This window comes from Acetobacter farinalis, from assembly GCF_011516935.1.
Taxonomy (GTDB): domain Bacteria; phylum Pseudomonadota; class Alphaproteobacteria; order Acetobacterales; family Acetobacteraceae; genus Acetobacter; species Acetobacter farinalis.
Map to the genome: position 1 here is coordinate 1 of NZ_WOTF01000005.1, position 55,226 is coordinate 55,226.

The following is a 55,226-nucleotide window of genomic DNA, read 5'->3' on the forward strand; positions in this document are numbered from 1 at the left end:
GCCGATTCATTTTTTTTCCAGAGCTTCCTTCAGAATATCCGTCTGCATACTCAGATCCGCATACATCCGCTTCAGCCGACGGTTCTCTTCTTCCAGAACCTTCATTTGACTGATCATTGCGGCATCCATGCCGCCATATTTCGCACACCATCGGTAAAACGTGGCATTGCTGATCCCATGTTCCCGACACAGATCAGGAACCGAGACGCCACCCTCGGCCTGGCGGATCACGCCCATGATCTGGGCGTCAGTAAAGCGATCACTCTTCATCAAAATCTTCTCATTATTACGCTGAGAAAATTCTCATTCAAAAGCCACTCTTTTTACGGGGGGATTACCAGTGTGTTTTTGGTGACATAACTCTGGCACAAGTCTGACATCGAAGCTGGGATAAAATTTGATAATGTTTCTGCGGCAGGAGGTCACGTTTCCCACCGCGCGTTGAAAGAAACAGAAATGCATCCAAAAAATGAGCCTGTGGGGTGCGTATCCATTTTGTCACTTAACATAGAGAGAATTTTGCTTACATGGCTGATAGCGTAAACAATTTGCCCGGTTGATCAGTTGATCAGGATTCCCTGACCATCTGAAGAAGCTCGGCATGCAGGTTAAGGCCCCCTTCGCGTGCTCAAAAGTTATCGTCTCGATAGAGACCAGGACGACGTTACTACGCCTACCCCCGAGATTGAGCATGCACCTCTTCGCATTGCGATCGTCGCAAGTTCCTACAACTACATCAAGGACGGCGTGGCGCTTACACTCAACCGGTTGGTCGACTATCTCGAGCGGCAGGGCATTGAGGTACTGGTGTTTGCACCGGTTGGGAAGCATCCGGCTTTTTCGCATCACGGTACACTTGTGCCCATTCCCTCAATACCGCTGCCCCGTCGTCCGGAATATCGCCTGGCTTCCGGCCTGACGCCCAAAGCGCTCGAGACACTGCGCGCCTTCAAGCCTGACCTGATCCATGTTGCGGTCGCCCCGGATCTTATCGGGTTCAGCGCCTGGCGCGCGGCCAAGCGATGGAACATCCCTCTGGTTGCCTCCTACCACACACGCTACGAAGCCCAGCTTGGGCATTATTGGTATGTCGCCGCCCTGAAAGGCCTGATGGCATCCTATCTGCGCCGTTTTTACGGGGTCTGCCGTGAAGTCTATGTGCCATGTCAATCGATGATGGATACGCTGCTTGAGGACGGGCTCAGAGACAATTTCCGCCTTTGGCTGCGTGGTGTCGATGTGGTTCAGTTCAATCCTGCAAAGCGCTCGGCAGCGTGGCGTGCAAAACTCGGGATTGGCAAAGACTATTCTCCGCACACCTTGAGCCATGTCTGCTTCGAGGACGCGTAGGAATCCGCTCCGCCGACCGCAAAGAAGGCGTAGGCGGACATGGCCTGAATAATTAAGCGATCCGTTTGGCGTGGGGAGGGAGCTTATTGATTTCAGTGAGAAGGTTAAGTGCAGGCAGGACTTTGCTACGCCAATACCGGCCTGGAATTCCGTGATTGAGTCCTGTATTTTAGCTGATTGTCATGCAAGCCGAAACCCACGCGCTACCGAACGACGAACTGGTCCTTCTATAATGCAGCGCTGAAGAAACGTGGATATCTGACAGTGTGGTTTGATCCGTCCATGAATTGGGAGGGCCTTCCGACGGGGCGTGCAGCCAAACGGTTGCGCGCTTTTTTATTGAGTGTGTCACGACGATCTCCGCTGTGGTCCGTCACATAAGCTCGTGCCTCACTTGGCTGAACACAGGGCCGGATAAGCTGTAAGCTCCGGCCCGGGTCCAGGGCGATGTTATTTGAACGCGCTCCTCAATGCGCTCATTTGTACTGCGGCAAATTCTTTTGAGATGTCCGCATCAGGCGCCAACTGGTCGAAGCCGTGATAGGCGCCGGGCGAAACGAGCAGCTTGGTAGGCACGCCAGCCTCGATCAGCCGCCGTGCATACTCTGTATCTTCGAAGACGAAGAGATCAAGCGCGCCGACCCCGATGAATGTTGGTGGAAGGCCTGATAAATCCGTTTGTCGTGAAGGAACCGCCTCGGGGGGCGTATCATCGCTTCCTGCCGGCATTCCAAGAAAAGATGACCAGCCGTATTGGTTCGCCTGGGGCGTCCAAAGGATGGCGCCGATAAAGTCAGGAACCTTAACCGTGCTTCCTGTACGATCATCGAGCATAGGATAAATCAGGATCTGGGCGGCAAGGGGGACCTCCTTGCGATCGCGCGCTGTCAGCGCAAGTCGTGCTGCATTGCCGCCACCTGCGCTTTCACCCATCACCGCGATTTTGTCCGGGTTGAGCCCTAGCTCCGAAGCGTTTGCGTGCATCCAGCGTAGTGCGGCGTAATGATCCTCGATTACACCCTTGTAGGGTGTCTCCGGCGACAGTCGATACTCAACAGTCACAATGACCCAGCCCTCATCTCGAGCGAGTTTTTGCAACCGCGGGACCGAGAGATACGCACTGCCTGCTATGGTGCCGCCGCCATGGGAATGGAGGATCCCAGGGCGTTTTTGGCCATCGGCAGCGTTGATGATAAAAATTTTGACGTCAGGGTTATCGCCTCCAACCGGAACCATGCGTTCTTCCACCATCACGTCGGGCAACGGCTCAGCGGGGTTCATTGCTGCAAGCATTGCGCGTATGGCAGGTAGGGTCTGATCAGACCAGACTATTCCTGCGACGGCCGACTCAATCTTCTCAGCTGCCGCTCGCAATTGCGGGTCAATGCGTTCAATCACGTTTTCCATAGTTCAAGCCCTTCTCTGTCCGGTTATACGATTCTGGTTTTCGCCAAAGTCTGCCTGCTTCAGCCGCTACCTCCTTGTGTGTCAGTAAGGTCTAAACGCGAGCAACCGCGGATGGTTCTTCGAGCGAAAGAGGTGGACCCGTTCGTCCAGCCAGTGCCGAGTGCGGACGCTGCCCGTTGTAGTGGGCAATCCATGCCTTGAGCCCCGCCCGTAGCTCCGATCCGGTCTTGAACGCGCGCAGATAGACGCATTCGTATTTCAGCGACCGCAACAGACGTTCGATGAACACGTGGTAGGGCCAGCGACCGCGCCCGTCCATGCTGATGCGGATATGACGCGCTTCCAGCACCTCCGTGAACCGGGGCATCGTGAATTGTGAACCCTGGTCCGTGTTGAAAACCTCCGGGTTGCCCAGTTCATGATCGCCACGAGGTAGAGAAATCCCCGTTCCATGAGGATATACGTGTTATCGGAACACCAGACCTGATTGGGTCGGTCGATGACCATATCCCGCAGCAGATAGGGGTATTTCCGATGCTCCGGATGGGGCACACTCGTGCGTGGCTTCTGGTAGATCGCCGCCCCATACCTCTGGCGCGTAACCTTACCCATAAAACCCGTCCTCGTTCAGGCCGGACGAGAGCTTATCGCCCTGTCCGAAAAATGGGGACCAGCTCTGTGATGGTGTTTCAGACAGTGCTGCCATATTTGCCCAACGTCTCCAGAGTATGCGCTTTTTGTGCACGTGGGGTGACGCCTTCTTGTGGCCGGGCATGACATATTTTTCCGGGCTCAGCCTGTGTCCATGAAAAGAGTTATGGCAAAAAATGCGTATTTCCCTTAAATTCGGGCTATGCATCATATTGGATTCTTTGTCTGTCTTGACCACCGTGTCCTCGATCTTGCGGGGCCGCTGGGTGCATTTGAAGAGGCGAATGGCTTTGTTGAAGGGGGTGCCTATCGCCTGACGGTGATTTCCGAGAGTGGAGGTGTTGTTGTCGGGAGTTCCGGAGTTTCCATTCATACTCAGTCCTTCCGCACCCAGCAGTTTGATACGGTGATTTTTATTGGCGGCGAAATCGACGCTTTTCAAAATCCTGCGGCCATTGCGGCGGCAAAGGATCTGGCTGCACGTACTGCCCGCATCGCGAGTGTTTGCACGGGCGCGTTTCTTCTGGCAGCGGCAGGACTTCTGGATGGTCATCGCGCAACAACTCACTGGCGGCTCGCACCGGAACTTCAGCAACGATACCCTCTGATCAGGGTCGAGGCGGATCGTATCTTCGTTGTGGACGACAATATCTGGACCTCCGCCGGCATCACGGCGGGGATTGATCTGGCGCTCGCACTCATCGAAACCGACTTCGGGATTAATATTGCGCGTGAGGTTGCGCGTGAGCTTGTTGTTCCTTATCGCCGCTCTGGCGGGCAGTCGCAGTTCTCAGCCATGTCGCAGATGGAACCGGACTCAGACCGGATCCGTATGGCGCTGGCCTTCGCCCGTGATCATCTGGTGGAACCGCTACCGATCGAGCGGCTTGCGGAAGCAGCCAGATTAAGTGTTCGTCAATTTGGACGGGCTTTCAGGCGTCAGACCGGTGAAACGCCAGCCAAGGCGGTTGAGCGCCTGCGTGTTGAGGCCGCCTGTTCGCGTTTGCAAGGCGGGTCGGAGCCGATTGAACAGATCGCAAAAGCCGTTGGTTTTTCGGACCCTGAGCGTATGCGCCGTGCCTTTGTCAAATTGCACGGCCATCCCCCGCAAGCAGTAAGGCGCGCCGGTCGTCAGGAGAATGCTGTGTACGCCATACAGCAGGGACACGGCGGTGCGACGAAGGAATAATACCAGAAAGAGCTAGTCAGGGCGGGCGGCTGGCAGCGTTCTGGAATGCGTGCCCATTCTCGGGGAGGGCATGCCTTAGTGCGGCCTCCTTAAAAGGAGAGAGCGTTCATCAGCGTGTCGAGTGAGTCGGCGATAAACCCATCAGCTTTCAGCATGACCAGGCCATGGAGCTGGCCCCACACGGCATGGGCGCGTGTGAGCGATGTTTCCGGGCTGGACGCTGTTACGCGGTCAAGAAGCGGCTGAAAGCTTGCGCGCGCCGCGTGTGCAAGTGCGCTGTCTGGTGTGGCCTCCGGCACCAGACCGGATGCAAACATAAGGCGGTAAAGCTCCACATTTTCTACCCCAAAAGCAAGGTAGGCGGATGCCATCCGCTTAATCGCATTTGCTTCGTCCCCGCTTGATGCGGCTTCGAGAAGAACCTTGGTAAACTGCTCGAACCCATTGGTTGCAACGGCTGAGAGGAGATCCTCGCGGTCCGTGAAGTGACGATATGGTGCTGACTGCGCCACACCCGCCCGGCGTGCCAGTGATGCCATTGAAAGGTTTTGAGCCCCGTGAGCGGATATTTCCGCCCGGGCCGCATCAAGCAGTTCCTTCCGTAAGTCGCCATGATGATAGTTTTTGCGGCGTTCAGGCTGGTTTGGTTCTGCATCGCGTTTCATGTGATGCTCTATAACATTTAAATTGACAGCAGATCAATAAAAGCCAAAGTGATATGGCATCACATTGGAGACGCTTATGACTCTGCTTCCGAAAACGCCCGGACCCATGCGTGCAGGAGCACCCTATCTGGCTGATAATTTTGGTCCCGTGGCGGTTGAAACCACTGCGTTCAATCTGGAGGTGATCGGGCGCATTCCCGATGCGTTAAGCGGCCGTCTGCTTCGGATTGGTCCCAATCCTGCCACGCCTCCAGACCCTGCACGCTATCACTGGTTCTCAGGTTCAGGGATGGCGCATGGTCTGCGTCTGCGTGACGGCAAGGCAGAGTGGTATCGCAGCCGTTACGTCAAAGATGCGGCGGTGGTTGCCGCTCTGAAATGTCAACCTCTCAGCGGGCCGGGTGAGGGGAGGCGTGACGGAAGTGTGAATACGAATTTTACCAGTGTTGGCAGAAAGCTTTATGCTGTTGTGGAGGCAGGGAGCCTGCCGGTTGAGCTGACCTATGAGTTGGAAAGTGTCGCGCGTACGGATTTCAACGGAACACTTGAGGCTGGTTTTACCGGACATCCGAAGATTGATCCGATTACGGGTGAGCAGCATGCTCTAGCGTATCAGCCTGGGCAGCCTGTCCGCTATATTTCGCTCGACCATAATGGTCGTGCCACGACCAAAGCGCGGATCGACCTGCCGCATAATCCGCTGATTCACGATATGGCGTTTACGGCCTCATTCATAATTATACCCGATCTGCCGGTCACATTTCAGCCTGAACGGTCTCAGGCCGGATTTCCATGGCTTTGGGATGAGCGCCGGGATGCACGGATCGGGCTTTTGCCACGCAACGGAGATGGGGCGAACATTCAATGGTTTGAAGCGCCGCGCTGTTTTGTTTTTCACTTTGTTAACGCTTATGACGATGGTGATGCGACCATCATTGACGTCGCACGTCATCCGCGCATGTTCGATCACGATCATAATGGACCAAACGAGGGCATTCCCACTCTGGTTCGATGGACGCTTAACCGACGTTCCGGTCGGTTAAGCGAGACCGCTCTTGACGACCATGGGACTGAATTTCCGCGGATCAATGGACTGTATGGCGGCCAGCCTTACCGTTTCAGCTACACAGCCCATTGGGGGCGTAATGTGCGTTTTGGACCGGCAATGAAGCACGACATGCTGCGTGGTACAACGGAGATACATGACTATGGTACGGACCGTATGACTCTGGAGCCAATCTTCGTGCAAAAGCCTGACGCTGTTGCTGAGGATGAGGGCTGGATCATGTCTTACGTTTACGATGCCAGCAGAAATCTGAGCGATGTTGTCATTCTGGATGCTCAGGATTTCGCAGGTGAACCGCTAGCCACCATACGGCTGCCGGTCCGGGTGCCGTTTGGCTTTCATGGTGGCTGGGCGGCTGATCGAGATACACTCTCTCCTGCTGCGTGAACTCATGTTTCCGTGAATAGTCAGATATTTTCAGGGGTGGTTCGCAGGGTTGTCGCAAGCAACCCTGCTAAAGCCCACGGCGTGCAGATTTGATGTGCGTAAACGACAAACGCATTTTTCTGCATGTGGTGCCTGAAATTAACGGTGCCGGATTAGCGGTCATCCGATTTCAATGGGCCATCGTCGTTCCAGATATCGCGATGCAGCTTCCACGTGTTGCCCTGCTTAATGAAAAGGAGCATTTGTTTGCCGCGTGACTTTAGTTGTCCGTCATGGCTTCTGACAAGTGAGTCCGATACCTCGGTGACGACTTCATTATTGCCGTAAAATTCAAAGTTACTGAAGGACACTGTATCAGGTTCCTTTCCTGCATAACCGGCAGTGAAATACTGCGTGATTGCTGCCGCACCTTTAACGCGCTTGCCACCAGGTTGCAGTAATGTGCCATCTTCAGTGTAGAGATGACCGATGGCCTCATAGTCGCCTCGTTTGAAGGCCTCTGCCCAACGGTCGTTTTCTGCTTTGATAGCGACTTCCGTAGAGCGAGAAGGACCTGCTGCATAGGCCGCAATCGGTGCCCCAGCAATCGCTGAAGAGACAGGGAGGATGGCGAAAGCTGCGAAAATTGATTTCATGTTCATTGTTCGATCTCAGTCTGCTTGAATATTTCAAAAAAGGGGGAATAACTTTCCGGGAGGGTTAAAGGATGTATAGCCCTCAAAGGAATTCGCAGGCGGCATGGCGTGGAATGGCTCCCTGGTATCGTTTGCCCCATGCGTGTCATAAGTTTTTTGACAAACATGAGGCGAACGATGAGCATTCTAGCCGTTCATCACGGCGAGAGGCGTGATGAGGTAATCGTGATCTGGTTATGAAAAGTGCTTTTACATACTAAAGAGATCATATTTTTCTTCAGATATGCAGCATTTATTCAAAACTCAGACCTTCGAGAACGTGGCTGGCGCACTAAATGATCGGACGCATCAGCCCATCTTTGGAACCAGGCAGCATTTTATAAACTGCTTCCCGAACGTTTTCGGGTGCATCTGCCGGATTGCCCGAACGGAACGGCGGTTGCGGGTCATACTGAACAAGAAGCTGCACCTGCTGTGCAGCCTGTGCACCGCGAAGTTCTGCGGCTATCGCTACGCCGAAATCAATGCCTGCGGTAACACCACCGCCACTCATGAAGCGACCATCCTTCACGATACGGGCAGAATCCGGAATGGCCCCGTATTCTTTAAGCACGTTCAGGAACGCCCAGTGACAAGCGCTTCGCTTCCCTTTCAGAACTCCAGCAGCGCCAAGAATGAGTGAGCCCGTACAGACTGAGGTGACATATTGGGCGCTTTCGGACAGCTTCCTGATATGTGCAAGGATTTCCGGTTTCATCATTGCGGAAAGGTTTAAGGCACCGGGAATGCAGATGACATCGACCTTGTCTATGTCAGAAAGTTTCTCCGTCGGACCGAACACGATGCCTTTCTCCAGAGTGACAGGACCGCCAGCAGGGCTGGCGAACCGAACCCGCGTGTTGGGAATACGTGAGAGGATTTCATTGGGGCCGGCGAAATCGAGAAGTGTTCCATTCGGGTAGATCACGAACAGAAAGTCGATTGGTTTCTCGGCTCCAGCGCGTGTTGTTGCGTGCGCAACTCCCGGGAGAAAGCTGACTGCGGCAGTCGTGGCAAGTGCTGCGCCGCCAATCAGCATGGCCTGCCGCCGTGCACGACCTTTCTCACTCAGGTTTTCCCGGATCGTTTCATCGAAAATTCCAGACATAGCGCTCTCCTAAGCTATCCCGCCGCGCGGGGTTGGTTGCCGGACAGTCCTGATACCTAGTTCCACGTGCGGTGTTCCTAAAGGACGTAATTCCCTCGCTTTGCGCCACGAGTTCGGTTTGAGTGGTGGTGTCTTTATTTAAGGGAAATACGTCCTTTAAGACATTTTCTGTTTTGCTAGGATCGACACGAACGGCAGGGGCGCCTGTTGCGTCTCTTTAATATTGAGGATTCCGCTATGAGACTTTCGGGAAAAACAGCACTCATCACGGGCGGTACGAGCGGCATCGGGCTGGCCACGGCAAAGCGCTTCATCAAGGAAGGGGCTCGTGTTGCTGTCACGGGCCGCGATGAATCCCGGTTTGCCGATGTGCGTGCGGAACTTGGCGGCGACGCTCTGGTTCTTGCTGCTGACGTGCGCTCTTTGGAAGCGATGCAATCCGTTGCGACCACAGTTCAGCAGGCTTTTGGCGGGCTCGACATTCTGTTTGTGAACGCGGGATACGTCATGCCAACGCCGCTGCCGTCGATTAACGAACACCAGTACGACGAGATCATGGATATCAGCGTCAAGGGGGCCGTGTTTACGATGCAGGCTGCTTTGCCCGTGCTGCGTGAGGGGGCATCTGTCATCCTGACGACTTCGTTCATCGATCAGACTGGCAAACATAGTTTGTCGCTGGTTGCCGCTGCCAAAGCGGCAGTGCGTTCCTTCGCGCGGAGCTGGTCTTACGAACTGCTTGATCGCAAAATCCGTGTGAATGCAGTGGCCCCCGGCGGCATCGAAACACCGCTCCTGAGCAAACTCGGCATGTCCGAAGCTGAGGTGGAAGATTTCAAAGCACAGTTCGCCCGGAGTGTGCCTGTGGGGCGTATGGGCCGCGCCGAGGAGATTGCTGCCGCAGTCCTCTACCTGGCGAGTGATGAGGCTCAATACGTGGTCGGGACTGAACTGGTTGTTGATGGTGGCTGTTCGCAGCTTTGAAGTACGGACCCGATTTTGCCCGCAGAGGCTCAACGCAGAAAGATTTATCATGACAAGAACAAAAGCGCTCTCCTGTTTTCTGGGGGCTTCAGCGGCTCTCGCCCTGCATTGTGCGCCAGCCTTTGCCGCTGTGTCGCATTCACCCGATGAGACCGCAGTTAAAGCTGTGACCGAGCGGTTTGCGGCTGATCTCGCCAAGGGAGATCTCAAGGCGATTTCGCGGCTCTACACAGATGACGCGAAACTGCTTCCCCCTAATGAAAATCCGGTTTCCGGGCGGGCGGCCATTCTGGCCTATTTCGAAAAGAGCCTGCAGCCAAACGTGGTCGGGGGAGCCAGATTTGATCATTACGAGATCTATTATGGGGGAGGTAACACCGCGACCAGCATCTCTCACCTGGAGATGCTCGACGGTAAAGGCCACGTTATCGAGCAGGGCAAACAAACGATTGTCATGCTCAAACAGGGGGGAGAATGGAAAATCCACCGCGATATGTGGTCGGATAATGCTCCGGCCAGCACCGCGGCCAGTACCCCTGCGAGTGCCCCGGCCAGTGCTGGCAACTGACGAAGACGGCGCAGCGCCACGGTATGGCGGCGCCTTGAACGCGTTGCTCAGCCCATAAAGCCTTATAGTGGCTGGCAAGACCTGAACCGCCCGGGAGCACGTTTGCTTCCGGGCGGTTCGCCCCCCACGCGGCATATGCTCCGGGGAGATGATGACTTCAGTGCCATGACGGACCGTCCGCTATCTGGACCACGGGCATTATACGTTTCTGTCCGGGCTGCAAGCGGAAGCAAGCCCGCCGAAAAGGACACCCAACGGGTGCGGCTTCAGATGAGAAAGGCTGCTCCGAAAGAGTAAGCCAAGTTTACTTGAAGATTGCTTTGGGTTTACCGTCGGGGCGGAGATGTCGCACCACAGTCCTGCCATTGTTACGGATCATTCTGTCTCAAAGTCTGGCATCAGTGCAGGCTGTAGCGATATATCATGTTCCAATCTGGGAGTTTAGTCGAATGGCTGCACATTTCGAGATCTACAAGGATAAGGCTGGTGAGTTCCGCTTTCATCTGAAGGCGGCCAATGGGGAGATTATTCTTGTCAGCGAAGGCTACAAGCAGCATGCCAGCGCTGTTCACGGTATTGAATCAGTGAAGACGAATGCGCCGGACGATGCCCGCTATGAACGGAAAGTCTCGACGTCTGGCAAGCCGCATTTCAACCTGAAAGCACGTAATGGCGAGATTATCGGCTCAAGCCAGCTTTATGCGAGCGAGCAGGCGCGCGATCATGGGATTGAGGCGGTGAAGAAGACTGCGCCTGAGGCGACGATCAAGGATCAGACTGCCGCCTGATTTTCGTGAGAGAGCAAGGTGACGTTCTGACTCTTGCTCTTTGCACTGGTGTCCTGTCCCGCCCGAACAGGCGCGGGCAGGGCTCCCTCCAGTGGTTGCCGCGCGGCGGTTGCAGGAGGATAAGCCACCCTCATCTCGTCCTCCTCTTCATAGCGGGGGCGTACGTCTCCATCAGGGGATTTATGATGAAAGCGCGACGGCTGACATTGATGCATGACGGCTATGTGCATGTCTGCTATGTCTTGGAATGAAGCATGATCAGGAGCACGAAATGCATCTTCTTTATACGATTTTCATCGGATTGATTATCGGAGCAGTTGCGAAGCTGCTGATGCCGGGGCGTGATCCCGGGGGCTTTATTGTTACGATCCTGCTGGGCATCGCGGGCTCTGTTGTTGCCGGCTATATAGGGCGGGCACTGCATCTTTATCGGGAAGGGCAGGCGGCTGGATTTCTGGCGTCGATCGTCGGGGCAATTCTTCTGCTGGTGGCCTATCGGGCCGTTATCGGGAATTCAGAGAGTGCTGGCTGACCGGGCTCTCATGAGATCTGCCTGAGAAAATTGAGTAATAGCGCGGTAACCTCTGAAGGTTTTTCCTGCTGGAGCCAGTGGCCGGCACCGGCCACTCTGTGCGAGCCGCGCAGGTCTGGAACAAGGCTTGGCATGTCTGCGATGATGTGATCCATGCCGGGAATACTCAGGCCTGTGTCGCGCTCGCCGGTCATGAACAGTGCGGGAACAGTCACTTTCTGGCCTGCCGTGGCATGCTGGAGTTCCCAGTTCCGGTCGAGATTACGGTAATAATTCAGCCCTCCAGTAAAGCCGGAGGCTTGGAAGTCCCTCGTGAGGGTCTCGAAGTCCGCCTCGGAAAGCCATGAGGGTAAATGTGCAGGTTCAGGCAGGCTTGCCAGTAAGCCTGTGCTGCGTTCAACCATTCCGAATGGATTGGGTGTGCCATCACCAGTTTTTCTCGGGCCGGCATTTCCGCTGGCTGCATAGAGAATTTTCTTCAGCGTGGCCGCAGGGTTTCGGTTGAATTCCGCGTCGGCCAGCCCCGGTTCCTGAAAATACAGCGTGTAAAAGAGAGCGTCTTTCGTCTGCGGAAAGATTTTTGAAGGCGGTACCGGTGGTAAGCCCATCATGGGAACGCTCAGAGCCGCCATTGCCCGGAAACGGTCCGGGCGCATCACTGCGGCTTGCCATGCGATGGTGGCGCCCCAGTCATTGCCCACGAGTACCGCCTTTTCCTCCCCAAGCGCGTCGAGCAGGGCGATCAGATCTCCTACACAATGAAAGACGGTATACTGGTCCGTGCGCTCGGGGGCATCCGTCTGGCCATAACCGCGCATATCAGGCGCGACCGCGCGATACCCGGCTGCGGCAAGGCCCTGAACCTGATGCCGCCAGGAGTGTTTGGTTTCAGGAAAGCCGTGACAAAGGAGGATCAGCGGCCCGGTACCTTCATCAAGGTAGCTGGTCGTGATCGTTCCTGTTTGAATGACTCTTGCAACCATGAATGCCTCCTTACCCAGTCGGACAGCCGGTTTTGAAGCGACGTGACGGCCAGAAGGGATGAAAAATCGCGGCGCAGCGTGACAGTTTCTTTCTGCGTGAAACTTTATATGTTACAGAAAGAAAGATCGTCAAGATAGCGCAACAGTAAAAGTTTTGGAAAAGGACGCAATGAGAAGCGATGGCCGTCTGGCGCGGATGCTCCATGTTCTGGTGCATATGGCCCTGCTCGGAGGAAAGGAGACCTCTGAAAGGATCGGGCAGATGCTCAACACCAACCCTGTGGTTGTGCGGCGTACACTGGGGCTGTTGCGTGAGCATGGCATTGTTGACTCAGAGGGCGGCCGTGGCGGCGGCTGGAAACTCCTGAAAAAGCTGGATGAACTCTCCGTGCTGGATGTTCAAAGAGCCCTGAGTGACGGAGACATATTGGCGGCTCCTGTTTCTCATGATCATCCCACATGCCCTGTTGAACGCGCGTCGAACGCGGTGCTGGAAGCGGCTCATGCCGCAGCGGAAGAAACGTTACGCGCGCACTATGCCTCCACAACTCTTGCGCAGATTGCTGAACGCGCGATGGCCGCTCCGGGTAATTCCGTTTAGGTGAAACAGGAGGTACTGACCTTAATCGGACGCTGTTTGTGCCTCGTGCGGGTGGCACGTTTTTGAAAGACCGGGAAGGATTGCCTCCATAATACGCGTCCCGGTTTTTCGAGCCCCGTCAGCCAGATTGAACAAGCCGACGGTGGTCCGAGACAGGGAAAGCGGCGCGGCTCTGAGCGGAAGAGCAAGGGATGCTCACGCGCATGCCAGCAGGAGAATGAGGGAGGCGTTGAGCAAGGTCACAGACCGTTGCTCCACGCCACAATAGAGATAGGGAAGTAGAAATGGATGCCGTCTTCAGCGTTCCATGCGCCCACTCCCAGACGATCCTGTCCGCTTGCAATATCTTCTGCGAACAGGGCGTTCAGGGCAACCCGGTCTTCCGGGGCGACCTGATCTATCAGGCGGGATTCCAGACGGTACTGCTGTGTCAGCAAAGGGCGCAGCCCCGCCTCATCCCCCAGTGAGAGAAGCTGCGGCAGTGTCAGCGCGCTGGTATGCGAAGGGTCACGCAGGGTTTCCGCATGATCATAGGCTTTCTGGCATTCCGGGGCCGGGGTGGCATCAATCACGATAACCCGCCCACCCGGACGGCAGACACGCACCATTTCCGCCAGTGCCTTTCCGGGGGCCTGCATGTGGTGAAAGCTGTAGCGTGTCACAACCCTGTCAAAGCACGCGTTCTCAAACGGCAGATGCAGCGCATCGCCAGTATGAAATTCCACGCTCACATTCAGTCTGTCAGCACGCAGGCGCGCCTGTTCGATCATGGCGGGCGTCAGGTCGATCCCTGTGACATGCGCACCGGTCCGGGCCAGTTCACAGGCCACAATGCCCGGACCGCAGGCCACATCCAGCACCGTCATGCCAGCGGTTAGGGCACAGGCATCGCGTGTCTGCGCCATGCTGTCCGCTTCGGCATGAATGGGCAGTTCTGCAAAAGGCCTGGCCCAGCGCGTGAACTGCGCAACGATCCGGGCATTGTGGGGCATGGGCATATCGGACATCGTCTTTCCTTTCCGTGTGGGGTCAGGATAAAGACCGGAGAGTTGGCCGGCTAACGCCATACGGCCAAAAACAAGCGGATATCGGCCAATGAAAAACCTTACAGCCAGCGAGACGCAGAGTGTCCTTGCCGGGAACGGGCTTGATGAGCGGGGGAATCCCGGTTTTGCCTTCCGTAATCCGTCCACGCCGCTTTTCTATGACTGGCACGAGCATCCGTGCCATCAGATCACCTACGCAAGGCGTGGCACGACACAGGTTGAAGGGCCGGAGGGCTGGTATCTACTGCCAACCGCGCATGCTCTCTGGATCCCGGCTGGAACACGCCACCGGACCATGATCCGTAATCTGGATGGTGTGTCCGTCTATTTTGATCCGGTGCATTTTGCCGCTGGCGCTGCGGCGCATATCCAGACATTCCCGGTATCTGCCATGGTAGGGGCGATGCTCTTTCACACCCTCCGTTGGCCGGCAGGTCCGGCGGAGCAGGCCCCCGTTGCCCGGAGTTTCTTTCATACTCTTGGGCTTTTGTGTCTGGAGCAGATGGAGGCAAAATCCGGCCGGCTTTTCACGTTGCCAAGGGCTACACATCCTTCGGTGGCACGGGCCATGGAGGCTGCCCTTGCCAATCCGGCACATGCCAGCCTGATGCAGGCGTTGAAGCAGGCCGGGATGTCGGAACGCAGCTTTCGCCGCCATTTTCAGGATGAAACCGGCATGACATGGCAGGACTGGATAACGCAGGCCCGGCTCTTCCACGCTGCGACCCTTCTGGCGGAAGGGCAGCGTGTGACGGACGTGGCGGCCGGGGTTGGCTATGCATCGCTCAGTGCGTTTGCGAAGGCCTTCACGCACCTGTTGGGGATGTCACCTGTCCGCTATCGGAAAGTACAAATGGCCCCTTCATAGCTCAGGTGCGGTATCGGGTGTTCTCTGAAGCAGGTGGCCTTGAAGGGTGTGTCACGCCCTCCTGCGGCAAGGCATGAACGGCTCATACCACCGGCATTGAGCCGCACTATGCCCGGATAGCGTTCCGCCGAAGACAGCAGCCTTGTTTATGGGCTGCTCATCAGGAGGCAAATCTTTATGGCTTCGGGCTGGGGGCCGCTCCTTCAGGAGGCGTCTTGCTGTTCCACCATCCCCCTCCGAGTGCCTGAAACAAGCCGACCGTATCGGACAGGCGGCCAGCCTGGGACTGCACAAGGGTCAGGCGTGTCTGCATTTCGGCCTGCTGGGCCGTGAGCAGCAGGACCCGACTTTCGTCTCCATATCGATTACCGATACGTGCGAAATCAAGATTCTTTCTTGCTTCTTCTTCAGCTTTCGCGGCGGCAACCAGTGTGTCCGCATCATTGCTGATGGCGTGAAGCGCATCCGAGACATTCTGTATGGCGAGCACGATCGCATTCCGATAGTCCTCGATTGCCATCTTGTAGGTATTCCGGGCGGCCCGCTCCCGGTGCAGCAATGTGAACCCATCGAAAAGCGGCTGCGTGATCATCGCCGCCAGTGTCCATGTTCCGTATCCGGGTGTCGCAAACTGGCTGAAGTGGTTGGCTGCCAACCCCGGTGTTGCGACAAGATCAAGCGAGGGGAGGCGGTTGGCGATTGAAACCCCGATCTGGGCACTTGCGGCATGCAGGCTTTCTTCTGCCGCACGGATGTCCGGGCGCTGGTCTATCAGCTTGAGTGGCAGGGAGACTGGCAGCTCCGTTGGCAGATGGAAATCAGCAAGATGGAAATCCGGTGTTGGCACATCCGAGCCGTCTCCCGTCAGGGCGTCAATCAGGTCATGCTGGGCGGCCAACTGCTGGCGCAGGGGCGGCAGGCTCTGTTCGGCCTGTGCCAGCAGCACCCGCTGGGGAGTTACGTCCCGCTCGCCCATGTCTCCAAAGTGTTTCTGCTGTTCATTGATGTCGAGAATGGCGCGCGCTGAAGCAATCACGCCTTCGGTCGCTTCGATCTGCCCCTGAATGGCGGCATACTGGATGGCGGCATTCACCAGATTGCTGGTCAGGGACAGATAAGCGGCATCAAGCTGGTAGCGCGCCAGTGCGCGCTGTGCATCGCTGGCCTCGATCTGCCGGCGGATGGAGCCCCAGACATCCGGCAGATAGGAAATATTCAGTTGCAGGGTGTGCAGATTATAGAGGTAGCTGTTGAACCCCTGCACCCCCATGCCCTGAGAGATCTTGTTGCGTGTCGGGTTGAAGGAGGCGCTGATATTCGGCCAGAGCGCTCCTTTCTGTGCCGCCACGCCCTCCTGTGCCGACAGCAGGGCCTGATGCGCGGACTCAAGGCTCGGGCTATGCGTGATTGCGTGGGCTATCAGCGTGTTCAAAGCCGGGCAGTGGAAGAGTTCCCACCATTGGGTCGGGATGTCCTGCCCCGGCCGGAAGGATTGCGCGGCGCCTGCCACGCCCTCGGCCCCGGCGGTCTGGGTCGGCAGGGGCGTGGCGGCATAGCGGTTGTTCACCGGCAGGGCCGGGCGATGGTAATCAGGACCAACGGCGCAGCCAGCCAGCGTGATCATGGCGAAACCGGTGGCCGTAACGCGGCTGCCCAGCCGGGGCGTGGTGCGGCGGCGCGTCATGATGATTTCTCCTTGGGCGCACGGCGCGCCAGCCGTTTTTCCAGCTCGTAATAATAGGTCGGGAGAACGAACAGGGTCAGCGCCGTGGCAATGCCCAGCCCACCGACCACCACAGTCGCCAGTCCGCGCTGGACATCGGTGCCGATGCCGGTTGCGAGGGCTGCCGGCAGCATGCCCACGCTGGCCACGGTGGCTGTCATCAGGACTGGCCGGAAGCGCTGGCTTGCGCCCTCCAGCACGGCTGTCCGCAGGGGTTCGCCCTCGGCGCGCAGGCGGTTGAAGTTCGAGACCATGATGATGCCGTTCTGGATCGCGACACCGAACAGGGCGATGAAGCCCACGGCGGTTGCGATATTCAGTGTCTCGCCACGCGCATGCAGCGCGACCAGTCCGCCGAGTGTTGCCATCGGCACCACGGCCAGCACCAGCACCGCCTGGCGCATGGCACCAAACTGGCAGAACAGCAGCACCAGCATGACGGCGAACATGATGCCAAGCGCCACGGTCAGGCGAGACTGGGCGCGCTGTGCCTGCTCGAACGTGCCCGCCCATTCCAGACTATAGGCGGAGGGGTCGAAATGGACCTGGGCCGCAATACGGGCCTGTGCATCGGCCAGATACTGGGAGAGTGGCCGCTGCCCGTTATCAAGGCGGATCGTGATCTGGCGCTGGTTGCGCTCATGAGAGATCGTGCCCTCACCAGTCTGGAGCGAGACATGGGCGACCACACCCAGCGGGATACGCGCGCCGGAGGGCGTTGTCAGCGGGAGTTGGCGGATAATGTCGAGATTGCTGTTGATCTCGCGCGGGATATGGACGGTCATATTATAGACGCGGTCTCCGGCATAAACCGACGAGACGGGGGCATCCCCAATCATGTTCTGGACGACTGCCAGAATATCCGCGCCGGCCAGCCCGTAGCGTGCGGCCTCCTTGCGGTCCACCACCACATCCAGTTCAGGCGTAGGGGGCTCCTGAAAAATCGAGGCGGCTGCCGTGCCGGGCACCTGACGCATGATCTCCACAATATGTGTGCCGATGCGCCGCAGCTCGTGAAAATCATCCCCATAGATACGCAGGACCAGTGGGGAATGCGCACCGCCGACGAGATCGTTCATGTTATCCGCAATCGGCTGGCTGATGCCGAAGCTGATGCCCGGGATCTGTGCCAGACGGGCGCGCAGACGGGCGACGAACTGGGCCTTGGTCTCGCCATGCGGCCATTTGTCATAGGGGCGCAAGCCAACCGGCGCTTCGATATGCGAGGGGGTCCACTGGTCCGTGCCTGAATCACTGCGGCCGAGCTGCGTGACGGCAAAGCTGGTTTCGGGGAAGGAGCGGATGGCCGTGCGGACTTCGTCGGCTATGGCACCAGCCCGCTCCAGTGAGAGGCCGGAGGGAAGCTGAACCTGAATCCACAGTGCGCCTTCATCAAGATCAGGCAGGAACTCACGCCCCGCGCTGGCGCCCAGCCAGACTGTCAGGGCGAAAGCGGCAATGCCCGCGGCATAGGCCAGAAACGGCCGGTTGAGGCTGTAGGCCAGCATGCGGTGATAGGTCCGGTGCAGCCATTCCAGCGGCGCATTATGGAACAGGCGGTGCGGTTTGCGCAGCGCCAGAAACGCGAGCGACGGGACCAGCGTAATGGCGCAGAGCAGCGCCCCCAGCAGCGCGAAGCTGACGGTGAAGGCAATGGGCCGGAACAGTTTGCCCGATGCGCCATCAAAGGCGAACAGCGGGCCATAGGCGATGATGATGATCAGGGTCGCGAAGAAGATCGCGCGTGCCATCGTATCGGTAATTTCAAGGATGTCCCCGGGGACCAGCGTCCTGTCAGGATGCCTCTCCCGCAGGCTCAGGATAGCTTCTGTCACCACGATCGCACCATCGACAATCACACCGAAATCGATCGCACCGAGCGAGAAGAGGTTGGCTGGCATGTGCAGGGCTGTCATCAGCACGAATAAGGTGGCCAGAGACAACGGAATGGTGACAGCGGCAACGATTGCGCTGCGGGGGCTCCCCAGAAACAGCACGAGAATGACGAAGACCAGCCCCATGCCTTCCAGCACCGTGTGCGCCACCTTGTCGGTGGTTGCGTGGACCAGCTTGTCGCGGTCGATATAGGGCGTGATCCGTACACCCTGCCGCGCCAGACGCCTGTTCAGCAGATCCACCCGCTCATGAACGGCGGCCAGAACCTGCGAAGGGTTCTGGCCTGTGAGCGTGGCGACGATGCCTTCAATCGTATCCGGATTGCCGTCCTTGCCCAGAATACCCTGCCGGACCTGATGCCCGAACTGCATCTGGCCCAGATCACGGATCAGCACCGGCCGGCCGTCATGCGTGGTCACGCCGATATCACCCATGTCAGCGAGGGTATGAACCATGTTGATCCCGCGCACGATATAGGACTGATCCCCGCGTGTGACGCGATCTCCGCTGACATTGATATTGTTGTTCTTCAGCGCGTTCAGGACATCATTGATCCCGATATTGTACCGGTTCAGCGCATCCGGTTCGAGCACGAGCTGATATTCCTTGGTGAAGCCACCAAAATTGCTGACCGAGGCCACACCCGGGATCTGCATCAACGCGGGGATGACGACCCAGTTCTGGATGTCAGACAACTGCATCAGGTTCAGGCTGTCCGAGCGCAGCGTGTAGCGATAGATCTCGCCCGCAGGACCGGTGACAGGCCCGAGAGCCGGAGTGACATTGGGCGGCAGATTGGCCTGTGCAATCTGCTCGGTCACGCGCTGGCGGGCGAAATAGACGTCTGTCCCATCACGGAAGATCAGGGTGATCAGTGAGAGGCCGAACGTGCTGCTGGAGCGGCTGTCGATCAGGCCGGGAACACTGGCCAGTTGTCGCTCCAGCGGCGTGGTGATCTGCTGCTCAACTTCCGCGGCGGCCAGACCGCCCACCTGCGTTGTGATCATGACATTGACAGAGCCGAGGTCCGGATAGGCCTCAACGGCAATATCCCGCCACGCCAGCGCGCCGAAACAGGCCAGCAGCGCCATGACCATGAAGACAATGCGGCGCTGGCGCAGGCACAGCCCGATAAATTTATTAATCATCGTTCAACAGCACCGCACCTTGGGTCACGACCCGATCTCCTGCGGCCAGCCCGTTCAGGACGCGGCTGTTCGCGCCGTCGTCATAGACGATATCCACCGTTCTGCGGCGGAAGACGTGGGGGCGCACTTCCACGAACACTGTGGTCGCATCGTTGTTCATCAGGATTGCTGTCTGCGGGATCGTGATTTCCGGCGGCTGCGGCACGGCGATGGCAACATGGGCATAGAGATGGGGCAGCAGTGTACCGTTCGGGTTCTGGACTTCGAAATGAACGGTGCGCCGCCGTGTATCCGCCTGCAGGGAGGGGCGCAGGCCGTCTATCGGGCCGCTCACCTGAAGACCGGGCAGAATGGGGAACGTGGCGCGGGCGGTCATGCCGGCCTGAACGAGGGGAGCCTGATCTTCCGCCAGATCGGCCGTGACCCAGACAGCGCGTGTGTCGAGCAGGGTCATCATGACGGCGGTCGGATCTGTGATGTTCATGCCCGCCGCAACCGAGAGGGTATCAATCACACCGTCGATCGGCGCGGTCAGGGTGACAAGGGAACTGGCGCGGGCATCGGCCTGCGCGCTATGGCCGAGTGCGGCAAGGCGGTCACGCGCACGGTCCAGTTCGGACTGCGCCTGTGCGTAAGCGGCACGGGCGCTTTCCAGATCCTTGACCGCACCGCCTCCCGCTCCGACGACATGGCGGGCGCGTTCATATTGATCTCGTGCGAGGGTGAAGGCGGTGCGGGCTTTTTCTTCGTCCGAACTGGCCTGCGCCATGTCGCCCGATGCGATCTGGGCCAGAAACTGCCCGCGTTTGACGCGGGTGCCGGGGGCTACGTCCAGACGGACGATATGGCCCGCCACGGGCGGCAGAATTGAAATGGTGCGCGCGGGTTCGGCCGTGATTTCGCCCGGTGCATCGATCGTTTTCGGCTGCACCTCGACCTTGACGGTGTCTACGGTGAGACGCGCCAGAACCGGAGAGTCCGCATCCACACGGACATCGCCGCTCTGATCGTGGTGGATTGTCTGAGCCGTGGCTGAACCGATCCCGCCTGCGGTAAGGCAGCCAAGCGTCAGAAGAGCGGGGAGAGACGGTCGTGGGGCCGGCTTGCGGCGTTTGCAGCGCGTCATGCGGAATATCCGGAGTGGGTGGAAACAGGCGCTGCGGATACGTGTGCGCGGCGCGCTACAGTTGCGCACATGGCGGAAACAGTCCTGCAGGCAGCAGATACCCCGGAAACGCGGTGCCTTGAGCCTCCCCCCTGTTCCGGATGAAAGCGAGGGGAGAGAGGCAGGCGAGAGGGAATGATGGCAGGCCGAAACAGGCCTGCTGCCAGAGCCGGAGTGACCGTGAGAGAAGAGGCGAGGTGTGCCGCCCAATGCAGAAGGATCATGCCGGGGTCATAGGGCGGTGTGCCCACGGCATTGGAAGCGGCTTTGGTCATACTCGTCCTCATCAAGATCGACAGCGCTTAGCATGTTTTTCTGACGAGAGCCTGAACGAAATGGAGAGCTTTGAGGAGGGAGCCTTAAATTCTTTCCATGTCTTCTGTGGCGGCCTGCACAAGGAGCAGGGAGCCCCGCCGCAATCGTGCTGCATCGTGGGCCGGAGGGGCTCCGAACATCCGCCGGTAATCACGGCTGAACTGGGAGGGACTGTCATACCCCACCGCGAAACCGGCTTCCGCCGCATCGCGTCCGTCCGCCACCAGCCGGCGTCGTGCTTCCTGTAAGCGGATGCAGGTCCGGTACTGCATCGGGCTCATCAGCGCCACCGCCTTGAAATGCCGGAAGAGAGAGGGTGCGCTCATGCCGGCAAGGCGCGCCAGAGCATCAATCCCGAAATCCTCTGCATAATGCGCACGCATCCAGGCCATGACGCGGGCAATCCGGGTCATGTGGCTATCCGCCACCGCAATGGCCCGAAGCCGGGCGCCGAGAGGCCCTGTCAGCAGGCGATAATAGATTTCCTGCCGGACCAGAGGGGCGAGAACGGGAATATCACCGGGTGTATCCAGCAGCGCGACAAGGCGGCGTACGGAATCCAGCAGTGCCTCGTCCAGAGCGGCAACGGCAAGGCCGGCTTCCTGCTCTACCCGAGTGTCCCTGTTCATGGGGAGGGACAGGAGCAACTCGGCCAGAACCGCTTGGTCAAAATCGATGCTGAGCGCCAGATAGGGCCGATCCGGGGCGGCTTCGATCACGGCGCTGCTTACAGGCAGATCAACTGTTGTGAGCAGATAGTGGCTGTCATCATAGATGAAGCTGTGACGCCCCAGCTCGACCCGCTTTCTGCCCTGAACAACCAGATAGAGCCGCGAGCGATAGAGGCAGTTGAGCGGCACCGACCGACTTTCGGAACGGAACAGCGTGAGGCCGGGTACGGCTGTTGGTGCACGTCTCCCGGCCGCATGGCGTCCGATAAGATCACGCAGGGACTTGATGGCAGACATCGGGAAACCTCCATCGTCAGGCTGCCTGCAGGGAGCGGGATGCGCAAGGGAGCGTGCCTGTTTCTGAGAGTATCGGGCAAGAATGCGAGGGGATTTTCCTACCGCACAGAGCACGCCAGAGGCCACCATGAGGTCCTGCCGCGTTATGCGGCTCGTCTCTGTCGTGAGGGTTTCGTTTCATGAAATATAATCCGCTTGGCCGCACCGGTCTTCAGGTTTCCGAACTCTGCCTTGGTACCATGACCTTTGGAGGGCAGGGGCCTGTCTGGGGGCAGGTTGGCGGGCTGGTTCAGGCTGAGGCCGATGCTCTTGTCCGCAGCGCACTGGAGGCCGGGATCAACTTTATTGATACGGCGAATGTCTACTCTTACGGGCTTTCAGAGCAGATGACCGGGCAGGCCCTGCGTAATCTCGGCGTGGCGCGTGACGATGTTGTGGTCGCCACCAAGGTGCTTGCGCCAATGGGTGATGGGCCGAACGCACGCGGTGCCTCTCGATCGCATATCATTGCGCAATGCCATGCCAGCCTGAAGCGGCTTCAGCTTGACCATATCGATCTCTACCAGATTCATGGAGTTGATCCGTTTACCCCGATCGAGGAAACCATGGACGCGCTGGATACGCTGGTTCGGGCCGGGGATGTCCGGTATATCGGTGTCTCCAACTGGGCGGCGTGGCAGATCAGCAAGGCGCTGGGTATTGCCGAGCGCAAGAACCTGGCAAAGATCCGTTCACTGCAAGCCTATTACACCATCGCCGGGCGTGATCTTGAGCGCGAGATCGTCCCGATGCTGGATGAGGAACAGGTTGGACTGATGGTCTGGAGCCCGCTGGCAGGTGGTTTGTTGTCGGGCAAATATCACCGTGATGGCACGTCCATCTCCGGTGATGGACGCCGCGCCAGCTTCGATTTCCCTCCGGTCGATCGTGATCGGGCCTTCGCCGTTATCGATGCCATGCGCCCGATTGCCGACGCGCACGGGCGGAGCGTGGCCCAAATCGCCATCGCATGGCTGCTGCACCGCAAGGTGGTGACCAGCGTGATTGTCGGCGCGAAAAGACCCAAGCAGTTGCAGGACAATATCGGGGCGACCACTGTGACACTCTCGCCGGAGGATCTGGCCACACTGGAGGCTGTGAGCGCCCTGTCGCCGGAATATCCGGGCTGGATGATCACGCGGCAAAGCCGCTACCGCTTCGGTGGGTACCCTGAAGAGGTGGCAAAAACAGAGTAAATGCGTATAAGTTGGCATGGCCGGGCAGGTCAGCATGACAGGGCTGCCACCAAACCGTGATGCGTCCGGTCACAAGGGGAGGGGGGCTGTGTCACGCGCTCGTCGGCGTGGATTTTTGCAGACTGCACGACAGGCCTTCGACAATGAGTGTCAGGCCTGCCTCAAATGAATTGCCCCGGGTTTTGTGGAGACAGAACGACCCGAGAGGTAAGAAGAATTCATGAACAACAAATCGAAGCGTTTTCCACCTGAATTTCGTGACCGTGCAGCCCGTATGGTTCTGGAGGAAGAGAAGAACCATCCATCACGCTGGTCCGCAGTGATGATGATCGCGCCAAAGCTGGATATTTCATCCTGACACGCTGTCAAAACGGACCCGTCTGCATGAACGGGCCAATGCGCCTGCGGTGAGTGAGTTGCCTGATCGGGAGAAGATCAGGCAACTGGAACGAGAGAACCGCGAACTGCGGCAAGCCAATGAAATCCTGCGCAAGGCGTCGGCATATTTTGCGGAAGGAGAACTTGCCCGCCGCTTCAGGCCATGACACGCTTCATTGAGGAGCACCGGCAGACATAGGGTGTCGGGTCAATCTGCAGGGTTCTGTCGATTGCACCATCTGTCTATTATGCTTATCGGACGAGACAGAAAAATCCCTGTGTGCGTAGCCAGAAAGACAAAGAACTGTGCCATGAAGTCCGTAGAGTGTGGAATGATAATTTCTGCGTCTACGGAGCACGCAAGGTCTGGCATCAGCTCAGACGTGAAGGCTGGAGTGTTGCCCGCTGCACGGTAGAACGGCTGATGCGCCAGATGGGGCTTAAAGGTGTCATTCGTGGCAGGGGGGCAGAACCACACGGCCCGAGCCAGCACGGCCCTGTCCACAGGATCTGGTGCAGCGCCAGTTTCATGCACCAGCCCCCAACAGACTGTGGGTTTCGGATTTCACGTATGGTGCGCCTCGCCCCGGATGGTCTGGGGGCGTGTATGACTGGAATGCAAAAGAGAAAGGAGGAACAGAAGTACTGCCTTGTTCCCTGCTGTGGGGGAACATGAGCCCAAGCGGCGGTGACCTGCTGTCAACTGGCAGGGTGACGTAGCCCGCAGGTAAAGGGGATTGAGGCGAAACCGTTACGCCGAGATGGTCCCCGAGGCTGAAGCGTTGGAAGGTTGAGGAATACGAACCGGTTAACCCGCATCCGAGGGCTGAAATGTCGCCTCCGCCTACACGGTTTAACAGGCGGAATACTGATGACGCTGCTGGAGATGTAAGTCAGCGGGGTCCGAATGCAGGCATACACGTACGGTGTCTGCTGGGAGCCGTGGGGAGAACACAGCCAGACCACGGCATCGGTATCGACTTGCGGAACGCAAGGAAAAGGACTGCGACCGGCAGCCTCCCCAACGCGCTGATGTCCAGCATACGAACGAGGGAAGGCTTGATGGAATGCCAAGGGAGTTGACCCTGATGTCCATCATGCTGGCGGAGTTCCCGTAGTAGTCCGCGGCAGGGAAAGCCTGCCACATGGCGAAGGGGAACAGTTCAGACTGCTTGAAGTGCAAACTAACTGACCTAATGAGGTGAAGACCTTTGATAATCAGGGAAATGCAGCACAAGCTTGCAACATGGGCCGCAGCGGACCCGAACCGTCGGTTCGACCGCCTGTTGCGGCTCATGGCCAGCCGGGAGTGGCTTGCCGAAGCGGCCCGGATCGTATTGGCGTCGAGCGGCGCCCATACACCGGGCATAGACGGAATAGACAAGTGCCGCATGCAGAACACGCTGGATCAACATCTGGCAAACCTGCGTGTGGACCTGCTGAACGGCACATATTGCCCGAAGCCGGTCAGGCGCATCTATATCCCGAAAGCGAACGGTAAGCAGCGCCCGTTGGGTATTCCGACCTTGACAGACCGCATTGTCCAACGCGCTATGCTGATGGTCATGGACCCAATATGGGAAAGCGATTTCCATCGTCTGTCCTACGGGTTCAGACCGGAACGCAGCGTGCATCATGCTGTCCGGACCGTGAAATTGCAGCTTCAGGATGGCAGTGACACGAGGGGACGCTGGGTCATCGAAGGTGATCTTGCGAGCTACTTCGACACTGTCCATCACAGGCTGCTTCTTCGCAGCACCCGGCGGCGGATAATGGACGATCGGTTCATTGATCTGCTCTGGCGTATCCTTAAGGCAGGCCACATCGAGCGTGGTCTGTTCGTGGCGGCCAGCGAGGGTGTTCCGCAAGGTGGCGTTCTGTCGCCACTTCTGTCCAATATCATGCTCCATGAGTTTGATACATGGCTTGAGACGAAATACCTGAGCCACAAAGCGCGAAAGGACCGTTGGGCCTGGAATTTTGGCATACAGCAGCAACGGCCCATCACGGTTCGTGAGAACCGGCAGTGGAAACCCGCTGTTGCCTATTGTCGCTATGCCGATGATTTTGTCGTTATCGTCAAAGGGACAAAGGCACATGCCGAGACCATCCGTGAGGAATGCCGGGATTTTCTGGAAAACCGTCTGAAACTGAAGATGAATATGGAGAAATCCCATATCACCCATGTTGACGACGGTTTTGTCTTTCTGGGAAATCGGATCATTCGGAAACGGGGATCACGCGGGCGTATGTCCGTGGTCACGACAATACCCAAGGAGAAAGCCAAGGCCTTTGTTCACGGACTGACCGAGGCACTCACTGGACATCACGATATCAATGCGGTTGACATGGTTGCCTCCCTGAACCGTCGCTTGGCAGGATGGGCGGCATTCTACCGGTTCACGGACTTCACAGCGCGCACATTCCGGCGCATCGACACTGTCGTGTTCTGGAAACTGGCGCACTGGCTGGCGCAGAAATATCGTTCCCGTATCAGGCCTCTGATGCGAAAATGGTATCGCGTGCCGGAGATGAGCCAGTCCAAGACTTGGCTGGTCTATGGACGAAGCGAACAAGGCAATCCTGTCGGAAAGGCGCTGCGACGGCTCGTCGCGAGCCCGAAAGCACAATTCCGGTGGCGGAACCCCGAGCAAAACCCCTATATCTTCAGGGACGAAGCACGGAGCACGGTCACCTCCCGTTATCATGATGTGGCAATGGCTTTAAGCCGAGCCTGAACGGAGAGCCGTATGCGCTGAAAGGCGCACGTACGGTTCGGAGAGGGGAAGCGCATATGCGCTTCCTACTCTACTTTCCATCTGGCAGGGCTTTGTTTATATGGCCTTTATCATTGATGTATTCGCGCGGGTTATTGTGGGCTGGCGTGTCTCCTCAACGGCCCATACCGACTTCGTGCTGGATGCCCTCGATCAAACTCTGTGCCAGAGGCGGCCTGAGGGAAAAGTGACCCACCATTCTGACCGCGGCTGTCAATATGTGTCCATTCGCTACACGCAAAGACTGGCTGAAGCGGGTCTCGTTGCTTCTGTCGGAAGCGTTGGGGATTCCTATGATAACGCCCTGGCGGAGACCATTAACGGGCTTTACAAAACCGAACTCATCTATCGGCAAGGACCATGGAAAAACAGGGAAGCTGTTGAGCTGGCAACACTTAAACGGGTCAATCATCGACAGATCCTGTCCTCCATTGGAAACATCCCCCCAGCAGAAGCTGAGGCTCGCTTTTATGCACAACAGAAATCACGTGCATTAGCCGCTTGGTTCAGATAAAGAACGTCTCCACAAAACCCGGGGCAATTCAGTCGAACTTGTAGGGCAACCCTGCCGGCTATTCTGAAATCTCCTGTGGAACAAAGGTCTGCATCCATCTCACGCAGGTCTGAATGCGGCATTTTCGTCCCCCCATGCCTTGAGAGCCATGATAACCGGTTCCAGCGTTCGCCCCCGGGCGGTCAGGCTGTATTCCACCTTTGGTGGCACTTCGGGGTAAACCGTGCGGAGCACGAAGCCGTCACGCTCCAGTTCGCGAAGCTGTGCTGTCAGCATTCTCTGGGTGATGTTGGGCAGGCGTTTGCGGATGGCATTGAAGCGTAGAGTGCCTTCAAACAGGTGATAAAGGATCACCCCTTTCCATTTCCCGTCGATGAGCTGAAGCGTAGCCTCGACAGCGCAACCGGGGCTGCACGCGAGCGATGTGTGACGAATACGGGTCATGACGGTATCAATTCCGATACTATGTGCGTTAAAAGTGCGTTCTTGTTTAAATGCAGCATAATGCGCAGTCTCATCCTTACTCAACCAAGGAGCAGAAATCATGCGTGCCGTCGGCTATCAGACGTCTCTTCCGATCGAAAATCCCGCTTCTCTTCAGGATATTGACCTGCCGAAACCCACCCCATCAGGACGTGACCTGCTGGTGGAGATCAAGGCTGTCTCGGTTAATCCGGTCGATACCAAAGTGCGCCTCAGGGCTGCGCCTGAGGCAGGCCAATGGAAGGTTCTGGGGTGGGATGCTGCCGGAGTTGTTGTCGGGACCGGGGCGGACGTGACGGAGTTCGCTGTTGGGGATGAGGTGTTTTATGCCGGCGCGATTGATCGTTCGGGAACCAATGCCGAGTTTCATCTGGTTGATGAACGGATTGTCGGGCGCAAACCCCGCACCCTGAACTGGGCTGAAGCCGCGGCCTTGCCGCTGACAGCCATTACCGCCTGGGAAATGCTGTTTGACCGCTTGAACATCCGTCAACCCACTCCCGGCGTGACGCCGTCTATTCTGATTATCGGTGGGGCAGGTGGGGTCGGTTCCGTGGCCATTCAGCTTGCACGAGTTCTGGGTGATCTCACGGTTATTGCCACAGCATCCCGCCCGGAAACGCAGGAGTGGGTCAAATCCCTCGGGGCACATTATGTGGTAGACCATAGCAAGCCCCTGGCGGCGCAGGTTGCGGCCCTTCCCATCAGCGCACCCACCTTTGTGTTCTCCACAACGCAGACTGAGCAGCATCTGTCGGAAATCGTTGAACTGCTTGCCCCGCAGGGGCATTTCGGCCTGATTGATGATCCGGCGACACTGGATGCCGTGCCGTTTAAAAGAAAAAGTCTCTCCCTGCACTGGGAACTGATGTTCACGCGCTCACTGTTCGGAACGGCGGATATGGGTGCGCAGGGAAAGCTTCTGAACGAAGTCTCCCGCCTTGTAGATGAAGGGCGTCTGCGCACCACGCTTGGTAAAAATCTCGGCCCGATCACCGCGGCCGCTTTGCGTGAGGCTCACGCGTTGATTGAAAGTGGTCGGGCCAAAGGGAAGATTGTTCTGGAAGGATTTCCTGCCTGAAAGATGGCCCTTAGTACTGCGGCTGCCAGACTGTGCAACCGCAGTACTGAGGGGAAAATTTCCCGATAATGGGCGTCTGTCATGGGGAGATGGCGTGGAGGCATTAGACGATTTTGCCTTCACGCACATCTGGGCCGAGGAAGGTGGCCAAGCCCTGCGCAGCATCTGTCTGCCGATACAGACGCTAGAAAGAAAATTCCGAAAAATGAAGAGTTTTGCTCATGATTGAAGAAGAACACCTGATGACCCTCAACCGGACGGGTGGTCGGTTCGATCTCAATAAAATTGCTGCGGTTTTCCCTGAAACAGCGGAGACACTGCTTCTGGATACCTATCTTACGGACAAACCGGAAGCCAGTATCAGGGTTTTCCGGATTTATCGTGATGTGCCGCCCCATTATCATACCCAGTGTGATGAAGTGCTCCATGTTCTCTCTGGAGAAGGGACATTCTGGATTGATGATCCCGCTGAGGAAGCGCCATTTGCCCCCGGCCATCTTCTGGTTTTTCCGCGGCGTGCCGTGCATGCACTGCCGCGCATTCTGAGTAATCCCGTTATTTTCCTCGCCATCGACACACCCCGTCGGGCACCGGATGACGTTGTGTTTGTTGATCCTACCGATGACACACCTTCGGGGTTTATTGCGCGGATTTGACGCCACGGTGCTGGTAGACCATGGAAGAAGGCTTTTTCTGGCGGGGGATGCGTGCTCCAAAGTGCCATCGCCGTGTGTATCAGCGGTGCTCCGCCTGCGCATATCCTGAGCGTTTCCGTACTCAGACATTAAGAGGCAAAGCAGCGTTTTCTTGACCTGCTCCCATGATACGCGTACCACTCCACACATGCATGCACGCCATCCAAAACGTGAGGATATCCGGCTTGAAGCCGTGCTGACGGCATTGGGTCACCCCATCCGTCTGGCTGCGGTACGGACAATTTCTGTGGGGGGTGAGCACCCCTGCTGTGATGTGCTGCCGCAGATTCCGAAATCTACCATGACGCACCACTGGCGCACCCTGCGTGACAGCGGGGTGGTATGGCAGCGGCATATCGGCCGGGCATACCGTCTTGAACTGCGGCGAGAAGATCTGGACAGTCGGTTTCCCGGCCTGCTGGCCTCCATTCTTGGCCCACTCACCAGCGATCCGCTCACACAGGAGACGATCGCTGAATACGACCGCTCCCGTCAGAGTGCGCCTGCCTGACGGGAACACCGGCGGAACGGCTTTTGCTCAGGGCGCCTTAGAGCCGGAAGGCGGGATGACACATCCCGTGCTGTCACAGCTCAGGCCGTCGGCAGGGCCCTCGGCCGCTGTTTTGTGGGCTTCGTTCCACGACTGGCGCAGCGCGGCCAGCAACTGCGCTTTCGGTTGCGCGCCTGAAAGCGTGTAGACACCATTGAAAACAAAGAAGGGCACACCGTGAATACCTGCGTGTGACGCGCGGGTTTCATCACGTCTGACATCTTCGGCAAAGTCGCTACCCGTCAGCATGGCGCGCACGGCGGCCCCTTCAAGGCCGACATCCTCCGCCAAGCCTGCCAGCACATCATGGTCGGCGAGGGGGAGAGTGTCGGTGAAATAGGCCCGGAACAGCCGTTCCGTCATCTCCGCGCCGCGGCCATGCTGCTCGGCGAATTTGGTCAACCGGTGCGCGTCGAAGGTATTGGTGTAGCGGGCAGAGGCGTAGCGCATATCGAGGCCGCATCGCGCGCCCATGGAGGTGATATGGTCAATCATCGCCTGAGCGTCACTCCGGCTTTTGCCGTATTTTCGCATGATGCGGTCGAGCGTTGTGGTGGTCACTGTCGGGCCTGATGTCGGATCAAGTTCGAAGGCCCGGAAGATGATCTCGACCTCACTGGCATGTTCGAATTCGGCCAGAGCGGCTTCCAGAAATCGTTTGCCGATGTAGCAGTAGGGGCAGGCATAGTCGGACCAGATTTCGAGTTTCATGAGAGGCTCCGCGTGCTTGAAATAATACGATTATATTCGTATCATAGTTTCATCAAGAGTCACGAACGTCTTTGGAGAAGGAGAACAGGGAATGAAGCCGCTGAACGCGCTGGAGGTCGAGACCGGACAAAATCCCACCGCATCAATCATCCTTATTCACGGTCTGGGGGCAAGTGGTCAGGATCTGGCGCCCATGGCTCAGGCGCTCGACCTGCGCGCCATTGGCCCGGTTCGGTTCATTTTCCCCAATGCGCCTATCCGGCCGGTTTCGGTCTGCGGGGGCGAGCGTATGCCAGCGTGGTATGACCTTCTCACCGCTGACTTGTCTCTGCGTGAAGATGAGCCAGGGCTGCGTGATGCTCAGGCCTATCTTGCTGGTCTGATCGATCAGGAAATTGCGCGTGGTATTCCGTCCCGACGCATCGTGATCGGCGGGTTTTCCCAAGGTTGTGCGATGTCACTGATGACCGGGTTGCGTTACCCATTCCCTCTGGCGGGAATTGCGGGTCTATCTGGTTATCTGCCGCTTGCCGGGCAGACGGGACAGGAGGCAACGGAGGCCAACCGGACGACACCTGTGTTTCTGGCGCATGGTGAGGGTGACACGATTGTGCCGCTGGCGGCTGCGCGCCATGCACGGGACTGGCTGCGTGCCGAGGGGCATGACATTGCCTGGCATGTCTATCCGATGGCCCATGAGATCATAGGCGCAGAAATTACCGATCTTACTGCGTGGCTGGTGGAACGCCTTACGCCCTGAGGCCACCGAGTATGGTGGAAGGCGTGCCGGGAGAGCTCTCTTCCGGCGGTTCACCACTCACGATAACTCCAGAATAATATTGGAAAAACCCGGAGCGCTTGCTCATGCAGGATGCTGTGCATGAGTGGACTTCGCTCCGGGGTGGGGTGTTGCGGAAAATGCTGAAATGGAGATTTTCCGAGAATTTATAAGGCTATTTTATAACGTTCTTCATGAAAACATAGGCAACGCAATAAATTGCCAGATAAAAGAACGGAACAAAGAAAATATACGCTTCAAGACCACCCATCATGGTGTGTTTTCCTTCTGGCTGATGTTTTCTTCCTGTGCATCCAGTAGGATTGTACCGGCCCCGGAGATCAGAACGATCATCACGGTTCCGACAACCCAGGCGAAGTACCATGGTCCTTGATCGCCCACAAAAACGGCGAACAGGAGCGCGATAACAAGGGCCAGTGCAAGGCCTGCCAGTCTCAGGAGTTTCATGGCCGTTTCCTCTCAGTAGCTATGGGGATCATTGACAATATCCTGCACCCGCACACGCCCGCGCATGACGTAGTAACACCAGGAGGTGTAGGACAGGATAATCGGCACGAAAATGGCGGTTACCACGAGCATGCAGGTCAGGCCGTAAAGGCTTCCTGTTGCATTCCACACCGTCAGGCTCTGGTCCGGCTTCGTGATGGACGGCATCAGGAACGGGAACATGGCCGCACCAACGGTGCCGATTGTGCCAACCCACGCGCCAACACCCAGCCACCAGCCGATTGCCGGGCGGCCGGCGCGCAGCATCAGGGCTTCTGCAAGCATGCAGGAGGTCCCCAGAACCGGCAGCAGCCACAGGATCGGGTGTGCGTGATAATTATCGAGCCATGCGCCCTGATGGATTGCCACGGTCTGACCGCGCAGCGGATTGGCCGGCATGGCGGAGTCAAGCAGCCATGTCAGACTGAAGCCCGGCATATATGCAATCCAGACCCCGCCGATCACGAACAGGGCCGCCGCCACAAAGCCGGCAGTAGAACCATAGGCCCGTGCGCGGCTATAGATCGGGTTTTCGGAACGGAGCATCAGCATGGCGCCACCCTGCTGCACGCTCAGGGCAACGGACAGCAGGCCGCACAGGATGGCAAACGGGTTGATGAGGTAGGAGAGGAAGGATTCATCCTGCACATATTGCCCGGTCCATAGGAAGTGGTAGCCCACCCCTTCGAGAATATTGCCAAATGCTGCCCCGTAGACAAACATCGGAAGAAAGCCCGAGATCAGAAAGGTGATATCCCAGCTTGCCCGCCAGTGGCGGCTGTCCGCCTTGGAGCGATATTCAAACGCAACGGGCCGCAGGATCATGCTGAAGAGCAGCAGGATCATCACAACGTAAAAAACCGAGAACGATGTGCCGTACAGCGTCGGGAACGCGGCGAAAATCGCACCCCCGCCGAGGATGAACCACACCTGGTTCCCATCCCAGTGCGGCCCGATGATGTTGAGTGCCGTGCGGCGTTCGCCGTCAGTCCGCCCCACGAAACGCAGCAGCGTGCCGACGCCCATATCCATGCCGACCATTGTGCCAAGCCCGATGAACAGAACACCGAGCAGGCCGGTCCAGATGAGCTTCAGAATTGCATAAGTTGCCATATCAGGATCTCTGGAGTTTCAGGAAAAAGGATAAAGCCGACATCTCAGGCATTCCCGCCCTGAATGGCGGAGAACAGGTGCTCCGGCGTGGCATGTGCTCCGTGCTCGTCAGGCCCCAGACGGGCAAAGCGAAACATCAGATACAGTTCGGCGGCAATGAACACGCTGTAGAGCAAGGCAAAGCCAGCCAGTGAAAAAATCATGTATCCGGTGCTGTGGTTTGAGGCGGACAGGAATGTCGGCAGCTTGTTGAAAACCGTCCACGGCTGGCGGCCCGCCTCAGCCGTAATCCAGCCGAACTCGGTTGCCAGGATCGGCAGGGGGATGGACCACATGGCCGCCTTCAGGAGCCACCGGTTGGCTTCAAGACGGTTTTTCAGGCTGAGCAGGGATGCAATGGCGAACAGGGCGAAGAAATAGGTGCCCAGAAAAACCATGAAGCGAAATGACCAGAACACAACAAACACATTTGGAAGAATATCCGGCTGGGTTTGCTTCACCACAGTGTCAAGCTGCTCTGCGGGGATGGTGGTCACATCCTGATTGGGGGCATGACGTGTGGCAAGAAAGCCAAATCCCATATCATCCTGATGTGCATTGAAAAGATCCAGATCTGCCTTGTCATGCGTTTCGCCATAATGGCGCAGGGCTGTCAGGGCGATAATCCCGGAGCGGATGCGTGGTCCCGCCTGGTCTTCCAGTTCATGCATGCCCAGCACGGGCTGGTTAAAGCTGTGCGTGATCAGCGGGGTCAGAACATAGGGAATGCCAATTTCGAAGTGATTGACCTGCTTTTCATCATCAGGGAGGGCCGCGATGATCCACGGCTCAAAAGGCGGCTTTGTCGTATGCCAGATGCCCTCGATTGCCGCGATTTTCGTCGGCTGCCGCTCATAGTCCATTCTGCCCAGAACATCCCCCAGCGTGATGACGGCGACAGACGAGATGATGCCGAAAATGGCGGCCATTCTGAAGGAGCGGACCGCAAGCTCACGATGCTGCCCGCGCAGCAGATAGAACGCGCTGATCCCCATGACGAACATGGACGCCGCGACATAGCCCGCCACGGAGGTATGCACGAACTTGGACTGTGATTCCGGGCTGAAGACAACGCTCACAAAGCTGTCAAACTGCATGCGCATGGTGTCTGCATCGAAATGTGCGCCTTCGGGCACATTCATGCCGGCGTTGGCAATCAGGATCCACAAGGCGGAGAGGTTGGACCCCAGCGCCACGAGATAGGTGATAGCCAGATGCGCCTGTTTGCTCAGGCGGTCCCACCCGAAAAACATGAGGCCAACGAAGGTTGATTCCATAAAGAACGCCATCAGCCCTTCAATGGCCAGAGGCGTTCCGAACATGTCCCCAAAAAAGTGGGAATACATGGACCAGTTCGTGCCGAACTCGAATTCCATCGTCAGGCCAGTCGCCACGCCGATGGCAAAGTTGATGCCGAAAAGTTTGCCCCAGAACTGGGCCATGTCGCGGTAAATGCGGCGGCCGGTAACGACATAGACCGTCTCCATGGCAGCCAGCATGAAGGTCAGGCCGAGTGTCAGCGGCACGAACATGAAGTGATAGAGGGCCGTCAGCGCGAACTGGAAGCGCGAGAGTTCGACGACCTGATTGCTGATGAAATCCACTGTTTCATACTCCTGATATCAGGAATTAAAGTATTGAGGGAAACTGTTGGGGGAGGGGTGTCATGGGGTGGGGTGCGCTGGTATCTCCCTCGGGTGCAGTTGGCCATTTTCAAGGCGCAACACGCGATTCATGAATGTGAGGGGTTCCGGGCGGTGCGTTATGCACAGCACGGTGGCGGCCGGGAGCGCCATCAGAAGGGAGCCGATGAGTGCCTGACCCGCTTCAGGCGTCAGGCCTTCAGTCGGTTCATCAAGCAAAAGCCATGCGGGCCTGCGCAGAATGATCTGCGCGACAGCCAGCCGCCGTGCCTGACCGCCGGACAGGCACACACCGTGCTCCCCTACACGTGTATCCAGTCCTTTTGTCATGGCCCGGATTTCCGTATCGAGATGGGCGGCCTGTAAGGCGGCCCACATCTCGTTCTCATCCGCATCCGGGCAGGCGATCCGCAGATTATGGCGGATGCTGCCCTGTTGCAGGTGAAAAGTCTGGGAGAGAACCCCCACGCGCCCGGAGAGGGTTTGCGTGCTCAGCGTGCGCAGATCGACGCCTCCGAAGCAAACGGAGCCCCGCTGGTATTCTGCAAGCCGCATGAGCAGACGCCCCAGAGAACTCTTGCCTTCACCAGATGGCCCGATAATGCCGACACGCTCCCCGGCCTGCACGGAAAGAGAGAGGCCGTGCAGGACAGGCACGTGAGAGCCGGGATAGGCAAGAGTTACGTCCTGCATGGTCAGATCAGGCGTGAGCGGAAGTGGAGGAGTGCGCTCAGGTTGCGGGACAGGAGGGGGCATATCACACAGGGCAAAGACGCGCCGTGCGGAGAGCATGGCCCGCCCCAAAGCCTGCCGCGCGGGGATAAGCCCGGAAACCTGCTCGAAGGCAGCCAGACAGCCCAGAGCCAGCATCGGCAGTTCTGCTGCGGAAAGCCTGTGGTGCTGCAGGGCGTTGGCGGCCAGACCGATCACGCCGGCTGCTGTCAGCATGCCGATGAAGGCCACGCTCTGCCTTGCGGCATGCGTGATCGCGGCGAGGCGGTATTGTCCGGCCGAGAGGCTGGTCTGATAGGCCTCCAGCCGCTTCAGCGTCCGTTCTGTCGCGCCACAGAATGCAATGTCTCCCAGAGCCTGCACAGTCTCAACGCTATCGGCCCGAAGGGCATCCGCAGCCTTGGCATATGCCTGCATGATCCTGTCCACCGGTTTTCCCGCGAGGAATGGCGCTGCGGCACCGATCAGGAGCAGGGTGAGAGCCATCAGAAGGGCAACTGGCACGGAAAACAGCGCCATGATCAGAACGCTGATCGTGCTGCAGACGGCCGCGACACCAAATGGCAGCAGAGCATCAAGCGGGAACTGGCCCATCCGGTCCGTATCCCCCACGAAGCGGGCCAGAATATCACCACTCCGATGTCGGGTTTCCAAAAGTGGAGAACGGGGAATAAGGCGTTCGAAACTCCACCCACGCAGAACACTGACAACGCGCAGCGCGGCATCGTGCGTCACCAGCCGTTCGGCGTAACGGGCGAGAATGCGCACGGTCGCGAAAAAACGCACACCAGCGGCGGGCATGAACAGATTGAACAGGTTCTGTGTCGCTATGCCGCCAAGCCCTGCGGCGGCGGCCCCGGCCAGTAACCAGCCGGACAGAAACAGAAGCCCGAAATTTGCAAGACTAGCCAGGCAGGCAAGGATAAATCCCAACCATAGCATGCCTTTGAGAGGCCGGGTGAGGCGCAGAAGGCGGGACAGATCACTCATGCTGCAATCCCTTTGTCCATTTCCGGCACAAGTCGACCATCCCTCAGGCACAGAACCTGCCCCGCGCGGCTCAGAACATCCGGCCTGTGGGAGATGGCGATAACAATGCGCCCCTGTGCCAGACGCTGTATGGAAGCGGCGACACGCGCGGCATTTTCGGGGTCGAGATCCGCGGTTGGTTCGTCAAAAACCAGAACCTGAGGGTCTGTCAGCAGAGCACGTGCCAGAACAAGGCGGCGGATTTCTCCACCAGACAGCGCTGCGCCGTGCTCTCCAACCTTCGTATCAAAACCATCGGGAAGGTTTTCGATGAAGGTCAGAACACCAGCCAGGGAAGCGGCTTTTCGCAGGTGTTCAATATCAGCGTCCGGTGCCGCCAGCCGGAGCGTATCCGCAATCGTTCCATCCAGAAGAGTGGGAGCCTGGGGTACCCAGCCGATTTTCCACGCCTTTTGAGGAATGGGGTGTCCAGCCTCATCAAGCCCGGAAATTTTGCCGGAGCGCACGGGCATCATGCCCAGCAGGAGGCGTATCAGCGTGCTTTTTCCGCTTCCGCTGGCCCCCGTTATCACTGACAACACATCAGAGCCGAACGTGGCGGACAGGGACAGGAGAACGTCCGGGCCATCACCATAACCAGTCCGGAGATCACGGCAGATTATGGTGGCAAGGGGGGCTGAGGGGAGGGAGGAGGGCGCATCGCCCTGAAGTTCCGGCAGTGCCATCAGGGCGGAAAGACGCGTCATGGCTGAAACGGCGTTCTGACGGGCGTGATAGCTGGCGGAAAAGGCGCGAAGGGGCGCGAAATACTCCGGTGCCAGCAGCAAAACGAAAAAGGCCGTGTAAAAAGTCACATGTCCCGTAAGCAGACGTGCTCCGAATACAATGGCCACAAGGGCAATGGCCAGACTGGAGAAAAACTCCAGTACGGCAGACGTCAGAAACGCGACGCGCATGACCTGCATTGTGCTCTGGCGGTGGCCTTCCGCCATCTGGATGACCAGAGAAACACGCTCTCGGGCACGGCCAAAGAGCCGCAATGTTGTCAGCCCCTGCAAGGAGTCCAGAAAGGATGATCCGAGCAGAAGGAGCTGTGTCCATTGCCGGTCCATCATGGCCTGTGCCCGAAACCCGACCAGCGCCATGAAAACAGGAATCAGGGGGCCGGTACAGGCAAGAATGAGGAAGCTCCACCCGTCCAGCCCGGCGACAACGCCGAGAATGAGGAGCGGCAGGACCACCATGGCCGCAGCACGCGGCAGATACTGGGCAATGTAGGGGTGAAGCGTGTCGATCCCGTCCGTAAGGGCGGTTGCAATCGCCCCGGTTTCCTCACCGGCCAGGCCGACTGGCCCTACCCGGAACAGGTGCCGGAAAAGATGCTGCCTTAAAGAGGAGACAGCCAGAATTCCGGCGCGCTCTCCCGCCATGTCTGCACACCATTGCAGGAGGCATCGCGCAAGCGTGGCTGCGAGAAGGGAGCTAATGAGGGCATGTTCCGCGCTGAAGGGATGAGAGCGGAACGCCAGATCATCCACGATCCGGGCGAGGCATCCCATCTGCACCACCAGCAAAGCTGCACAGACACCCCCCAGACCAATCGCCACGCCAAGAGGGATGGCCGAGAGGCGGATGAGCCCTGGAAGTGTGTGCGTACCACGGTCCTGCATGATCTGCTGCATTTCATGATCGAGAGCAAAACGGGTTCGAACGCCTCACGGCGACCTCTCCCTCTAGACATCGGAAACCGTTAAACTCATTAAATATGAATGTCAACGAGATGGGTGCGTGTGGATCACTTCCAGATTTTTGACATATTATATAATAAAAACAATATTATGATGTATTTTTGTGGCATCCTTGTTGTTGGGTGAGTGATATGCAAAAATATGAATTACATAAATACCGATATATATGATAATGTGCATGGTGAAGGGAGGCGTGGATCACTCTCTCATGGGTGGGGCGGTCATTGGGTATGGAAGTCGTGACGGGGGCTGCCAGGTGTATTCTGGAGCTTCGCAGTCGCGAGCCTGTGCTGGAGTGCGCGCTTCATTTTGGGGTGAACTGGTAGATGGGGAGGGAGAGGAAGCTGACGTGGTTGTTTTTACGCCATTTTCTCTTCTTTGTTTGAATCAAGCCGATGGCATCATTGCCGTGAACTGGATGGAGATTGGGTATAGGTGAGGAGAAATATATCGATATACTTGTAGTTAATTATTGTAAGACAATGTAAGTGTGTAATCGGGTTGCACCAAATGGCTCTTGGTGTAAAAAGCTCCAACAGCAATTTTGGATTTTGTGATATTGCGAATGACCGACGAGACGCATCAGCATCTGGCCCGCGTATTACGCATGGGCGATGTTGCGCCGGATTTTGAAGCGCGCTCTACCCACGGCACGCTCCGCTTATCGGACTATCGTGGTCGTTGGCTGATTTTTTTCTCGCATCCGGCAGATTTCACCCCGGTCTGCACGACGGAATTCGTGTCTTTGGCAAAGAAGCACGACCAGTTTACCGCAATGAATTGCGCTGTGCTGGGTTTGTCTGTCGATAGTCTTTATTCCCATCTGGCATGGACGCGCGCGATCCGGGAACTTTTCGGGATAGAAATTCCGTTCCCCATCATTGAAGATCCGTCGATGCAGATTGGTTATGCCTATGGTATGATCAACGAGCATTCTGCCAATAGTGCGGATATGCGCGCGACGTATTTTATCGATCCGAATGGTATTGTGCGGGCAATTACTCACTATCCGCTCACAATCGGCCGCTCCATTAGCGAAATGATACGTATGGTAGCGGCGCTACAGGCCTCTTATTCCGGGGAAAGGCTCGCTCCTGCTGATTGGCAGCCTGAACAGCCCTTGCTTTTGCCTGCCGATGAACAGTCTTCTGGCGATATCGACTGGTTTTGCCGGAGCGCTCCATGAGGGACTTGTGGAAGTCCCGGCCGCAGGCGGATCTTGCTGCGGACAAGCTACGTAAATTTGCTCAACCTCAACGGTTGATGATCTTGTCTTTGCTGCTTGAAGGGGAGAAGTCGGTTTCAGATATCGATGCGGCAACGGCAATCGGGCAACCAACACTCAGCCAGCAACTCGCAGAACTCCGTAAGGCGGAACTGGTGAGTTCGCGTCGGCTGGCCAAACAGGTGTATTATCGGCTGGCGGATGAGTCTGTCGCAACCTGCATCCGCAGCATTGAAGCTGTATTCGGCGCTGAATCCCCTGATGAAACGTCGGTGCATGTGGTAAAACCGGAAGTGCGGCCCGTAACGCGGGGGATTATTCGGGGCGCGGCAAATTTTGTTAAAATTCGCTGAGTGGTAGAGGAAAGTCGTAAACCTATCACGTATAACTTGTAAGACTGCCTTCTGATTCAGCTATGAGAATATGCGGATATGTTTGTCTGGTGAGCGAGGGGGCGCAAAAGCGTCTACTCCACACATGATCATCCCGCAAAGAGCAGAACACACGCCTGACGAATGATAACGCGGGCCAGATTATTGACTGTCGCCGCTGATCTGCAAAAATGGGGGAGAGATATTTTCCACTTGACGGCGGTGCGTTAAATTAGAATATTGGACCGGTCGTCTAGTAACGATACTGTTTGTTTGACAGATAAAGCAGAGAGGCATGTGCGCCGTGAGTTCTCTTGGCCGGTCTACGGGTACGAAGTTGCATATTCTGGACACGGCACAGCGTCTCGTTGCGGCTAAAGGGTTTTCAGGTGTCGGCCTCAAGGACATTCTGGCCAGCGCAGGTGTTCCCAAAGGGTCTTTTTACCACTGGTTTTCATCCAAGGAAGCGTTTGGGGTAGACCTTCTCGACCATTATTTCAGCAAGTATCTTGCTGAAATCGATGGAATTTTGTTCGCGCCACAGGAGAACGGTCGGAATAGGCTCCTGTCCTATTGCCAGTTCTGGCGCAAAAATCAGGAGCAGGAGGACCCGGACGCGAAGTGCCTTGCCGTAAAGCTGGGGGCTGAAGTCTCGGATATGTCCGAGGAGATGCGCCTTGCCCTGAAAAAAGGGACATCGGCAATTATTGAACGCATGGGGTGTGTGATTGAGGGAGGCGTGAGGGATGGGTCCATAACCAGCACGCGTATCCCTCACCATCTGGCCGAGACGCTTTATCAACTGTGGATGGGTGCGAGTGTGATGTACAAGATCACGCGTGAAGGCAAATCGTTTGAGGAAGCGATGGCGGCAACCGAACATCTACTGACCAACACTTAGCCGGGATACGTATCGTTCCCTCTATAGCATTACTAGGCGACCGGTCTACTCGTTCTGAAGGGAGATGGGAACTTTGTGGCGTGGCGTTGACCTTCTGAGTGCTATCGGCCCGAGGCCAGAGCAGAGTTGAGGGTGTGGAAACAACATGCAGACTTACCGCACCATCATGCAACAGATGAAAAATGGAGTGAAAAATGCTTACGATTTTCGATTGGTATAATGGTCCTTATCCTGCACGCGTGCGGATTGCCGTTCAGGAACTGAACCTGCTGGATCAGGTCCGCTTTGTATCGGTTGATTTGTGGAAAGGGGAGCACAAGAAGCCGGAGTTTCTGGCAAAGAACTATTCCGGCACCCTGCCGGTGCTTCAGATTGAGGATGGCACCTATATTGCCGAATGTACGGCCATCACGATGTATCTCGACAGTCTTGGGCCGACCCCGCTTCTGACAGGCGTCACGCCTCGTGACAAGGGCGTGATCCATATGATGAACAAGCGTGTGGAAATCGAATTTCTTGACGCCATCAGCGTGTATTTTCACCATGCCACTCCGGGGCTTGGCCCCGATGTGGAACACTATCAGAACCGGGAGTGGGGGCTGCGCATGCGTGACAAGGCCCTGCGTGGCGCGCACTATTTCAACGAAGTGCTGAAAGCCCAGCCTTATGTGGCGGGGGACACATTTTCAATGGCGGATATCGCCCTGATCGGAGGTTTTGTCTTCGCCAATATCGTGAAGCTGGAAATTCCGGCAGAGCTTACGGCACTCCATACGTGGCATGCGCGTATGCTGGAGCGCCGCAGTGTTCAGAATTGGGAGACTATTTCCAATCCCGTGTCAGCCTCGGTGTGAGTGGGCTGGCCAATACAACGCTGGACCGTGAACAGACGGTTCATCAGCGATATGCCGTGGACAGAACAATGTCGCCTCACGGCGGGATGAACGGGAGGCTCTCCGGTTTGAATGCCTGATAGCCTCCTGAACTCTTTCCACATCATGCTTTCAGTATGAAAGAGCAAAATCAGGTATGGAAGAGTGCAATTCTTCTGGTGATTCCACAAGGTTACCTGAACCTGCTTCAGGCGATGCCGCACGCTGGCGGCGGGTGAATTCGCGGGGTGGGCATCCCCTTACGCGCCGGAATGCGGTGCTGAAGGATTTTTCTGAGTCATAGCCAACAGAGTAGGCGATTGATGCGACAGACTGCCGGGTGTGGATCAATTTTTCTGCCGCGAGTGTCATGCGCCAGCGCGTCAGATAATCCATGGGGGATAACCCCACTGTCTGCCTGAATGCCGCGGCAAAGGACGTGCGCGACATGCCCGCTGCTTCGGCCATGCTCTGAAGCGTCCATCGACGGGCAGGGGTGCTGTGAATGGCGGTAATTGACGCCCCTAATCGTTTATCGGCAAGGGCGTAGAGCCAGCCGACGCCGCCGCGTTGTTCATCCGATAGATGCTGCCGCAGGGCCTGCACCAAAAGCAGCGTGGCGAGTTGTTGGGCGACGATGAATCCGCCGGGTTGCGGGTCCTGTAGCTCCTGCCGCATGCGCTCCACACACCAACGCAACGTCATACGGTTCGGCTCTTCGCGAATATGGATGAGTGGCGGAAGCATTTTCAAAAGCAGGTCGGTCTGGTCATCAGCAAGTGTGAAAAACCCACCGATGCTCAGAAATTCCCCGCCAGTGTTATAGGTCACGATGCGTCCATCAGGAACCGGGGGCAGCAGCGTGCGGATATCGACAGGCGGGACCGAGAGATCACTCGCGACACAAAAGGGTCTTCCTCTTGCAAGCAGGAAGCCTTCCCCGGCGACAATTTTCTGCGGCTCGGACATCCCTTCGACCATAACCCAGCATTGGCCCGCGATCACGGCCTGGAACTTAATTCCCTCATGTGCGCCGAACTGTACCGCCCATTTCCCACCGGCATCGAAACCGCCGGAGATATAGCTCCGCAGCCTGAGCAGCGACAAAATTTCTGACAAGGGATCCATGGGGGAGGTTTCCGGACGATCAACAACCAAATTTGGACGATACGTTGTTGATCGTTCGTATTCAACGCAATATTTTGGTGCCGCATAGTCAGGGAGATCAGTCATGCGGGTATTTGTTACAGGGGCTACGGGGTGGGTCGGTTCAGCTGTGGTTGCCGAGCTTATTGCGGCGGGCCACGTGGTTACGGGCCTTGCGCGTTCCGATGCGGGTGCCGACAAACTTGCCGCAACCGGCGCTCAGGTCGTGCGCGGAGTCATTGAAAATCTGGACATACTGCGGGCTGCGGCGCGGCAGTCCGATGCCGTGATCCACACGGCGTTCAACCATGACTGGGCGCATTTTGCCGAGAGTTGCGCGGCCGACAAGTGTGCCATTGAGGCACTGGGCGCGGAGCTGGCGGGAACGGAGCGGCCGCTGATTGTAACAACCGGAGTTGCCCTGCTTGCGCCGGGGCGTCTGGCCACCGAGGCGGACAAAGCCCCTCCGGTAACGGAGGCATTCCCGCGTGCGTCCGAGGCTGCTGTGGAAAACCTTCTCAGTCAGGGCCTGCGGGCGACGACAGTGCGGCTTGCACCCACAGTGCATGGTGTTGGTGATCATGGGTTCGTGCCGTATCTGGCCCGTATCGCGCGTGAGAGCGGTGTTTCGGCATATATCGGGGATGGGCAGAACCGGTGGCCCGCAGTGCACCGGCTCGACGCGGCCCGGGTGTATCGTCTTGCACTTGATCACGTTCAGGAAGGACCGTTTCACGCCATTGCCGAACAAGGCATCGCGCTGAAGGACATCGCCGAGGCGATTGGCCGCCAGTTCAAGTTACCTGTCGTCTCGAAATCTGCTGATGAGGCCGCTGATCATTTCGGATGGTTTGCCCGCTTTGTCGGTATGGATGCCCCGACCAGCAGTGATCACACGCGTGCGGTTCTGGGGTGGGCGCCGGAGCAGTTGGGCTTGCTCGAGGATCTCGCTCAGCCAACTTATTTTGCTCAGTGATACACTGGCTGTCCGGCACGGACATTGAAAGGACAGGCGCATGCGTATTTTTGTGACCGGTGCCGGGGGCTTCATTGGGTCGGCCATTGTTGATGATCTTGTTGCTGCCGGCCATGAGGTAACCGGGCTTGTTCGCTCGGCGGAAGGGGCGGCGAGGCTTGCGGCGCGTGGCGTGAAGGCTCATCGCGGCACGATGGAGGATCTGGACTGCCTTCGTCACGGGGCGGCAGAGGCTGATGGCGTGATTCACACGGCATTTTTCCATGCATTCTCGCAGGCCAGCCTTGCCGTCCGCCTGCGTGTCCTCTTCGGGGGCGGGCCGGGCGCGATTGTCCAGCGGTTTATGAGCGCTGCTGTTGAAGCAGACCGGCGCGCCATCGAGACATTCGGCAGCGCGTTGCGGGGGAGCGGGCGGCCGCTTGTCGTCGCGTTTCCAACCATGGCGATGGCCGCAGGGCGCGTGGCGCGTGAAACGGATGTTGCTGACCCAGACGCGGTGGGTGGCCTCAGGAGCCGTTCCGAACAGGCGGCCTTGGAGCAGGTTGCTCATGGCGTCAGGGCAACGGTCATTCGGCTGCCTCCCTCGGTGCATGACAGGAGCAGGCAGGGTCTTGTCACGCACTTGACCAACATCGCACGCAAGAAAGACTGCTCGGCCTATGTTGGAGATGGCCAGAACAGATGGGCTGCGGTGCATCGGCTTGATGCCGCGCGGCTGTTCAGGCGTGCGCTGGAGAATGGTGCGGGTGGGGCCTGTTATCATGCGGTCGCCGAGGAGGGCATTCCGGTTCGTGACATCGCAGAAGCCATCGGCCGTCAACTCGGGGTTCGGGTTGAAGGTCTTTCCCGAGAAGCTGCATCCAGACATTTCGGTTGGCTGGCCCCGTTTGTTGGCACGGATAATCCGGTATCCAGCCGGATCACCCGGGAGCAGTTGAACTGGGCACCAACTCATGCGCACCTGATGGCTGACCTTTCGGCAGAGTTCAGCATGCCCGACCTGCATACGGCCTCAGTGGTCAGGAAAGTCTGATCTCAGGGAAGCCTGAGTGCCGCTAATTCAAAAGTTCCAAACCTTGTAAGAAGCGGCCCGCCCCGGATGCACGTAGAGCACTGTTTACTGCGCACCGCGGCAGCCGGATACAGGAACGCGAAAATGCAATACAGCAGAGTGATTGTCCTGAGCCTTGCGCTCTCTATCGGGTTTGCCGGTTCAGGTCTGGCGGAGCCTGTGAAGTCCGGCGTTCCCGGCATGATTTTTGACCATGATGTGCCAGTCACCATGACCGATGGAGTGCAGTTGCGCGCCAACATCTATCGCCCGGAAAAGCCGGGGCGCTACCCGGTCCTGATGCTGATGGGCCCTTACGGCAAGGATACGAGCATGGCGGATGCCCCTGCCTACAAGACATCATGGACGAAGCTGATTGCGAAATATCCCGATTTATGCAGGAAATCTTCCTGCCGCTATATCCGTTTCGAAGCGCCTGACCCGGAGCGCTGGGTTCCAAATGGCTATATCGTTATCCACGCTGATGTTCGTGGTGCCGGTGCCTCGCCGGGGGTGCTTGATCCGTTTTCCCCGCGTGAGACGCAGGATTACGCCACGCTGATCACCTGGGCGGCACATCAGCCGTGGAGTTCAGGAAAAGTCGGGCTGCTTGGCACGTCATTTCAGGCGATCAACCAGTATCAGGTTGCCGCGCTGCAACCTGAGGGGCTGGCGGCGATCCTGCCGTGGGAGGGAGCGTATGACATCTATCGCGAGATCGCTTATTACGGCGGGATTCTGAATGTGGCCTGGGAATTCTGGTGGACACATCAGGTGTTGCCCAATCAGAACGGTAACGCAGAGACGCCAATGCGTAATTCCATCTCGGGTGGAACGGATACCGGAGCGCCTCTCTCCGCGGATATCCTCAAGCAGAACCGCGTTGACCCGGTAGTGGCCTTCAGCAAACATCCTTTTGACGACGCTTACTACCAGCAACGGACGCCGGACGGGGCGCGGATTACCGTGCCGCTGCTCGACGTTGCCAACTGGACGGACTGGAGCACGCAGGGATACCTCGCCGCCGCCAGCAGACAGAAATGGCTGCGCATCCAGACGGGCGATCATATGACGCCATTTTATTCCGAGCAGGCGCTCGCGCTACAGAAGCGGTTTTTTGATCATTTCCTGAAAGGACTTGATAATGGGTGGGAAAAGGAGCCACGGGTAGCGGTGCGGGTCCGGCGTCCGGATGGCACACGCTGGCGGTATGCTTCGGCGTGGCCTCTTCCGGGCACGCATCCGGAGCGCTGGAACCTGAATGTTGCAACAGGATCGATGAGCCCAGAGGCGGTCTCGGCCACTGCCAGCAAGTCTTATCCCGGATTGGGGGAGGGCCTGACGTTTACGTCCGCGCCGTTTGAACGGGAGACCGAATTTACCGGTCCGGTCGGTGTCAGGCTTTGGGTCAGTTCCTCAACACGGGACATGGATGTTTTCGCGGCCCTGCGGTTGATTGATCCACAAGGGCGGGATGTGACGTTCATGGGCAACAGTGACCCGAACGTGCCGCTCGGGCTGGGCTATCTTCGCGTCTCGCAGCGCGCGGTTGATCCTGCGCGGTCGACCATTTACACCGCGTTTCATCCGCACAGGGCTTCCGAACCAATGACGCCCTGGAAGCTTTACCCCATTGATGTGGCGTTTACTGAACCGACAAGCATTGTCATTCCCGAGGGATACCGGCTTGCCCTGACAATTCAGGGGAAGGATTTCGGGTATGGACCAGATGCGCACATCGTCCATGCGAAGGATTATGATCTGCCAAATTCGCATAATTCCGGGCTTTTCTTCGCCGCACACCCGAACCGTGATCCCGCCATTTATGGAGGCACAGATACACTTGCGACTGGCGGTGAATATCCATCCTATGTTCTCCTGCCACGGATTGTCTCCCGTCGGTGAGACGGGAGTGGACTCAGAGATAATATCGAATGGGAACAACGTCAGGCAAAGGACTGAATTCCATGAAGCTCTATGATTACCCTGCTGCTCCCAACCCCCGGCGTGTACGCTTCTTTATTGCCGAGAAAGGCTTGGCGGTTCCGACCACCACGATTGATCTGGCGCAGCGCGAGCAGTTCACGCCTGCGTTCCGCAGTCTCAACCCCTCCTGTACCGTTCCCGTTCTGGAATTGGACAACGGCACCGCGATTAGCGAGGTGCCTGTCATCTGCCGTTATCTGGAGGAACTGCACCCCGATCCCCCTCTGATGGGCGCGACGCGGGAGCAGCGCGCGATTATCGGCATGTGGGATCGGCGGATGGAGATTAATGGCTATCTTGCCGCGATGGAAGCGGTACGGAACAGTCTGCCGGGATTGTCAGGGCGAGCGCTGGTCGGACCGCATGGTTACGCGCAAATTCCGGAGCTTGCTACGCGTGGGCGTCAAAGAGTGGACGATTTTATAGCTGATTTGGATGTCCGGTTGCGTGAGATGCCTTATGTTGCGGGGAGCAATTTTTCAATTGCAGACATTACCGCGTTCGTTACTCTGGACTTTGTCCGCAGTCGGCTGAAAGTGACAGTACCAGACGAGGCTGCCGCCTTGCGTGTCTGGTTCGCAGGTATCGCACGGCGGCCGGGAGCGCAGGCATGATGATGAAAACCGTGCCTGCCTGACCAATCTTTCAGGATATTCTCTGGTTATTCCATTACCTGAGAAAGCTACAGCGTCTGCTCACATTACCCGGGTTGCTGAGTGCCAACTCCAGAAGTGCTCATGGGATCGGTCCCGCCTGTTTCTTTGATGAAGGTGAGCAGAAGCGTGCTGAGCCGTTCTGGCTGTTCCTGCTGGATCCAGTGCCCGGCACCGTCAATCAGTGCGATGTCACCCATCCGTGTTACCGCTTTCGTTCTCATGAGATCGACGGCGCCCGGAGCGGAGTAGGTGGCCCAATCGCTCTTCCCGCCGATGAAAAGCGAAGGGACATCAATCGTCCTGCCGGAGAACAGGCGTAACTCCGCGTTCAGGTCAGGATCAGCAAGAACACGGTAAATCTGCAGGCCCCCCCTGAAAGCCAGTGCGACCATATTCTTCCGCATACACATCAAGTTCAGCCTCGGTCAGCCATGCGCAGGCCTGGACCTCGCGGGTGGAGGGCAGGAAAGGGGCGACGGTTTCGGGCATCGTTTTTCCGAGATCCATGACATAATAGGAGGGCATGCGTGCGAGTTCTGCGGCGGTACGCTCTTTCAGGGGATGCGGTTTATTGCCCGGCCAGTCTCCGCTTTTGACGTAAAAGAACGCGCGAAGAAACGCATGTAACCCTTGCGGCGGATGCCACATTTCCGCGTTCGCTTCCCGTTTGCTCAGATAGTGCTGGTAATATTCTCTGGGTGGGTCGAGTGCGGCCAGTGCAGTCGCCAACTGCTGCTTTCCCGTGCTCGGTAGAGGGGCGGATGTCTCGCCTGCCGTCGCAGTGTTGAACGGAAAAGCCGGAGGGCCGGGGAAGGGCGCGCTCATCAGCACTACCGCGGGGAAGACATCAGGGCGGGCCAGCGCACAGTAGGCCGCCACTGGCGAACCGGTATCATGGCCGACCAGCAGTGTGGTGTGGTGATACCCCAATGCCGAAACCAGTCCGACGGTGTCGCGCACCATATTCAGGAGGCTGAAAGGCTCCAGTGAGGCATCATAATCATTCTGCCATCCGGTGGTGCGGCCGCACCCTCGCTGGTCGGGCGCCACGACATGGTATCCGGCATCAGCCAGAAGCGGGATGATATGCCGCCAGCCGTAAGCCAGATCAGGAAAGCCGTGCAGCAGCAGTGCGAGCGGTCGGCCTGAGGTTTCGTAACCGGCTTCGAGAATATGGACATCGAGACCGTTGACCGCATGGATCATGCGTGAACGAACGCCTGCGGGCAGGGTGCCCTTGCCATAAGTCTGTGTTGTCACTTCAGTTTCTTCCATGGGGGTTGCACGGGCCGGTTGGAGTGAGGCCGCAAGCAGGCTGGCTGCACCCGTCGCTAAAAAGGCGCGGCGAGACGCCACGGGTTCGATTGGGTGGAGGGGCATCACCGATTTCCATACTATGTCGATCGCCATAGTATGGTGTCCGCCATAGAAGCGTCAAGCAACATGTGGTATAAGCACGGCATGACACGCAAAACTGATGCCCGCGCTCGCGCGATTGCCGCAGCTGTGAAGCTGTTTCGTATTCAGGGTTACACCGCGACGGGATTGACGCAGATTCTTGAAGAAAGTGGTGCCCCCAAAGGGTCGTTTTACTTTCATTTCCCACGCGGCAAGACGCAGCTCGCGGAAGAAGCGATTGATTATTACATTGCCGGCAGAATCGCGGTTCTGCAGGACATTTCGGTAAAAGCGACGGGCGATGCACGGATGTTTGTGCATCAGATTTTCAGCACATTCGCAGCCGAAATGGTTGCGACCGATTTTCAGTACGGATGTCTCATGCAAAATCTGGCGAATGAACTGCCCGCGCTGGACGCTGATCTGACCGAGCGGGTCGCGCGTGGCTTTGCTGACTCAACCGAGATTCTCGCAGGGCATTTCAGGGAATGTGGCTTTGCTCCCGCGCGGGCATCCTCCACGGCATCCGCGTTGGTGGCTGCTCTTGAGGGCGCGCGCACGATTGCCCGTATGGAGCGTACGCCCGCTATATTCGAGGCGCTGGCGCATGTTGGCTGGACAGATCTGTAAAGGGCTGTCAGCTACTCTCGGGGTGGCGTGAGCATGCAGGCCTTCAGTCTCGGATGTTTTTCAAACAAAATGATTTGTGCATTGCCTCTTCGAGGGCATTGGCCCTACGGTGACGACAGGCGTTCGTGAGTTGAAAAGTAGATGAGAGAGTCGGTCCCTCTCCGGGATAATGTGACCGAAGCGCGCGAGCTGTTTCGTGAAGATGGCTATGAAGGCGCATCAATGCAGGCCTTTGCGGGATGCGTGGGCGTGCGCCCACGCGGCGTGTTGCGCGTGTTGATCAGCCGTATTGCGGAAATATTGGGACCCCGTAGCCATTGTAGTGGGCTGATTCAGGCACCCTATGGGGTGTGGTTCGCCACACTGGATCCGCAGGAGGAGGGAAGGGAGCTCTTCCACGTTGCCCGCCGCGCCCTGCAACTGACCGGCCCTGTGCGCAGGGGCGGAGAAAAGGCCATATCCCTGTCATGACCAATGTCCTTCTGTTCGTCGCGGTTGTCGTGGTGTGGGGGCTGACATGGTTCGCCATGCACCTTCAGCTTGGGGCGGCGCCGGTGGAAATCGCGATCTTCTGGCGGTTCGTGCTGTCGATTGTTCTGCTCGGAGGCTGGCTGGCTCTGACCGGGCGCCTGAGACGACCGACGCGGGATGGTCTTCCGTGGTTGATCATCATGGGAGTGTGTCTGTTCTCCTGCAATTATCTCGTTCTCTACAGGGCTGCCACCTATCTGCCGAGCGGCATGGTTTCGGTGATTTTCAGTCTGGCCAGCGTTCTGAACGCCCTGAACCTCTGGCTGTTCTTCCGGCAGCGCCCTGATGCACGGATTATCGGCGGCGGTCTTCTGGGGGTAATGGGTGTCGGGTTGCTTCTGGAGGGTGACCATGGGGGAGGAGCCAGCCCCCATGCGGCCAGCCTGACAGGCGTTGCTCTGGCTCTGGTTGGCACCCTGTTCTTTTCTCTGGGTAATATGGTTACCCGCAGGGTCAGGCGTTTCGATCTGGATCTGCCGAACGCGGTTTTCTATGCGATGTGTGCCGGAACGACCATTGTGGGGGCCGTTGCCCTTCTGCAGGGATACAGCTTTGCGATCCCGCTTACGGCGGCGTGGCTGGGCGGATTGGCCTATCTGTCCGTATTTGGCTCTGTCGTTGGGTTTTTGACCTACCTGTCTCTGGTGCACCGGATTGGCGCGGACAGGGCCGGCTATACGACCATTCTTTCCCCGGTTCTGGCTCTTGCGGTGTCCTGTATTTTTGAAGGCACGCGATGGACGCCGGTCATGCTGGCAGGGCTGGGCCTTGTTCTGGCAGGTAATATACTGGCTTTTGTGCGCCGCCGTCCTGTTCAACTTGTGGTTGAGGTTGAGGGGGGATAAAGTACTTTGCTCCGGGATCCCCCGGCGCGCAGATCAACGCAAGCGTTCAGCCGGAGAACGGTGAGCCGGTTGTTCTCAAACATTACCCTAACTCTTTCAAAGCGACGGAGCTGAAGGCGCTTCTGGATGAGCGGGGGATCAGGAAACTGACACTCATTGGGGCGATGAGTCATATGTGCATTGATGCCACGGGGCGCGCCGACTGCTAAGGTCATCAGCGCATCAGCATGACGGGCATGGGGTGTGCAATGTTTTCTTTTGGTGTGATGTAGGGAACTCTCTTGAAAATTCTTGCTATTTCAGGAAGTGCCCGCCGTAATTCGACAAATACGACGATGCTTCGCGTCGTCTCAACCATGGCCCCGGAAGCTGTTTCCATCTCGGTGTTTGATCAGATCGGTGGACTTCCGGTCTTTTCACCGGATCTGGAAGCCGGGGAGCTTCCGCCGCCGGTGCGTGACTTGATGGATCAGGTCGCTGCCAGTGATGGTTTGATTATCTCAAGCCCGGAATATGTGCGCAGTATTCCGGGTGGGCTGAAAAATGCGATTGACTGGCTTGTCTCCAGTCATCTTCTTGCTGAAAAGCCAATGGTCCTGATGCATGCTTCTTATCGTGGAGAGGAGATGCTTGAGGCCCTGCGCACTGTACTGCACACCGTTAGCAGTCGGTTTTCGGATGACCTGTTTCTGCGCTTCAGCCTCATGCCGTTGACGCCAGACCAAATATCTGAAGAACTCTCTACTTCCGAGAATTGTCATAGGATTAAACTGTTTCTCGAGAGTTTTGCGCACTTGTGTCGAACGGGATAAGTCTTTCATGAGCATCGCCAAAACACCCGAACCGCCCTATTACGCCGTTATTTTCACCTCGGTGCGGACGGATATTTCCGACGGATATGATGAGACGTCTACGGAAATGCTGAGGCTGGCTGAAACCATGCCGGGTTTTCTGGGCGTGGAGTCCGCGCGTGATGCACTCGGGATCACGGTGTCCTACTGGCAGACGCCGGAGGACATCGCCCGTTGGCGGCAGCATGCGGAGCATCGTCTTGCCCGCCAGAACGGCCGGAAGCTCTGGTATCATTCCTTTACGACCCGTATCTGTCGGGTAGAAAGGGCGTATGGCTTTGAAGCCGGGCATGCTGCAGAAAAGGGAGCGTCCGACTGACTGCCGGATGTGGTCTTATGATGCGTTCTCAACGGTTCTGCGAATGCCCCGAAGCATGCGGCGGCGCAGCAAGCCGCTGACAGGGCGGATCAGAAACCAGTAAGGTGTGAAGCGTCGTCTGGCCTCATCGCTGAGGCAGAGCACACGGGTTTCGGTTGTGAGGCGGCACGTCGTCTCGTCGAGCGGTATAGCCGTAAAGCCGAGAGCGAGTTTGCAGAGATCCCCCTGCTGCACAGCCATGAATGCATCAGGTGAAGGAATGGTGCGAAGCCCGTAATCAGCGCGCCAGAACGCGCCGACCAGCCCGAACGCCAGAGCGTGTTCGGTGCGGCCAAGTGGTGTGAAATTGTCACGGTCCAGCGGCGGGGCGGTCAGGCGGTTCAACGCGCGACCGGGGAGTTCACGCAGGCGGATGACCCAGCGCACAAACGGGTCATCCTGCAGGCGGTAGGCTTCGGCCGCGTTGAGGCTGTCAGAAGCCTGACCACGAATGATAATCGCGTGACGTTCAGAAAAATCGAAGCGCGGGAGAAGGGAGTCGAGAATTTTCATCGTGGCTTCAGTGTTACCAGTTGATAATGTGGCCATGTCGTGAAGGTGAGGGTCGTTTTATCAAAATTCAAGGCACCCTCTATCGGGTGATGAAAGCGGCGCGGGCCGCCTTCGCGCAGCAGGACGCTCTGGTTGTGCCACAGGCGGTCAAAATCCGCGCTTTGGTGACGAAGTTCCTGAACAAGTGCTTCTCTTTCCACTTTGTTGCCCTGAATGCCGGTGGCCCGGAATTCAGCAAGAACCCTGCGTGCGCTGCTTTCCCAGTCATCAAGGAAAATGCGAGCTGTGGGATCAAGAAAAATATAGCGCAGCAAGTTGCGTTCCGGACCACCCAGCCAACCGGCAAAGAGTTTCCGGGCTGCTTCGTTGGCCACGCAGGCATTCCACAAAATATCCAGCACATAGCAGGGGACCGTTACCTGATCAGGAAAAATCCGGACAGATTCTGGCAGGTCAGATGCGATGAAGGCCCGTGATGCGTTCGGGTCTTTCAGTTGGGCCAGTTCGAACAGATACAGCCGCTCCGCAGGCGAGAGATGCATGGCCGTGGCAATGCGCGCCAGTGTTGCCGCCGAGCAGGAGACATCCCGGCCCTGTTCAAGCCACGTATACCAGGTTGTGCTGATGCCGCAGATCTGGGCGGCTTCTTCCCGCCGTAACCCCGCTGCCCGCCGCCGCCCCGGCAGGACGTGCAAACCGACATCTTCGGGAGAGAGCGCATCGCGCCGGGCGCGGAGGAAGGCTCCAAGGGCACGACGCTGTTCAGGGGGCAGGATCATGATGGTGGTTTTTATACCAGTATAAAAAGAGACCTTATACCTCTTTTTTGTATCAGGCAGAGTGAGGTCCGCAGTGAACTGGATGCAGGCGAGGGAAAGATGGCGGAGCCATATGCAGCAAGACATTATGGAGAGCGGGCACAGGACTATGTTGCCAGCACGGTACACAGTCAGGGCGACGATCTGGACAGGATTGAGCGTCTGGTCGCGGGCAGGGGCCTGCGCCGTGTTCTGGACCTTGGCTGTGGGGGCGGTCATGTGACTTACCGGCTCGCTCCTCACGTTGGGCAGGTGGTTGCCTGTGATGTGACAGGACCGATGCTGAAGGCCGTGGCACAGGAAGCGGCCCGACAGGAGTTGAGCACCGTGACGACAGTGCAGGCCCCCGCGGAGGATCTGCCGTTTGAAACCGGCGCGTTTGATGCCGTGTTCTGCCGCTTCACAACGCATCACTGGCAGAATGCGGCAGCAGGCCTGCGCGAGGCGCGCCGTGTGCTGGCACCTTCTGGCATGGCCCTGTTTGTTGATGTAACCGCGCCACCGGTCGCTTTGCTGGATAGCTGGCTGCAATCCATGGAACTGCTGCGGGATATCTCGCATGTGCGGGATTACACCGTAGCCGAATGGACGGGGCTTCTGGGGCAGGCGGGGTTTGCCCTGAAAACCTTCCGGACCCACCGGCTGCGTATGGATTTTGAAAGCTGGGTTGCACGCACGAAAACTCCGCCCGAACGGGTTGCGACCATCCGCTCCCTGCAACAGGAGGCACCGGAAGACGTGGGGCGCTATTTCGGGGGTGAGGCAGGTGGAAGCTTCATGATTGACGTCGGCAGTTTTGAGGTGACGCCAGTGTGATCCGGCCTGTAACTTGTGATTCTGCCTGTGATTACTTCAGGTGATTGCTTCAGAAAAAAGCATGATGTGGTATCGTTCCGTTCAGGAACAGTTTTTCAGCATTGAGAGGAAAACGACATGAGTCGGGAGTCCGTTCGGGCATTTTTTGAACGCCATGCCCCGGATATCGTGCCTGTTGTGCTGACGGACAGCACAGCAACGGTTGCAGAAGCCGCGCAGGCGCTGGGCGTGCAGGAAGGCCAGATTGCCAAGACACTGGCCCTGAAAGTCGGGGAAGAACGGATATTGGTCGTCATGGCAGGAACGGGGCGGCTGGATAACCGCAAGACGAAGGACACGTTCGGTGACCGCCCCCGCATGCTGCCTGCGGATGAGGTGCTGGAACTGACCAGCCATCCGGTGGGCGGCGTGTGTCCTTTCGGGTTGCCGCAGCCAGTCCGGGTGTTCTGTGATATTTCCCTGCGGGCATATGATGACGTCTGGCCCGCCGCAGGGGATCGGAACAGTTCCGTGCGGCTGACACCGGACCGGCTTGCGGCACTTGTTGGTGCGCAGTGGGTTGATGTCAGTCAGGGGTGATGGGGCCAGACGGGCTTGATTCCGGTCTGAACCGGTTATGAGTAAGGGTATGCGCGGAATGAGGGCGACGCCTCTGCCTGCTGCGAAAATGCCGCCAGCCGCTTGTGTGTGTCCGGCAGGAGTGTGCCGGGCAGCTTTTCCTGCGTGAAGCGCCATGCAACGGCTATCGTGATATCTGCCAGCGTTGGGGGCTCGCCGGGGAGCCAGGCCGGGGCGTCGTTCATTTCCGCCTCAAGAGCGCGATATGCTGCGTGCAGTTGCCGCGTGATGCGCTCAACCCAGGGCACATACTGTTTTTCCGGAGGCCGGAGAGAATATTCGTAGATAATTTGAACAGTTTTTTCGCACGCCGCGAGGGCCAGACCTGTCAGGCGTTGTGCGTGGGCCAGTTCGGACAGGTCTGATGGCCACAGGTCTGCCCTGTTCACTCGTTTGCTGACATAGCCAATGATCAGTTCAGAATCCATAAGAACCACGCCCTCGTCTGTCACAAACGAAGGGGCCTTCAGGAGCGGATTGACCGCCATGAACGCCTCACTGTTCGAAAAAACCGAGAGCGGGTCATGCTCGAACGGGATGCCGAGCACGTCCAGCGTTATTGCAACCCGCCGCACGTAGGGAGAGTCCAGCATGCCTATCAGTTTCAT

General features: G+C 57.7%; 56 protein-coding genes, 5 pseudogenes and 1 other annotated feature. Of the genes and pseudogenes, 35 read left to right on the plus strand and 26 right to left on the minus strand.

From position 1 onward, the window contains the following. Positions 1–9 precede the first annotated feature (9 nt). Positions 10–270 (minus strand): annotated as a pseudogene (locus tag GOB82_RS06970) (transposase); the annotation flags it as partial. Between the two features lie 477 nt (positions 271–747). On the opposite strand from GOB82_RS06970, the gene GOB82_RS06975 reads away from it, so the two are divergent. Both GOB82_RS06975 and GOB82_RS06980 read left to right on the plus strand, forming a co-directional pair. Continuing rightward, positions 748–1,350, plus strand: coding sequence for a glycosyltransferase (locus GOB82_RS06975; protein ID WP_166121525.1), 603 nt, complete (start codon positions 748–750; stop codon positions 1,348–1,350). A 177-nt stretch (positions 1,351–1,527) separates the two neighbouring features. After that, positions 1,528–1,671 (plus strand): annotated as a pseudogene (locus GOB82_RS06980) (IS5/IS1182 family transposase); the annotation flags it as partial. Between the two features lie 129 nt (positions 1,672–1,800). Here the strand turns inward: GOB82_RS06980 and GOB82_RS06985 are convergent. Further along, on the minus strand, positions 1,801–2,757 hold the full coding sequence (locus GOB82_RS06985) for an alpha/beta hydrolase (protein ID WP_166121527.1): 957 nt from the start codon (positions 2,755–2,757) through the stop codon (positions 1,801–1,803). A 91-nt stretch (positions 2,758–2,848) separates the two neighbouring features. Continuing rightward, positions 2,849–3,336 (minus strand): annotated as a pseudogene (locus GOB82_RS06990) (integrase core domain-containing protein); the annotation flags it as partial. A gap of 274 nt (positions 3,337–3,610) precedes the next feature. On the opposite strand from GOB82_RS06990, the gene GOB82_RS06995 reads away from it, so the two are divergent. Further along, positions 3,611–4,597, plus strand: a complete 987-nt coding sequence (locus GOB82_RS06995; RefSeq protein WP_166121529.1) for a GlxA family transcriptional regulator — start codon at positions 3,611–3,613, stop codon at positions 4,595–4,597. Positions 4,598–4,686: 89 nt separating this feature from the next. On the opposite strand, the gene GOB82_RS07000 is transcribed toward GOB82_RS06995, so the two are convergent. Then, positions 4,687–5,262, minus strand: a complete 576-nt coding sequence (locus tag GOB82_RS07000; RefSeq protein ID WP_166121531.1) for a TetR/AcrR family transcriptional regulator — start codon at positions 5,260–5,262, stop codon at positions 4,687–4,689. Between the two features lie 76 nt (positions 5,263–5,338). On the opposite strand from GOB82_RS07000, the gene GOB82_RS07005 reads away from it, so the two are divergent. After that, entirely contained in the window at positions 5,339–6,715 is a 1,377-nt protein-coding gene (locus GOB82_RS07005; protein ID WP_166121533.1) for a carotenoid oxygenase family protein, read from the plus strand. A gap of 152 nt (positions 6,716–6,867) precedes the next feature. Here GOB82_RS07005 and GOB82_RS07010 read toward each other — a convergent pair whose 3' ends face one another. Next, positions 6,868–7,356 carry a YybH family protein gene (locus tag GOB82_RS07010; protein WP_198911957.1) on the minus strand — a complete coding sequence of 163 codons (489 nt, stop codon included), beginning with the start codon at positions 7,354–7,356 and terminating at the stop codon, positions 6,868–6,870. A gap of 325 nt (positions 7,357–7,681) precedes the next feature. After that, a complete protein-coding gene (locus GOB82_RS07015; protein WP_242007249.1) occupies positions 7,682–8,428 on the minus strand; it encodes a DJ-1/PfpI family protein in 747 nt (248 codons plus the stop codon). 306 nt (positions 8,429–8,734) lie between these two features. Between GOB82_RS07015 and GOB82_RS07020 the strand changes: the two genes are divergently transcribed. The 4 genes from GOB82_RS07020 to GOB82_RS07035 all read left to right on the plus strand — a co-directional run bounded on the left by GOB82_RS07020 (position 8,735) and on the right by GOB82_RS07035 (position 11,369). Then, positions 8,735–9,481: an SDR family oxidoreductase gene (locus GOB82_RS07020; RefSeq protein WP_166121537.1), complete on the plus strand. Its 747-nt coding sequence runs from the start codon at positions 8,735–8,737 to the stop codon at positions 9,479–9,481. A gap of 49 nt (positions 9,482–9,530) precedes the next feature. Then, positions 9,531–10,049: a YybH family protein gene (locus tag GOB82_RS07025; RefSeq protein ID WP_166121539.1), complete on the plus strand. Its 519-nt coding sequence runs from the start codon at positions 9,531–9,533 to the stop codon at positions 10,047–10,049. Between the two features lie 449 nt (positions 10,050–10,498). Beyond that, positions 10,499–10,837, plus strand: coding sequence for a YegP family protein (locus GOB82_RS07030; protein WP_166121541.1), 339 nt, complete (start codon positions 10,499–10,501; stop codon positions 10,835–10,837). Positions 10,838–11,108: 271 nt separating this feature from the next. Then, entirely contained in the window at positions 11,109–11,369 is a 261-nt protein-coding gene (locus tag GOB82_RS07035) for a GlsB/YeaQ/YmgE family stress response membrane protein (RefSeq protein ID WP_166121543.1), read from the plus strand. A gap of 8 nt (positions 11,370–11,377) precedes the next feature. Here the strand turns inward: GOB82_RS07035 and GOB82_RS07040 are convergent, their stop codons facing one another. Beyond that, positions 11,378–12,352 carry an alpha/beta fold hydrolase gene (locus tag GOB82_RS07040; RefSeq protein WP_166121545.1) on the minus strand — a complete coding sequence of 325 codons (975 nt, stop codon included), beginning with the start codon at positions 12,350–12,352 and terminating at the stop codon, positions 11,378–11,380. 169 nt (positions 12,353–12,521) lie between these two features. Here GOB82_RS07040 and GOB82_RS07045 point away from each other — a divergent pair, with 169 nt between their 5' ends. Next, the gene (locus tag GOB82_RS07045; RefSeq protein WP_166121547.1) at positions 12,522–12,953 is read left to right on the plus strand and encodes an Rrf2 family transcriptional regulator; all 432 of its coding nucleotides are present in this window, start codon (positions 12,522–12,524) and stop codon (positions 12,951–12,953) included. Between the two features lie 239 nt (positions 12,954–13,192). Here the strand turns inward: GOB82_RS07045 and GOB82_RS07050 are convergent, their stop codons facing one another. Then, the gene (locus tag GOB82_RS07050) at positions 13,193–13,960 is read right to left on the minus strand and encodes a class I SAM-dependent methyltransferase (RefSeq protein WP_166121549.1); all 768 of its coding nucleotides are present in this window, start codon (positions 13,958–13,960) and stop codon (positions 13,193–13,195) included. Positions 13,961–14,048: 88 nt separating this feature from the next. Between GOB82_RS07050 and GOB82_RS07055 the strand changes: the two genes are divergently transcribed. Beyond that, complete coding sequence (locus GOB82_RS07055; RefSeq protein ID WP_166121551.1) at positions 14,049–14,867, plus strand: AraC family transcriptional regulator; 819 nt, start codon at positions 14,049–14,051, stop codon at positions 14,865–14,867. Between the two features lie 175 nt (positions 14,868–15,042). Here GOB82_RS07055 and GOB82_RS07060 read toward each other — a convergent pair whose 3' ends face one another. The 5 genes from GOB82_RS07060 to GOB82_RS07080 form a co-directional block, all read right to left on the minus strand. Next, positions 15,043–16,551, minus strand: a complete 1,509-nt coding sequence (locus GOB82_RS07060) for an efflux transporter outer membrane subunit (RefSeq protein ID WP_198911958.1) — start codon at positions 16,549–16,551, stop codon at positions 15,043–15,045. Next, entirely contained in the window at positions 16,548–19,634 is a 3,087-nt protein-coding gene (locus GOB82_RS07065; RefSeq protein ID WP_166121553.1) for an efflux RND transporter permease subunit, read from the minus strand. Before GOB82_RS07065 ends, GOB82_RS07060 begins: the two co-directional genes overlap by 4 nt. After that, a complete protein-coding gene (locus GOB82_RS07070; protein WP_166121555.1) occupies positions 19,627–20,760 on the minus strand; it encodes an efflux RND transporter periplasmic adaptor subunit in 1,134 nt (377 codons plus the stop codon). The genes GOB82_RS07065 and GOB82_RS07070 overlap by 8 nt, the downstream gene beginning before the upstream one ends. Next, the gene (locus GOB82_RS07075; protein WP_166121557.1) at positions 20,757–21,074 is read right to left on the minus strand and encodes a hypothetical protein; all 318 of its coding nucleotides are present in this window, start codon (positions 21,072–21,074) and stop codon (positions 20,757–20,759) included. Before GOB82_RS07075 ends, GOB82_RS07070 begins: the two co-directional genes overlap by 4 nt. A gap of 84 nt (positions 21,075–21,158) precedes the next feature. Next, positions 21,159–22,082 (minus strand): AraC family transcriptional regulator, encoded by a 924-nt coding sequence (locus GOB82_RS07080; protein ID WP_166121559.1) that lies wholly within the window; start codon positions 22,080–22,082, stop codon positions 21,159–21,161. A 179-nt stretch (positions 22,083–22,261) separates the two neighbouring features. Between GOB82_RS07080 and GOB82_RS07085 the strand changes: the two genes are divergently transcribed. The 5 genes and pseudogenes from GOB82_RS07085 to GOB82_RS07105 all read left to right on the plus strand — a co-directional run. Continuing rightward, a complete protein-coding gene (locus GOB82_RS07085; RefSeq protein ID WP_166121561.1) occupies positions 22,262–23,317 on the plus strand; it encodes an aldo/keto reductase in 1,056 nt (351 codons plus the stop codon). Between the two features lie 220 nt (positions 23,318–23,537). Then, complete coding sequence (locus tag GOB82_RS07090) at positions 23,538–23,675, plus strand: hypothetical protein (protein ID WP_166121563.1); 138 nt, start codon at positions 23,538–23,540, stop codon at positions 23,673–23,675. A 141-nt stretch (positions 23,676–23,816) separates the two neighbouring features. Next, positions 23,817–23,933: a sequence feature (AL1L pseudoknot), on the plus strand. A gap of 45 nt (positions 23,934–23,978) precedes the next feature. Further along, positions 23,979–24,304, plus strand: a pseudogene (locus GOB82_RS13660) (IS3 family transposase); the annotation flags it as partial. A 617-nt stretch (positions 24,305–24,921) separates the two neighbouring features. Further along, on the plus strand, positions 24,922–26,433 hold the full coding sequence (ltrA, locus tag GOB82_RS07100) for a group II intron reverse transcriptase/maturase (RefSeq protein ID WP_166121567.1): 1,512 nt from the start codon (positions 24,922–24,924) through the stop codon (positions 26,431–26,433). Between the two features lie 67 nt (positions 26,434–26,500). Beyond that, a pseudogene (locus GOB82_RS07105) lies at positions 26,501–26,986 on the plus strand (DDE-type integrase/transposase/recombinase); the annotation flags it as partial. Between the two features lie 99 nt (positions 26,987–27,085). Here GOB82_RS07105 and GOB82_RS07110 read toward each other — a convergent pair. Beyond that, positions 27,086–27,430 (minus strand): winged helix-turn-helix transcriptional regulator, encoded by a 345-nt coding sequence (locus tag GOB82_RS07110; protein ID WP_194300408.1) that lies wholly within the window; start codon positions 27,428–27,430, stop codon positions 27,086–27,088. Between the two features lie 100 nt (positions 27,431–27,530). On the opposite strand from GOB82_RS07110, the gene GOB82_RS07115 reads away from it, so the two are divergent. The 3 genes from GOB82_RS07115 to GOB82_RS07125 all read left to right on the plus strand — a co-directional run bounded on the left by GOB82_RS07115 (position 27,531) and on the right by GOB82_RS07125 (position 29,756). Next, positions 27,531–28,550, plus strand: a complete 1,020-nt coding sequence (locus GOB82_RS07115; protein WP_166121571.1) for a zinc-binding alcohol dehydrogenase family protein — start codon at positions 27,531–27,533, stop codon at positions 28,548–28,550. Positions 28,551–28,771: 221 nt separating this feature from the next. Next, complete coding sequence (locus GOB82_RS07120) at positions 28,772–29,206, plus strand: cupin domain-containing protein (RefSeq protein ID WP_166121573.1); 435 nt, start codon at positions 28,772–28,774, stop codon at positions 29,204–29,206. Between the two features lie 151 nt (positions 29,207–29,357). Further along, a complete protein-coding gene (locus tag GOB82_RS07125; RefSeq protein ID WP_242007250.1) occupies positions 29,358–29,756 on the plus strand; it encodes an ArsR/SmtB family transcription factor in 399 nt (132 codons plus the stop codon). A gap of 27 nt (positions 29,757–29,783) precedes the next feature. On the opposite strand, the gene GOB82_RS07130 is transcribed toward GOB82_RS07125, so the two are convergent. Beyond that, entirely contained in the window at positions 29,784–30,506 is a 723-nt protein-coding gene (locus GOB82_RS07130) for a DsbA family oxidoreductase (RefSeq protein ID WP_166121575.1), read from the minus strand. A 91-nt stretch (positions 30,507–30,597) separates the two neighbouring features. Between GOB82_RS07130 and GOB82_RS07135 the strand changes: the two genes are divergently transcribed. Beyond that, positions 30,598–31,266, plus strand: coding sequence for an alpha/beta hydrolase (locus GOB82_RS07135; RefSeq protein ID WP_166121577.1), 669 nt, complete (start codon positions 30,598–30,600; stop codon positions 31,264–31,266). Between the two features lie 288 nt (positions 31,267–31,554). Here the strand turns inward: GOB82_RS07135 and GOB82_RS07140 are convergent, their stop codons facing one another. Genes GOB82_RS07140 through cydD form a run of 5 tightly spaced genes read right to left on the minus strand, consistent with a single transcriptional unit; the run spans position 31,555 to position 37,990 of the window. Continuing rightward, positions 31,555–31,752: a hypothetical protein gene (locus GOB82_RS07140; RefSeq protein WP_166121579.1), complete on the minus strand. Its 198-nt coding sequence runs from the start codon at positions 31,750–31,752 to the stop codon at positions 31,555–31,557. Between the two features lie 12 nt (positions 31,753–31,764). After that, positions 31,765–32,904, minus strand: coding sequence for a cytochrome d ubiquinol oxidase subunit II (cydB, locus tag GOB82_RS07145; protein ID WP_166121581.1), 1,140 nt, complete (start codon positions 32,902–32,904; stop codon positions 31,765–31,767). A gap of 44 nt (positions 32,905–32,948) precedes the next feature. Then, positions 32,949–34,547: a cytochrome ubiquinol oxidase subunit I gene (locus GOB82_RS07150; protein ID WP_166121583.1), complete on the minus strand. Its 1,599-nt coding sequence runs from the start codon at positions 34,545–34,547 to the stop codon at positions 32,949–32,951. A gap of 60 nt (positions 34,548–34,607) precedes the next feature. After that, a complete protein-coding gene (cydC, locus tag GOB82_RS07155; RefSeq protein ID WP_166121585.1) occupies positions 34,608–36,308 on the minus strand; it encodes a thiol reductant ABC exporter subunit CydC in 1,701 nt (566 codons plus the stop codon). Beyond that, on the minus strand, positions 36,305–37,990 hold the full coding sequence (cydD, locus tag GOB82_RS07160) for a thiol reductant ABC exporter subunit CydD (protein WP_166121587.1): 1,686 nt from the start codon (positions 37,988–37,990) through the stop codon (positions 36,305–36,307). The genes cydC and cydD overlap by 4 nt, the downstream gene beginning before the upstream one ends. Positions 37,991–38,621: 631 nt before the next feature. On the opposite strand from cydD, the gene GOB82_RS07165 reads away from it, so the two are divergent. The 4 genes from GOB82_RS07165 to GOB82_RS07180 all read left to right on the plus strand — a co-directional run bounded on the left by GOB82_RS07165 (position 38,622) and on the right by GOB82_RS07180 (position 41,407). Beyond that, positions 38,622–39,242, plus strand: coding sequence for a peroxiredoxin (locus tag GOB82_RS07165; RefSeq protein WP_198911959.1), 621 nt, complete (start codon positions 38,622–38,624; stop codon positions 39,240–39,242). Further along, on the plus strand, positions 39,239–39,634 hold the full coding sequence (locus GOB82_RS07170; protein WP_166121589.1) for an ArsR/SmtB family transcription factor: 396 nt from the start codon (positions 39,239–39,241) through the stop codon (positions 39,632–39,634). Before GOB82_RS07165 ends, GOB82_RS07170 begins: the two co-directional genes overlap by 4 nt. A 322-nt stretch (positions 39,635–39,956) precedes the next feature. Beyond that, positions 39,957–40,553 (plus strand): TetR/AcrR family transcriptional regulator, encoded by a 597-nt coding sequence (locus tag GOB82_RS07175; protein WP_265794450.1) that lies wholly within the window; start codon positions 39,957–39,959, stop codon positions 40,551–40,553. A 194-nt stretch (positions 40,554–40,747) separates the two neighbouring features. Beyond that, positions 40,748–41,407: a glutathione S-transferase gene (locus GOB82_RS07180; RefSeq protein WP_166121593.1), complete on the plus strand. Its 660-nt coding sequence runs from the start codon at positions 40,748–40,750 to the stop codon at positions 41,405–41,407. A gap of 150 nt (positions 41,408–41,557) precedes the next feature. On the opposite strand, the gene GOB82_RS07185 is transcribed toward GOB82_RS07180, so the two are convergent. Continuing rightward, on the minus strand, positions 41,558–42,658 hold the full coding sequence (locus tag GOB82_RS07185) for an AraC family transcriptional regulator (protein WP_242007252.1): 1,101 nt from the start codon (positions 42,656–42,658) through the stop codon (positions 41,558–41,560). Here GOB82_RS07185 and GOB82_RS07190 point away from each other — a divergent pair. From GOB82_RS07190 to GOB82_RS07205, 4 genes are all read left to right on the plus strand, one after another. Continuing rightward, positions 42,657–43,547 (plus strand): SDR family oxidoreductase, encoded by an 891-nt coding sequence (locus tag GOB82_RS07190; protein ID WP_166121595.1) that lies wholly within the window; start codon positions 42,657–42,659, stop codon positions 43,545–43,547. The genes GOB82_RS07185 and GOB82_RS07190 overlap by 2 nt on opposite strands. Positions 43,548–43,587: 40 nt before the next feature. Continuing rightward, complete coding sequence (locus GOB82_RS07195; RefSeq protein WP_166121597.1) at positions 43,588–44,580, plus strand: SDR family oxidoreductase; 993 nt, start codon at positions 43,588–43,590, stop codon at positions 44,578–44,580. A 123-nt stretch (positions 44,581–44,703) separates the two neighbouring features. Beyond that, positions 44,704–46,503, plus strand: a complete 1,800-nt coding sequence (locus tag GOB82_RS07200) for a CocE/NonD family hydrolase (protein WP_166121600.1) — start codon at positions 44,704–44,706, stop codon at positions 46,501–46,503. Between the two features lie 62 nt (positions 46,504–46,565). Next, positions 46,566–47,198: a glutathione S-transferase family protein gene (locus tag GOB82_RS07205; protein WP_166121602.1), complete on the plus strand. Its 633-nt coding sequence runs from the start codon at positions 46,566–46,568 to the stop codon at positions 47,196–47,198. A gap of 86 nt (positions 47,199–47,284) precedes the next feature. On the opposite strand, the gene GOB82_RS13295 is transcribed toward GOB82_RS07205, so the two are convergent. Both GOB82_RS13295 and GOB82_RS07210 read right to left on the minus strand, forming a co-directional pair. Continuing rightward, positions 47,285–47,632: an alpha/beta fold hydrolase gene (locus GOB82_RS13295; RefSeq protein WP_198911960.1), complete on the minus strand. Its 348-nt coding sequence runs from the start codon at positions 47,630–47,632 to the stop codon at positions 47,285–47,287. Continuing rightward, positions 47,580–48,620: an alpha/beta fold hydrolase gene (locus GOB82_RS07210; RefSeq protein ID WP_198911961.1), complete on the minus strand. Its 1,041-nt coding sequence runs from the start codon at positions 48,618–48,620 to the stop codon at positions 47,580–47,582. The genes GOB82_RS13295 and GOB82_RS07210 overlap by 53 nt, the downstream gene beginning before the upstream one ends. Before the next feature lie 81 nt (positions 48,621–48,701). On the opposite strand from GOB82_RS07210, the gene GOB82_RS07215 reads away from it, so the two are divergent. The 6 genes from GOB82_RS07215 (at position 48,702) to GOB82_RS07240 (ending at position 51,814) form a co-directional block, all read left to right on the plus strand. Continuing rightward, positions 48,702–49,268, plus strand: coding sequence for a TetR/AcrR family transcriptional regulator (locus GOB82_RS07215; RefSeq protein ID WP_166121604.1), 567 nt, complete (start codon positions 48,702–48,704; stop codon positions 49,266–49,268). Between the two features lie 141 nt (positions 49,269–49,409). Beyond that, complete coding sequence (locus GOB82_RS07220; protein ID WP_166121606.1) at positions 49,410–49,739, plus strand: hypothetical protein; 330 nt, start codon at positions 49,410–49,412, stop codon at positions 49,737–49,739. Beyond that, a complete protein-coding gene (locus GOB82_RS07225) occupies positions 49,736–50,644 on the plus strand; it encodes a DMT family transporter (RefSeq protein ID WP_166121609.1) in 909 nt (302 codons plus the stop codon). Before GOB82_RS07220 ends, GOB82_RS07225 begins: the two co-directional genes overlap by 4 nt. After that, complete coding sequence (locus GOB82_RS07230; protein ID WP_166121743.1) at positions 50,641–50,853, plus strand: isochorismatase family protein; 213 nt, start codon at positions 50,641–50,643, stop codon at positions 50,851–50,853. Before GOB82_RS07225 ends, GOB82_RS07230 begins: the two co-directional genes overlap by 4 nt. A 72-nt stretch (positions 50,854–50,925) precedes the next feature. Then, positions 50,926–51,456, plus strand: coding sequence for an NADPH-dependent FMN reductase (locus GOB82_RS07235; RefSeq protein WP_166121612.1), 531 nt, complete (start codon positions 50,926–50,928; stop codon positions 51,454–51,456). 7 nt (positions 51,457–51,463) lie between these two features. Further along, on the plus strand, positions 51,464–51,814 hold the full coding sequence (locus GOB82_RS07240) for an antibiotic biosynthesis monooxygenase family protein (protein WP_166121614.1): 351 nt from the start codon (positions 51,464–51,466) through the stop codon (positions 51,812–51,814). A 15-nt stretch (positions 51,815–51,829) separates the two neighbouring features. Here GOB82_RS07240 and GOB82_RS07245 read toward each other — a convergent pair whose 3' ends face one another. Both GOB82_RS07245 and GOB82_RS07250 read right to left on the minus strand, forming a co-directional pair. Further along, positions 51,830–52,366, minus strand: coding sequence for a hypothetical protein (locus tag GOB82_RS07245; RefSeq protein ID WP_166121616.1), 537 nt, complete (start codon positions 52,364–52,366; stop codon positions 51,830–51,832). Further along, positions 52,363–53,145: a helix-turn-helix transcriptional regulator gene (locus tag GOB82_RS07250; protein WP_166121618.1), complete on the minus strand. Its 783-nt coding sequence runs from the start codon at positions 53,143–53,145 to the stop codon at positions 52,363–52,365. The genes GOB82_RS07245 and GOB82_RS07250 overlap by 4 nt, the downstream gene beginning before the upstream one ends. A gap of 99 nt (positions 53,146–53,244) precedes the next feature. Here GOB82_RS07250 and GOB82_RS07255 point away from each other — a divergent pair, with 99 nt between their 5' ends. After that, positions 53,245–54,000 (plus strand): class I SAM-dependent methyltransferase, encoded by a 756-nt coding sequence (locus tag GOB82_RS07255; protein ID WP_166121620.1) that lies wholly within the window; start codon positions 53,245–53,247, stop codon positions 53,998–54,000. Between the two features lie 117 nt (positions 54,001–54,117). Then, complete coding sequence (locus GOB82_RS07260) at positions 54,118–54,579, plus strand: YbaK/EbsC family protein (protein ID WP_166121622.1); 462 nt, start codon at positions 54,118–54,120, stop codon at positions 54,577–54,579. Positions 54,580–54,614: 35 nt separating this feature from the next. Here the strand turns inward: GOB82_RS07260 and GOB82_RS07265 are convergent, their stop codons facing one another. Continuing rightward, positions 54,615–55,226 (minus strand): glutathione S-transferase, encoded by a 612-nt coding sequence (locus GOB82_RS07265; protein WP_166121624.1) that lies wholly within the window; start codon positions 55,224–55,226, stop codon positions 54,615–54,617.

Coding starts and splice junctions, on each gene's coding strand:
- GOB82_RS07140 (WP_166121579.1), bottom strand. CDS start 31,752: ATGAAACTCCTGAGACTGGCAGGCCTTGCACTGGCCCTTGTTATCGCG.
- GOB82_RS07110 (WP_194300408.1), bottom strand. CDS start 27,430: ATGACCCGTATTCGTCACACATCGCTCGCGTGCAGCCCCGGTTGCGCT.
- GOB82_RS07050 (WP_166121549.1), bottom strand. CDS start 13,960: ATGTCCGATATGCCCATGCCCCACAATGCCCGGATCGTTGCGCAGTTC.
- GOB82_RS07000 (WP_166121531.1), bottom strand. CDS start 5,262: ATGAAACGCGATGCAGAACCAAACCAGCCTGAACGCCGCAAAAACTAT.
- GOB82_RS07265 (WP_166121624.1), bottom strand. CDS start 55,226: ATGAAACTGATAGGCATGCTGGACTCTCCCTACGTGCGGCGGGTTGCA.
- GOB82_RS07185 (WP_242007252.1), bottom strand. CDS start 42,658: ATGACTGATCTCCCTGACTATGCGGCACCAAAATATTGCGTTGAATAC.
- GOB82_RS07075 (WP_166121557.1), bottom strand. CDS start 21,074: ATGACCAAAGCCGCTTCCAATGCCGTGGGCACACCGCCCTATGACCCC.
- GOB82_RS07040 (WP_166121545.1), bottom strand. CDS start 12,352: ATGGTTGCAAGAGTCATTCAAACAGGAACGATCACGACCAGCTACCTT.
- cydD (WP_166121587.1), bottom strand. CDS start 37,990: ATGCAGCAGATCATGCAGGACCGTGGTACGCACACACTTCCAGGGCTC.
- ltrA (WP_166121567.1), top strand. CDS start 24,922: ATGCAGCACAAGCTTGCAACATGGGCCGCAGCGGACCCGAACCGTCGG.
- GOB82_RS07240 (WP_166121614.1), top strand. CDS start 51,464: ATGAGCATCGCCAAAACACCCGAACCGCCCTATTACGCCGTTATTTTC.
- GOB82_RS07025 (WP_166121539.1), top strand. CDS start 9,531: ATGACAAGAACAAAAGCGCTCTCCTGTTTTCTGGGGGCTTCAGCGGCT.
- GOB82_RS07190 (WP_166121595.1), top strand. CDS start 42,657: ATGCGGGTATTTGTTACAGGGGCTACGGGGTGGGTCGGTTCAGCTGTG.
- GOB82_RS06985 (WP_166121527.1), bottom strand. CDS start 2,757: ATGGAAAACGTGATTGAACGCATTGACCCGCAATTGCGAGCGGCAGCT.
- GOB82_RS07030 (WP_166121541.1), top strand. CDS start 10,499: ATGGCTGCACATTTCGAGATCTACAAGGATAAGGCTGGTGAGTTCCGC.
- GOB82_RS07135 (WP_166121577.1), top strand. CDS start 30,598: ATGAAGCCGCTGAACGCGCTGGAGGTCGAGACCGGACAAAATCCCACC.
- GOB82_RS07070 (WP_166121555.1), bottom strand. CDS start 20,760: ATGACGCGCTGCAAACGCCGCAAGCCGGCCCCACGACCGTCTCTCCCC.
- GOB82_RS07005 (WP_166121533.1), top strand. CDS start 5,339: ATGACTCTGCTTCCGAAAACGCCCGGACCCATGCGTGCAGGAGCACCC.
- GOB82_RS07055 (WP_166121551.1), top strand. CDS start 14,049: ATGAAAAACCTTACAGCCAGCGAGACGCAGAGTGTCCTTGCCGGGAAC.
- GOB82_RS07165 (WP_198911959.1), top strand. CDS start 38,622: ATGACCGACGAGACGCATCAGCATCTGGCCCGCGTATTACGCATGGGC.
- GOB82_RS07225 (WP_166121609.1), top strand. CDS start 49,736: ATGACCAATGTCCTTCTGTTCGTCGCGGTTGTCGTGGTGTGGGGGCTG.
- GOB82_RS07260 (WP_166121622.1), top strand. CDS start 54,118: ATGAGTCGGGAGTCCGTTCGGGCATTTTTTGAACGCCATGCCCCGGAT.
- GOB82_RS07010 (WP_198911957.1), bottom strand. CDS start 7,356: ATGAACATGAAATCAATTTTCGCAGCTTTCGCCATCCTCCCTGTCTCT.
- GOB82_RS07045 (WP_166121547.1), top strand. CDS start 12,522: ATGAGAAGCGATGGCCGTCTGGCGCGGATGCTCCATGTTCTGGTGCAT.
- GOB82_RS07085 (WP_166121561.1), top strand. CDS start 22,262: ATGAAATATAATCCGCTTGGCCGCACCGGTCTTCAGGTTTCCGAACTC.
- GOB82_RS07245 (WP_166121616.1), bottom strand. CDS start 52,366: ATGAAAATTCTCGACTCCCTTCTCCCGCGCTTCGATTTTTCTGAACGT.
- GOB82_RS07130 (WP_166121575.1), bottom strand. CDS start 30,506: ATGAAACTCGAAATCTGGTCCGACTATGCCTGCCCCTACTGCTACATC.
- GOB82_RS07215 (WP_166121604.1), top strand. CDS start 48,702: ATGACACGCAAAACTGATGCCCGCGCTCGCGCGATTGCCGCAGCTGTG.
- GOB82_RS07195 (WP_166121597.1), top strand. CDS start 43,588: ATGCGTATTTTTGTGACCGGTGCCGGGGGCTTCATTGGGTCGGCCATT.
- cydC (WP_166121585.1), bottom strand. CDS start 36,308: ATGAGTGATCTGTCCCGCCTTCTGCGCCTCACCCGGCCTCTCAAAGGC.
- GOB82_RS06995 (WP_166121529.1), top strand. CDS start 3,611: ATGCATCATATTGGATTCTTTGTCTGTCTTGACCACCGTGTCCTCGAT.
- GOB82_RS07115 (WP_166121571.1), top strand. CDS start 27,531: ATGCGTGCCGTCGGCTATCAGACGTCTCTTCCGATCGAAAATCCCGCT.
- GOB82_RS07080 (WP_166121559.1), bottom strand. CDS start 22,082: ATGTCTGCCATCAAGTCCCTGCGTGATCTTATCGGACGCCATGCGGCC.
- GOB82_RS07090 (WP_166121563.1), top strand. CDS start 23,538: ATGAACAACAAATCGAAGCGTTTTCCACCTGAATTTCGTGACCGTGCA.
- GOB82_RS07170 (WP_166121589.1), top strand. CDS start 39,239: ATGAGGGACTTGTGGAAGTCCCGGCCGCAGGCGGATCTTGCTGCGGAC.
- GOB82_RS07250 (WP_166121618.1), bottom strand. CDS start 53,145: ATGATCCTGCCCCCTGAACAGCGTCGTGCCCTTGGAGCCTTCCTCCGC.
- GOB82_RS07200 (WP_166121600.1), top strand. CDS start 44,704: ATGCAATACAGCAGAGTGATTGTCCTGAGCCTTGCGCTCTCTATCGGG.
- GOB82_RS13295 (WP_198911960.1), bottom strand. CDS start 47,632: ATGGTCGCACTGGCTTTCAGGGGGGGCCTGCAGATTTACCGTGTTCTT.
- GOB82_RS07035 (WP_166121543.1), top strand. CDS start 11,109: ATGCATCTTCTTTATACGATTTTCATCGGATTGATTATCGGAGCAGTT.
- GOB82_RS07015 (WP_242007249.1), bottom strand. CDS start 8,428: ATGCTGATTGGCGGCGCAGCACTTGCCACGACTGCCGCAGTCAGCTTT.
- GOB82_RS07255 (WP_166121620.1), top strand. CDS start 53,245: ATGGCGGAGCCATATGCAGCAAGACATTATGGAGAGCGGGCACAGGAC.
- GOB82_RS07120 (WP_166121573.1), top strand. CDS start 28,772: ATGATTGAAGAAGAACACCTGATGACCCTCAACCGGACGGGTGGTCGG.
- GOB82_RS07180 (WP_166121593.1), top strand. CDS start 40,748: ATGCTTACGATTTTCGATTGGTATAATGGTCCTTATCCTGCACGCGTG.
- GOB82_RS07065 (WP_166121553.1), bottom strand. CDS start 19,634: ATGATTAATAAATTTATCGGGCTGTGCCTGCGCCAGCGCCGCATTGTC.
- cydB (WP_166121581.1), bottom strand. CDS start 32,904: ATGGCAACTTATGCAATTCTGAAGCTCATCTGGACCGGCCTGCTCGGT.
- GOB82_RS07220 (WP_166121606.1), top strand. CDS start 49,410: ATGAGAGAGTCGGTCCCTCTCCGGGATAATGTGACCGAAGCGCGCGAG.
- GOB82_RS07060 (WP_198911958.1), bottom strand. CDS start 16,551: ATGACGCGCCGCCGCACCACGCCCCGGCTGGGCAGCCGCGTTACGGCC.
- GOB82_RS07205 (WP_166121602.1), top strand. CDS start 46,566: ATGAAGCTCTATGATTACCCTGCTGCTCCCAACCCCCGGCGTGTACGC.
- GOB82_RS07210 (WP_198911961.1), bottom strand. CDS start 48,620: ATGCCCCTCCACCCAATCGAACCCGTGGCGTCTCGCCGCGCCTTTTTA.
- GOB82_RS07020 (WP_166121537.1), top strand. CDS start 8,735: ATGAGACTTTCGGGAAAAACAGCACTCATCACGGGCGGTACGAGCGGC.